Raw genomic sequence first — 57,671 nt, 5'->3', positions numbered from 1 at the left:
GCGGCGAAAGCGGTCGTGGATATGGCGCCGGCAGTGCGCGTGAGGCGCGTGCGGATCATGGTGTTCCCCCTGGTGCGAGCGTGCCCCCTGCACGCCCACTTGTGACTCTAGACCCGCGAGACTCGACAGCCAGGGACCTGGGTCGCTGCCTCAGTCGACCACCCGGACGCCCAGATGCTGGGCGAACGCGGAAGCGAGCATCAGGAGCTGCTCCGCATCGATCACAGCGCCGCGAAGCGAGTCAAGCCCGCCCACCACGCTGAGGTCCGCGCCACGTAGATCGACGTCCGTCAGCCGGGCGCCGTGCACCTGGAGGGTGTCGATGCGGCAGTCGTGGAACGCGACGCGTTCGGCTGTCGCCTGATCCAGATCCAGCTCGTCTATCACGCAGTCCGTGACGAGGACGTCCCTCAGGTTGGCGCCTCGCAGGTTGAGGTACGAGAGCTTGCAGCCGGTGATCGCGACGTTCCTCAGCTCCGACTCGTACATCTCAACCGCCCCCAGGCGGGACGACTCGAGCCGTACCTCGTGCCAGGTGGTGCGGGAGGAGTGCAGGACGGGCGCGTCGAGACGTTCGAGCCGCGTCTCCACCAGCCGCGAGGCGCGCAGCTGCGCCTCGTTCGCGCCGACGCCGACGAGCTCGCATTCGGTGAACATCGCACCGGTGAGGTCGCGGCCTGTCAGATCGACGTCCACGAACCGCAGCCCGTCGCACGACTCGTGCGGTCCCGGGTCGCCGGCGTAGCCCTCGACAAGGTGATCGAGTCTCATCTCGTCGATGTGCGGTGGGGAGGGTGCAGCGCTCGTGGAACTCACCCCCCAGTTCTACCGCGCGACCGCCCGGCGAGGAGCACGTGGCCGGGCGGGGCTCGGGCGAGGAGTGGATCCGCGGGTCACTCCTCAAGTGCCGCGCACGCGAGCCACAGCTCCGCTCTCACGGTGGGGCTGTCGAGGTCCATGCCGAGCGCGTCCGCGATCTCGTCGATGCGGCGGCGAAGCGTGTGGCGATGGATCCCGAGGTCCTTCGCGGCCGGGTCGTACTGCCCGTGTCGACGGAGCCAGGCGCGGAGCACGGCGACGTCGTCGCCGTGCCGCTCGAGGAGCGGGGTGAGCTGCTCGCGAGCGAGCGTCAGGAGGGCGTCAGCGTCGAGCGACCCCACGAGGCCGGGTGATCGCTCGCCCTCCTCGGTGAAGGTCGAGCCCGCGTCCGAGGCCAGCCTCCACGCGGTACCGGCGGCGGCGCGGGCCAAGCCGATCTCGTCCCAGCCTCCCGGCCGGGAGGCTCCGACGATGAGGCCACCCACCGACTCGAGCTGCTGCCACACGGCGGGGGCTCGCAGCGCGGACATGACGATCCACAGCGCCTCGCCCACCTCGCCGAAGGCGATCGGGTCGGGGCTCTGGGTGCCCTCGGTGAGCCACGGGTCCAGGGCGTCCTGTGCGCGCATCAGGTCGTCAGTCGAGCCGCTGACCTTGGCGACGAGGATCGGAGCGTTGGGGAGCCCGCCCCAGACATCCTTCGCTGTCGCGCCGTCGGCGGTCGCGTGGTCGTCCAGGAGGCGTCGCATCACGGTGCCGCGAAGGCGGCCCATGAGCTGGTCCGCGCGGGCGGTGCGCGAGACGGCGAGCGCAAGCAGCGTAGACGCCGTGGAGACGAGCGCGGGATCCACGGAGGCCGCGGGGCCTTCGACCCCGGCCGTCAGGTGCCCGAGCGGGCGACCTGTCGGCGAGGGGAGCGGGTAGCACAGCACGGCATTCTCGCCATCGCTCTGCGCGTCGGGCTCGCCCATCCGGATCGCCCGGCTCCCCAGCGCCTTCCGCACGAACTGCTCGGTGCCCGGGCGGGACGACTGGAGGAGCCTGCCGTTCTCGTCCGTCAGAGCGGCCCAGCCGCCGAGCATCTCTGCGGTGAGATCCACGAGGGCGCGCGTGGGCGCCGTGGTGGCGGCTCCTGCGATCAGCTGGCGCTGCTGGCGGTGCTCGGTACGGAGCCGCTCCCGTGCGGCCCAGCGGCTCTCGGAGGCCACGGCGTGACTCACTGCGAGCAGGGGCGTGGCGTCGGGCACCTCGAACAGCGCGATCCCCGCGGACTTCGCGGCGTCGGCGAGTGCGGAGGGGACGGCCGGAAGCGTCTCTCCGATGGCGACGCCTAGCGCCGATGCGCCTGCCCGGTCCAGTGCGTCGACAAGCTCCCGGCACCGCTCCTCAGCCTGGGGCCCGGCGAGCGCGGATCCCGTGGTGAGCACGACCTCGCCGCCCTCCAGGTAGGGGCTCGGGTCGACCAGGTCGGTCGTGTGGCTCACAGCGATCGGGGAGTCGAGCCGTCCCGGCGAGCCTTCGACAACCACGCGCAGGTGCAGGTCGCTGTGCTCGAGAAGTGCTCGCAGTGTGAGTGTCACCCTTGAATCGTGCCACAGTGGAGCGTGTTGGGGCTGATTGGGACACAGTGGCACGCCGGCGCTTTCAGTCCCTTGCGGGCCTTCGTTGCCACGACGCGAGGTGACGGTCGGGCACGCGCTGAACGTGCGCTCAACTCCCTTCGCGCGCGGCACCTGTGCTCTGTCGCACGACCAGTGCGGCGTCCAAGGCGATCTCGTGACGTGACTCGACGTCGTTCAGCGCGTCGTCGACGAGGGCGGCGAGCTGGGTGGAGAGCGACCTCATGTCGAGCTTGACGGTGCTGAGGGGAGGCTCGAGCCAGGCGCTGAGAGGTTCGTCGTCGACTCCGATCACCGACAGATCTCCGGGTACGGAGAGGCCTGCATGTCGCGCGGCCGAGAGGGTGAGCGCGGCGAACTGGTCGTTGTAGGCGGCGATCGCGGTCACGGGATCGGGGCCCGAGGTCCACTCGCGCAGCACCTCCGCGAGCTGGTCCCGCGTCGTCTCGTCGGGGAAGCCGAGCACGACCGTCTCGAGCGGAGCCAGTCCGTGTCGAGCGGCCGACGCCTCGACCGCCGCGCGTCGGAGAGGTGCGAAGTAGTTCAGCCGCGGCTCGTCCACGGTCACGAGCCCGATCCGGCGGTGCCCGTGGGCGGCGAGGTGCGCCACCTGGCCCTCGCCGATCGCCTCCTCGCCCGAGCGGATCGTGGGAAGGGCGGAGACGAGCTCGACCCCTGAGCCCTGCGCGACCGACTGGTCGTCCTCATCGAGCGGCATGAGCTCGACGATCACGTGTGGCGTGACGTCGCGGAGCACCGTGCGCAGGTCGGTGTCGGGGGCTGCGGTCCAGGTGACGAGCGACATGCCCCGAGTGGCCATGGCGGCGGCGAGCTCGTCGAGCAGGCTTGCGATCGACGTGCTCTCGGGCGTGCTCTGAAGGGCGGCGAGGACCACGCTCGACTCCCCGCGGCGAAGCGTGCGGGCGGCGGCATGGGGCGTGTACCGGAGCATGCGGGCCGCGTCCTTGACCTTGGCGACGGTCGCCTCAGGGAAGCTCGCCTTGTTGGACCCGTTGAGGATGTAGCTCACGGTGGAGCGGGAGACGCCCGCGACGCGCGCGACGTCGGCCGCGGTCACTCTGACTGCGCCCATGCAGTGCCTCCCTCAGTGGTGTCACCCAGCGTAGCGCTTGACACCATTCAATGATTGGTTTACGTTCCCGGTGTGGTCAATTCACACGTGTGACCATAGTCTCAACGAAGAGTCAGTTCAACGACGAACGGAGCAAGGCATGTCAGAGCCCACGCAGGCTCGCAAGGCCCCCAACGAGTGGTGGGTCGGAGCCGTGGCCGGAATGGCCTCATACATCGATGCGGCGGCGCTCGTCGCCACCGGTATCGCCCTCGCCATCTACATGGGAACCATCGGGCTCTCGCCCGATCACTACGGATACCTGCAGAGCGCGCTCGGCTTCTCGGTCGCGATCGGCGCGGTCGTCGGCGGACGTCTGGGTGACACCTTCGGCCGCCGCAGGGTGTTCCTCACCACGATGACGATGATCGTCATCGGCACGACCCTCATGACCTTCGGCGTCTCCTTCCCGGTGCTGCTCGCCGGCATCATCGTCATGGGCCTCGGCGTGGGCGCCGACCTTCCCGTGTCGCTCGCGACGATCGCCGAGGCGGCTTCCGACAAGAACCGCGGCAAGATCATCCTGCTGTCCAACCTTCTGTGGCTCGGCGGCATCGTCTCGGTCGTGATGCTCGCCTCGTTCGCCGGCCACTACGGCCGCATCAGCGGTCAGATCATGTTCGGCCTCGTCGGCGTCATGGCCGCGCTCGTCCTCATCGGGCGCCTCACCATCCCCGAGTCGACCACGTGGACCGCCGCCCGCGACGAGCGTCGCGCCGGCATCAAGACGGCCCGCGCGGAGAACGCCAGCGTGAAGGACCTGCTGACCGGTCCCTACGCCAAGCCGTTCATCGTGCTGCTCGCCTTCTACGGCCTCACGAACCTGTACATGAACACGAACGGCCAGTTCAACACCTTCATCGCCACGAACATCGCCGGTTCGACCGTCGAGGAGTTCAACCGTTGGGCCCTCATCTCGATGGTGGTCGGCGGTGTCATCGGTCTGCTCGCGATGCGCGTGATCGACACCAAGTACCGCATGCCCTTCTACATCCTGGGCGGCGTCTTCCTGGTCGGCGCTCCGCTGATCATGGTCGTCGGCGGCATCACGCTCACCACCCTCGTGGCCTCGCTGTTCGTCTCGACCGTCGGTGGCGCCTTCGCATTCGAGGGCATCATGAAGGTGTGGACCCAGGAGTCCTTCCCGACCATGCTGCGCTCCACCGCGCAGGGCAGCATCGTCGCCTTCGCCCGCCTCGCCGCCTCGGCGCTCGCGGCCTTCACCCCTGCGCTGCTGATCAACAGCGGCCAGGCGTTCTACGGCGTGCTCGCGCTCGCCGTCGCCACCGGACTCATCGTCGCCTACGTCTTCTTCTCGAAGCACACGGTCACCACCTTCGCCAGCGAAGGTGAGCTCACCGAGGCCGCTGAGCCCCGCATCCCCGCAGCCGCCACGGAGGCCTGATCCCGCATGACTGACACGACGCCCGCTCCTCGGTTGCACCGTCTCACGGTGGACCACCTGGAGGCCCCCCACGCTGTCACCCGGACCGCACCACGGTTCGCGTGGCAGGTGAGGGCCGACGGGGGAGCGGGCGTCGCGCAAGCTTCGTTCCGCATCCGTGTCGTGGACCTCGTCGAGGGCCTCGAGGTCCACGACACGGGGCAGGTCGAGTCGAGCCAGAGCGTCGGAGTGGCGCTCGACGGCTTCGAGGCTCGCCCTGGCGGACGCTACGAGTGGACGCTCGACGTCCAGCTCAACCAGGGCCTCGCGCCCCTCACCGCGACCGCGCGCTTCGGCGTCGCGCATCGTGACTGGTCCGCGCCGTGGATCGAGCCGCAGCAGCAGCCGGTCGTCGCGGAAGGCCCCACGAACCCGCGCCCCGACCTGGTGGTCGACGCGGTCAAGACGGTGGAGGGCGTCCCCCTCTCCGACCGTCTGCACCCCCCGCGCAGGCTGCGCCACGAGTTCACCCTCGCTGCCGCGCCGCGCCACGCCACCCTTCGCCTCACCAGCCAGGGCGTCCACCAGGCCAGCCTCAACGGCCAGCGGGTGGACGACGCGCTCTTCGCGCCCGGCTACGAGAGCTATGAGCTGTCCATGCCCGTGGTCAGCACCGACGTCACCGCGCTGCTCGCGGAGGGCGACAACGTGCTCGGGGTCGAGCTCGCCGACGGCTGGTGGGCCGGCCGCATCTCCTTCCTGGGCCGTAGCGCCCAGTACGGCGACATCCTGCGCGCCAGCTGGCAGATCGAGATCGAGCACGAGGACGGCACCACGGAGACCCTCGTTCCTGAGCCTTCCGATGTGCTGTCGTCGCGCGGCCCGATCGACTGGTCCGACATCTTCATCGGCGAGCGCCGCGATGCGCGCCTCGAGGAGGCCGACTGGTGCGCCGTCGGCTTCACTCCCTCCGACTCTGAGGCGTGGACCCCGTGCGCCGCCGTCCCCATGGACATCGCGCTCCACCCCTTCCAGGGTCAGCCCGTCCGTCGCACGTTGGAGGTGCCCGCCGAGCGCGTCTGGAACGCTCCCAACGGTGACCTGCTCGTCGACTTCGGCCAGGTGCTCGCCGGCCGTGTGCGCCTGACGGTCACCGGCCCGCGCGGCGCTGAGATCAGGCTTGAGCACTCTGAGGCGCTCGACCCGGACGGCAACTTCTTCCTCAACGTCACCGGCTTCGCCAAGGATCAGGCGGACGAGTACGTCCTCGCAGGCCGCGAAGGCGGCGAGACCTGGGAGCCCGACTTCACGTTCCACGGGTTCCGCTACGTCCGCGTGACCGGATGGCCCGGCGAGCTCCGGCCGCAGGACATGACGGCCGTCGTGATCGGCTCGGACCTGCCCGTCACCGCCGATCTCCACACCTCGGACCCGCGCCTGGACCGCCTGTTCCTCAACACCCTGTGGTCGCAGCGCTCCAACTTCCTGGCGGTGCCGACCGACTGCCCTCAGCGGGAGCGCGCCGGCTACACGGGCGACCTGCAGATCTTCGCCGACACCGCGTCGACCCTCATGGACGTCCAGGCCTTCCTCGACCGTTGGCTCGCAGACCTGCGTCGCGACCAGGCGAACCGCGACGGAGGCGTGTCAGCGATCGTCCCTGAGCCTCCGGCCATGGGCGGCGACTTCGGTGCGGGCACCATCTTCGGCGAGATCCGCACGCCGGCAGGCTGGGCGGACGCTGTCACCATCGCGCCGTGGTCGCTCTACCAGCACTACGGAGACCGGCAGATCCTCGAGGACAACCTCGACGCCATGCGCACGTGGGTCGCCTTCCAGACGCGCCAGGCCGCGGAGATCAACCCCGCGCGCCTTGAGGCCGGGGAGCTCTCGCCGGAGCAGGCCGCCCGCCACGCGCTGCTGTGGAACGGCAGCCTGCACTTCGGCGACTGGCTCGCCCCCTCCACGATGGTCGGGTTCGATGAGATGCCGGGCGACGCGATCCTCCGCGCGCCCCAGTGGACCTCGGAGATCGTCGCGCCCGCCTTCCAGGTGCACTCGATGGACATCCTCGCGAACGTCGAGCAGGAGCTCGGCAACCGTGAGGAGGCGGAGGCCCTGCGCGAGCGGGCCGCTGCGGTCCGCGCCGCCTTCGCTGCCGAGTACATCGGCGCCGACGGCGAGATGAGGCCCGACCTCCAGGGCATGTACGTGATCGCGCTCGCGTTCGACCTCGCGCCCCAGGCGGTGCGGCCGCGACTCGTCGAGCGGCTCGTCGACCTGGTGCACGCCGCAGGCGACAGGCTCGACACCGGCTTCCTCTCGGTTCCCTTCCTGCTCGACGTCCTGTGGGACAACGGTCACCAGGACCTCGCGCGCACGCTCCTCACGCAGAACCAGCAGCCGTCGTGGCTCTACGAGGTCGAGCAGGGCGCCACCACCGTGTGGGAGTCCTGGTACGCGGTGCACCCCGACGGGGCCGTGGAGGAGATGTCTCTCAACCACTACGCGTTCGGCTGCGTCATCGACTGGATCATGCGCCGCCAGGCGGGCATCGAGCCCACCTCGCCGGGCTACCGCACCGTGAGGGTCGCGCCCGACCTCGAGGGCCCGCTCTCGCACAGCGCCGCTCACCTCGACACCCCCTACGGACGCCTCGCCGTGACCTGGTCACGCGACGGCGACACCGCACAGATCCACGTCGACGTGCCCGTCGGCTCGGAGGTCACCGTCGACCTTCCTGCCGGCTGGAGCGCCCCGTCGGATCTTCCCCTCGGCCAGGGCACGCATGCACTCGCCGCGACCCGCATCTAAGGAGCGACATGACCATCGCCATCTCTGAGACCACGGTGCCGGGACCGCACGGCGAGGTGCCGCTGCGCGTCTACCGCCCCGAGAGCCCGTCCGGAGAGGGACTCGTGTGGATCCACGGTGGCGGATTCGTCATGGGTGACCTGGACATCCCCGAGGCCGACCGCGTCAGCCGTGAGATCGCCGCGACCGGAGTGACCGTGGTCTCCGTGGGATACCGGCTTGCCGTGGACGGCATCCGCTTCCCCGTGCCCGGGGACGACGTCGACGCCGCCTGGCGCTGGGCCGTCACCCAGGACGACCTGGGCGTCGCGGCCGACCACTGGCACGTCGGCGGCGCGAGCGCGGGCGGCAACCTGGCCGCCGCCGCGGCCCAGCGCGCACGCGACACGGGCATCCAGGAGCCGGCGACCTCGCTGTTGATCTACCCCGTGCTGCACGACGTGCTCCCGCTGCCCTCGGCTGACCTGGCACGACGCCTTGAGGCACTGCCCGACGACATGCGCTTCCCCGTGGACCGCTGCGTCGAGCTGAACCTCAACTACGTGGGCCGTGAGGACTACCTCCACCACCCGTACGCGTTCCCCGCCCATGGCGACGTCGCCGGGCTCGGACCACACCTCATCGTCACGTCCGACGTGGACGACCTCCGTCCCTCGGGCGAGGCGTACGCGGCTCAGCTCGCGGTCGCCGGAGTCGACGTCGCGATCGTCCGCGAGGTCGGGACGATGCACGGCCACCTGAACTTCTGGGACCAGCCTGAGGCGGCCCGTACGGTCGCGCGCATGACCGAGTGGATGCGGCGCGGCGCGCTGGGATCAGCGGCCCACCCGGCGGATGCGCCCACCGAGGCGCCCGAGCCCGCGGTGTACGAGCCCGACCTGGACCTCCAGGCCGCCACGGCCTGACTCGCGCGGCCCGCGCGCCCCTGAACGCCACGAAGCCCCGGCAGCCGCTCCACTGGAGCAGCCGCCGGGGCTTCGCGCTCTCTGTCAGGAGGACAGCGTCGCGTGGATCGCGTGCGCGACCTTCACCGCCACCGGGTCCGCGCCACCCGGGTACTGCATCGGCGTCGGGATGTAGCCGAAGGCGACGCCCGTGGCCGGATCCGCGAATCCGAGCGCCCCGCCGCCGCCGTCGTGCCCGAACGCCTCGATGCTTCCGAAGGGCAGGCGCGGCTGCGACACCATGAACACAGAGCCGAACGCGTTGGCCACGTTGAGGGTGCGGTCGATCCCCCACGAACGGATCTCACGCATGCTCTCGAACGTCGCCGCGCTCGCGATCGGATCGTCCGAGCCGGGCAGCGCATCCAGGTAGAGCCGCGCGATGCCCCGGGCGGAGGCGACGCCGCCGATGCCCGCGGGCCCCGCACGCCTGACGCGCGGGTTGTTCGTGCTCACGCCCTCGGTGGACCATTCGTCGCCGGCCTGGAAGTTCGCGAACATCCGGGTGAGCAGCGGCTCGTGGAGGGGACGGGAGGCGAGCTCCTCCGCCTGCTCGGGCGTCGGCTCCACCGGACGGACGTCCACATACCGGCCGTCCTCCGACTCGGGCATCCCGATGAAGAAGTCGGCATCGCGAGGCGCACGCACGACCGTCTCGTGGTGGTCGCGCAGCTCGCCACCCCAGACGCGGCGCACCAGCTCCTCGATGAGGATGCCGATCGTGATGCCGTGATAGCCGAAGGCCCGACCCGGGGTCCACAGCGGTCGCTGGGCTGCGAGCCGTGCGGCACCCGCGACCGAGTCCAGCAGCTCCTCGATCGGCACGACCTCACGGAGCACGGGGAGTCCCGCGCGGTGCGCGAGCAGGTCGCCCACCGTGACCGCGCCCTTGCCGTGGGCGCCGAACTCGGGCCACACCTCGGTCACGGGCATGTCGAGCGCGAGCAGCCCGTCGTCGATCATCCGGGCGATGCTGAGCGCCGCCATGCCCTTGGTCGCCGAGTAGACGCCGGTCACCGAGTCGTGCTCGAGCCCGGACCCGACCACGACGTCGACGGCACGTTCGCCATCCACGTAGACGCACAGCTGGGCGCCGAAGCCCTGCCTGCTCTCCGCGGCCTCCTCGAGGTGCGCGACCGCCGGGGCGAACCTGGCGTCCACGACGCCCGACGCGGACGCCGCCATCAGAGCGCTCCGTCGGCTGTCAGCGCGAAGGTGGCCTCGTGGGTGCCGTGGCCCAGCTCCGTGACCGTCCCGTCGGGCAGGTCCATGACCGCCGTGGCCCCGACCGGCACCGTGGCGCTCACGTGCACCTCGCCGTCAGAGAGGGTCCAGGAGATCGACGCCGTGCCGTAGGGGGTGACGTGGGTCGCCGAGGCGCTCGTCAGGTCCCCACCGGGCCGCGGTGCGAAGCGGATCCTCTTCCAGCCAGGCTCCACGGCCTCGATCCCGGCGACCACGCGGTGCATCCAGTCGGCGATCGAGCCCAGCGCATAGTGGTTGAACGACGTCATGTCACCGGCGTTCACGGTGCCGTCCGGCTTGAGGCTGTCCCACCGCTCCCAGATGGTCGTGCCGCCGTTCTTGACCGCGTAGAGCCAGGAGGGCGCCTCCTCGCACTCGAGCATGCGGTACGCCTCCGCGAGGTGGCCGGTGCGGGAGAGGGCGTCGGTGACGACGGGGGTGCCGGCGAATCCTGTCGAGACGCGGCCGTCGGCCTCGTCCACGAGAGCGGCGAGGCGCGTCGTGCCCTTCTCGCGGATCTCAGGGCTCGGCCACAGGTCGAAGGCCTCGGTGAGCGCGTATCCGGTCTGGCTGTCCCCGTCGACGGTGCCGTCGGCGGAGATGTACCGGTCGGCGTAGGCCGCTGCCACCTCGTCGGCCAGCGCGGCGTAGCGCTCGGCGTCGGCCTCCTCTCCCAGGTGGGCTGCCGTCTGCGACAGACGGCGCGCGGCCCACGCGAAGTAGGCGGTGGCGACCAGGTATCGATCGGTCATCGCCTTCGTCGGGTCCTCCGCCGGTGCGTTCGGGTCCAGCCAGTCGCCCAGCTGCTCGGTGTCGGCGCAGATGCGGTCGTCGCCCGCGTTCGCCTCCACGGATGCGAGCCACGCCTTCGCGCTCTCGTACTGGCGGCGCAGGAGCGCGAGGTCGCCGGTGCGCTCGAACAGCACGAGCGGGGTGAGCGACGCGACGTCGCCCCAGACCGCGAGCGGGTCGTGGGTCATCGCGTCGAAGGGCGGGATCTCGATGTACGGCACGTAGGGCGGCACCCAGTCCAGCTCATCCTGCTCGGCCGCGAGGTCCTGGAGCCACGAGGACAGCAGGCCGGTCACTCCGTAGAGGAACGTCGCCGTGGGCGCGAAGACCTGGATGTCGCCCGTCCAGCCCAGACGCTCGTCGCGCTGCGGGCAGTCGGTCGGGATGTCCACGAAGTTGCCGCGCAGGCTCCACACGACGTTCTCGTGCAGGCGTGCGATCCGCTCGTCGGACGTCGCGAACCATCCGAGCCGCTCCATGTCGGAGTGGATGACCTCGGAGACGACGTCTCCGGGCGTGAGGTCGCCCACCCAGCCCGAGACCTCGGCGAAGCGGTAGCCGTGGATGGTGAAGCGCGGGCTCCAGTCGACGTCCTCGCCCGCGAGCGTGATCTCGTCGGTGACCTCGGCGGTGCGCAGCGGCTCGGTGCAGAGCTCGCCGTCCACGAGCACCTCGGCGTGACGCAGGCGGATCGTGTGGCCCTCGGGGCCGGAGGCCTTGATGCGGAGCCGGCCGGAGTGGTTCTGGCCGAAGTCGAGGAGGAAGCGGCCGTCGCCACGATCCATGACCTCCACAGGGGAGAGGGTCTCGACCACGCGCAGCGGCGGGCCCGAGGGCGCGACCATCTCGGGAGTGCCCGCGTCGCGCACCGCGACGGGTGACCACTCCGAGGCGTCGAAGCCGGCGGTGGACCAGCCCGCGTCCTCCTCGCGTGCGTCGTAGCGCTCGCCGTCGTAGAGGTCGCTCATGAGGATCGGGCCGGAGCCGGCCTGCCACTCGGAGTCGGTGACGATCGTCTGGACGGTGCCGTCCTCGAGCTCGACCTCGAGCTGGACGATCGCGCCGAGCGCGTCGCCGTAGATGTCCCGCAGGCCACCGGCGAAGCCGAGCCGGCCGCGCCACCATCCGTCGCCGAGCCACGCGCCGGCGCAGTTCGCGCCGGCCCGGAGCTGGTCGGTCACGTCGAAGGTCGCGTAGCGGAGCCTGTGCGTGTAGCTGGTCCAGCCTGGCGTGAGCTCCTCATCGCCGACGCGCTGTCCGTTGAGCTCGAGCTCGATCACACCGTGCGCGGTGACGTACGCGCGGGCGCGCGTCACAGGACCGTCGAGGGTGAACTCGCGGCGGACGCGCTCAGGGCGGCGGTGGGGGCCCTCGCCGGGGTCGTCGGCCGAGCCGACGGGGACGGCCTTCCAGTCGTCGGCCTGGAGCAGGCCCGCCTCGGCGGTCACCGCGTCGCTCCAGTCGGACCACTTCTCGCCGTCGGACACGCGGACGGAGACCGCGACGGCCTCGCGCGAGGCGAGGGGAGCGGCGGGCCAGTCCACGAGCACCTGGTCGGAGCCGTCGAGGGCATGCGTGGACTCGGTGGTGGTGCCGCGAAGCGTGCGGGAGACGCGGATCTCGGCGCCGTGCGGCGCGAAGTCTGCGGGTGCGTCGACGATGTGCCAGCTGATCCGGGGGCGAGCCTCGCCGATCCCCAGCCGACCGGGCTCGTGGTGCTCGAGGCGGACGTGGGTGACAGTCGTCATCAGGATTCTCCTTTGAATCGTCGGGTCAGCGTTCAACCGTTCAATGAACGGTATTCCATGGCATGAATGGTCGCAAGCGTGCGACCGGGGTGGGTCTAGAGGCGAAAGGCGTTCACGAGCGTATGCATCTGCTCGACCATGTCGACGCTGCGCCGGTTGAGGAGCCACTGGATCTGCAGACCATCGGCCGCGGCGACCAGCAGCGAGGCGATCTCATGGGCGCCGACCGTGAGCGTCATCTCGCCTTCCTCCTGCATGCGCGCGACGTCCTGGGAGATGTCGTCGATCACCCATTCGTAGCGGCCTTCAAGGAACTCGCGGGCGAGGCCCTCCGTGTGGGCGCTCTCGGCGGACATGACCACGTAGAGGCCGACGAGGCCTTCCTGGTCGACGTTGCGTGCGATCGCGTCGATCAGGCCCTGCACCGAGTGGACGCCGCGGTCCGCCGCGCCGGAGATCGACTGCTCGTCGCGACGCCGCAGCACCTCGAGGAAGAGCTGCTCCTTGTTGGAGAAGTGGTGCAGCAGGCCCGCCTGGCTCAGCTCGACCATGCGTGCGATCTCGCGGACAGAGGTGCGGTCGTAGCCCTTCTCGATGAAGGACTGCAGGGCGGCGTCAAGGATCTCGTCGCGCTTGGCAAGCCCCTTCGCGTAGGAACCTCGTTGTCGCATGAATCGGATACTACTCACCTCATTGCCGTTCAGTGAATGGTTTTCGTGTATCGTCTTGGTATCAGTCGAACAAGGAGGTTCCGATGACGGCGCACGCACGCGCGATCGAGACGATGCTCGAGCAGCTCTCGCTCGAGGAGAAGGTCCGATTCCTCACCGGCCAGGACAGCTGGTCTCTCTACGGCCTCGACAGCATCGGCCTGCGGTCGATGGTCGTCTCCGACGGGCCCGCAGGAGTCCGCGGCGACGTCTGGGACGAGCGCAGCCCCTCGGTGAACTTCCCGTCGCCCACGGCCATCGCGGCCTCGTGGAACCCCGAGCTCGTGCGCGAGATCGGCCAGGGCCTCGGCGCTGAGGCGCGGCGCAAGAAGGTGGACGTGGTCCTCGCCCCCACCATCAACATCCAGCGCTCGCCCTACGGAGGCCGCCACTTCGAGACCTTCAGCGAGGACGCGGTGCTGACGGCTCGCATCGCGACCGCGTACGTCAAGGGCATCCAGGACAACGGCGTGGGCGCCACCCTCAAGCACTACGTGGCGAACGACGCCGAGACGGACCGCTTCACCGTCTCCTCTGACGTCGATGAGCGCACGCTTCGCGAGATCTACCTGGCCGCCTTCGAGGGTCCCGTCAAGGAGGGCCCTGCCTGGCTCGTCATGAGCGCGTACAACAGCATCAACGGCGTCACCGCGAGCGAGCACCACCTGCTTCAGGACCCTCTGAAGGACGAGTGGGGCTTCGACGGCGTCGTGATCTCCGACTGGACCGCGGTCCGCTCGGTCGAGGCCAGCGCCTTGGCCGCGCAGGATCTCGCGATGCCCGGCCCGGAGAGCCCCTGGGCCCACGGTCTGCTCGACGCCGTCCGTGACGGCCGGGTGCCGGAGTCCGCAGTCGACGAGAAGGTGCGTCGCCTGCTGCTCCTCGCACTCCGCGTGGGAGCCATCGAGGGTCAGCCGCAGCCCGAGCGCATCGAGCTCGCTCCGGTCGAGACCGCGATCGCCACCGCCCGCAAGGCCGCGGTCGAGGGCTCCGTGCTGCTCGCGAACGACGGCATCCTCCCGCTCAGCGCCCCGGCGAGCATCGCGGTCATCGGCGAGGGCGCGGTGCACGCACGCTCGCAGGGTGGCGGCAGCGCCACCGTCATCCCCGCATCCGTCGTCAGTCCGCTCGACGGCATCCGCAGCCGGTTCGGGGCCGCGGACATCAGCTGGAACCGAGGCGCCGTCGTCCAGTCCGGCCTGGCAGAGGTCCCGCTCGACCGTCTCCAGGACACCAAGGGCGAGCCCGGCATGCGGGTGCGCTACCTCGATGGGCGCGGTGCGGTCACCGATCAGGAGTTCCGCGCCGCCTCGCGGATCGTCTCCTTCGACTCCGAGGCCAAGGCGCTCAAGGCCGCGACGGTGGAGTTCTCCTTCACGTACACGTCGGATGAGGCGGGGGACACCGCGCCGTTCGGTGTCGAGGGACTCTCCGACTACGTGGTGAAGGTCGGCGGCCAGGTCATCGACTCAGGCGAGCTCCGGCTCAACGAGGGCGACGACCCGTCGGCTGTGGTCCTCAACCCGCCCTACGCGGAGATGGACATCCCGCTCGTCGACGGCAAGGCCGAGGTGGTCGTGGAGCTCAGCCCGATCAAGGGCGGCATGGGAGATGCCATCGCGCTCGGCGTGGGCCTGCCGCCCGCCCGGGACGACGCCGAGACCCTCCTCGCCGAGGCAGAGGCCGCGGCGAAGGCGGCCGAGGTCGCGATCGTCGTGGTCTCGACCTCCGCGGAGGTGGAGTCCGAGGGCTTCGACAGGACCTCGCTGAAGCTCCCCGGTCGCCAGGACGAGCTCGTGGCGCGCGTGCTCGCCGCGAACCCGCGGACCGTCGTCATCGTGAACTCGGGTTCGCCCGTCACGCTGCCCTGGGAGAAGGATGCGGCGGCAGTGCTCGCCACCTGGTTCCCCGGGCAGGAGTTCGGGAACGCGCTCGCGGACGTGCTCAGCGGCGACGCCGAGCCCGGCGGGCGTCTGCCCGTGTCGTGGCCTGCCGACGAGGAGTCCGTGCCCGTCAGCAAGGTGGTCCCCACCGACGGGCACCTGGAGTACACCGAGGGCATCCACGTCGGCTACCGCGCCTGGCTCAAGAAGGGCGTCGCGCCTGCCTTCCCGTTCGGTCACGGCCTCGGCTACACCGAGTGGGCGGTCGAGGACCTTGAGGTCGCCGCCGGCGCCGACGGCGGGTTCGACGCGTCCGTCACGGTGCGCAACACCGGCGAGCGCGCGGGCAAGACCGTCGTCCAGGCGTACGTGTCCCTTGAGGGGTCCTCGGACGACGTTCCCGCCAGGTGGCTCGCCTCCTTCGCTCCGGTGCGCCTTGAGGCCGGAGAGTCGACAGAGGTCACGCTCTCCATCCCTGAGCGCAGCCTCATGCGGTGGAGCGACGAGGGCTGGGTGCCGCTCACCGGACGACCTGTCGTGAGCGTCGGCCTCAGCAGCGACGACCTGCACGTCAGCAGCGCGGCAGGCGAGCCAGCGCTCAGCTGACGACACTCATGACGAAGGCCCGGCCTCCTGAGGGAGACCGGGCCTTCGCCTTTCGCTGCGGCGGCGTCCCGGAACCGGACCGGGACGGCGGTCAGACTGTCGTCGTCGCCTCCGCCGCAGCCCTGGCCACCGAGGTGAGAGTAGGGCGGTCAGGAATCTTGATGCGCTCGCGGCCGCGGGCCTCGCCCAGCTCGCGCTCGCGGCGGTCGACTCGCAACCAGCCCTCCCAATCGACGGGCTCAAGCCCCGTCTCGGCGAGCAGTCGTGCGAGAGGGTCGCCTTCACGACCCGTGCGCGGGGCCTCCGCGAGGTCCTCGAGCAGGTGAGTGACGGTCTGGAGCGAGTCCGACTTGGTCGAGCCGATGAGGCCGACGGGGCCGCGCTTGGCCCAGCCGCTCGCGTAGAGCCCAGGGATCGGCGTCCCCTCGGCGTCGAGCACGCGGCCCCTGTCGTGGGGGATCCGATGCGTCGTCCCGTCGTAGGGGGCACCGGGCACGGGCCGTGACGCGTAGCCGACAGCCCGGTAGACCTGACCGACGGGGTACGTGAGAGTCTCTCCGGTGCCCTCGACGGTGCCGTTGCCCAGGTGGCGGGTCCTCTCGACCGTGAGGCTCTGCACCGCGCCCTCTCCGTCGAGCCGCACGGGAGCCTGCATGAAGTGCAGGTGGATGCGGCGGGAGGCGGTGAAGGTGGACGGGTCGCGTTCCGACCAGCCCACCAGGGTCTGGGCGACGATCTTGCGCTGGCGGGAGCTCGCGATGAGCGCCTCGCTCGACCGGTCGAACACCATGTCGGCGGGGTCCACGACGATGTCGACGTCCGGCACGTCCCCCAGCTCGCGCAGCTCAAGCGGCGAGAACTGGGCCTCGGCGGGCCCGCGTCGCGCGAACAGGTGCACGTCGGTCACGCTGCTGGAGGCGAGAGCCTCGTGGACGTGGTCCGGGATCTCCGTCGGGGACAGGTCCTCGGCATGCTTCGCGAGCATCCGCGCCACGTCGAGCGCGACGTTCCCCGCGCCGATGACGGCGACCTGTGCCGCATCGAGCGACCAGTCCGTCGGTGCGTCGGGATGCGCGTCGTACCAGGAGACGAACGAGGCCGCGCCGAACGATCCGGGCAGGTCGAAGCCGGGGAGGGGGAGCGGCGCGTCGTCGTCCGCGCCGGTGGCGAGGACCACGGCGTCGTACTCGCGACGAAGTGCCTCGAGGGAGACGTCCACGCCCACGTCGATGCCGGCGACCAGACGGATGTCTCCACGGTCCAGCACCGAGTGGAGCGCATCGACGATCGCCTTGATGCGCGGATGGTCGGGCGCGACGCCGTAACGGACGAGCCCGAAGGGCACGGGCAGGCGCTCGAAGACGTCCACGTGGGTGGGTGTCTCATGGCTGGCCAGGATGTCGGCCGTGTAGACGCCGGCGGGGCCGGAGCCCACCACGGCCACCGTGAGGGGTCGGGTGGTCATGAAGGCCTGCTCACCTCGCGTTGACGGCAGCGAAGCGCGCGGTGACGTCCTGCCAGTTCGCGATCTCCCAGAACGCCTTCACGTAGTCCGCGCGGACGTTCGCGTAGTCCAGGTAGTAGGCGTGCTCCCACACGTCCAGCTGGAGCAGCGGCGTGATGCCCACAGGGACGTTGCCCTGCTGGTCGTACAGTTGGAAGACGAGCGGGCGCGCGCCGAGCGTGTCCCAGCCCAGGATGGCCCATCCGGAGCCCTGGACGCCGAGCGCTGCGGCGGTGAAGTGCGCCTTGAAGGCATCGAAGGAGCCGAACGCGTCGTCCAGCGCTGCGGCCAGCTCACCGTCCGGCTCGCCTCCGCCCTCAGGGGAGAGGTTCTGCCAGAACGTGCTGTGGTTGAGGTGACCGCCCAGGTTGAACGCGAGGTCCTTCTCGAGCCGGTTGATGTTCGCGAAGTCGCCCGCGGCTCGCGCCGCCTCCATCTGCTCGAGCGCGTTGTTGGCGCCGGTGACGTACGCCTGGTGGTGCTTCGAGTGGTGGAGCTCCATGATGCGGCCGGAGATGTGGGGCTCGAGCGCCGCGTAGTCGTAGGGCAGCTCGGGAAGCGTGTAGGTGCTCAACGGGGGTCCTTTCGTCGGTCCGTCGAGACCACGCTAGAAACTCAAGTGCACTTGAGGTCAAACCGAGTGCTTGTGGGGCTCCGGCACCGGCGCTGCCGCGAACGGGCGGCCCTGCGCGTCAGGAGTCGGCGGCGTCGTCCAGGCGCCGAGCGCCCGCCCCGGTTCGGCCGAGCGCGTCGTCGGGATTCAGCAACGCGCACGCCTTCATCGACAGGCATCCGCAGCCGATGCAGCCCGTCAGCTCGTACTCCAGGCGTTCCAACGCGCGGCGTCGCTCCTCGAGCTGGCGCTTCCACGCGCGGGAGGCGCGCTGCCAGTCGTCATGGCTGGGAGTGGAGTCGAGGGGGACGGAGGCGAAGGCCTCATGCACGTCGTCGAGCGGGATGCCGAGTCGCTTCGCCACGAGGATCAGCGAGATGCGCCGGAGCATGTGACGGGGGTATCGCCGCTGATTCCCCGCCGTCCTCACCGAGGCGATCAGGCCCAGATCCTCGTAGTACCTCAGCGCGGAGACGGCGGCCCCAGTACGACGGGACACGTCGCCGATCGTGAGCAGCTCGTCGGGCTCGTGAGCCATGCCCATCAGATACACCTCCGGCCTAGAACCTCAACCTTAGGTGAGATTCTAGGCCGGAGGGGGAGAGAGATCAGAAGCTCTCGGCGGCGGCGCGCACCTCGGCGAAGGCGGCGTCCATGATCTCGCCGGCGCGGGCCGGGTCGTGGTCCATGCCCTCAGCGGCGATCGCCTGGAAGTCCGTCACGCCGATGAAGCCGAGCATGGTGCGGACGTACTGGCTGGCCGGGTCCTGGCCGTTGTAGACGCCACCGTTGGTCTGGATGTGCAGGGCCTTCTTGCCGGCCACCAGGCCGACGGCCTCGCCGGTCTCGCTGTACTTGAAGGTCTTGCCGGCGACGCAGATGCAGTCGATCCAGGCCTTGAGGCGCGTGGGCACCTGCAGGTTCCACAGCGGGTTCGCGATGACGATCTTGTCCATGTTGAGGAACTGCGTCGTGTAGCCCTCGAACAGCGTGCTCTTGGTCTGCTCGGCCTCGTGGAGGCGGACGAAGGGGACGCCCTCGCGCAGCTTGTTCCAGGCGCTGAACAGGTCCAGGTCGATCTCGGGGATCGCGATGTTGTACAGGCTCTGCTCCAGGACGTCGTCGTCCGGGTGCGTCTCCTTGTAGGTCTTGACGAACTCGTCGGTGAGCCGCATCGAGCGGGAGTTCTCCGAGGTGAGCGGGTGGGCACGGATCACGAGCAGCTTGGCCATAGCGGGCCCCCTTCTTCGGGTGTCGGCAGAAATGGTTTCTGTATCAACCATTCTCGACTGTAGGGCAGGTGTCCATGCCGGACCTAGGCCCCTACTCGGCGCGCCACTTCTCTGCGCAAAGAGCCTCGTACAGACAAGAGGGCCCGGCTTCCCACCACCGTGGAAGCCGGGCCCTCTCCCGGGTCTGCGCCTGCGTCAGCCCTTGACCGCTCCGGACGTCATTCCGGCGACGATCTGACGGTTGAAGAAGATGTACATCACGAGCATGGGGATCGTGATGAGCAGGATGTCCATGAACAGCAGGTTCCACGCTGTGGCGTACTGACCCTGGAAGTTGTACAGGGTCACCTGCACGGTGGCGTTCTCCGCTCCGGGGAAGAAGTACAGAGGTGCCTGGAAGTCGTTGAACACGAACACGGATTGGACCACGATCACCGTCACGATGACGGAGCGCAACAGCGGGAAGACCACCTGGAAGAAGAGCCGGATCGGACCCGCTCCATCCATGATCGCTGCCTCATCCAGCTCTCTGGGGATCGTGGCGACGAATGCCCTGAACATGAGCACGCAGAACGCCATGCCGAAGGCGACCATCACGAGGATCAGTCCGTGCATCGTCTTGAAGAGCCCCAGGCCCTGCATGACCCAGATCGTCGGGACCACGGCGGGCGGGACGATGAGGCCCGCGAGCACCAGGAAGTTGATGAACCCGTTCCAGCGCGTGTATCGACGCTGGAGCACGTAGCCGACCATGGCCGAGACGATCACCATGAGCGACACCGCACCGACCGTCACGATCGTCGAGTTGATGAATGCCGTGACGAGGATGTAGTCGCGTGCCTGGATGACCTCGACGAAGTTCTCGACGAAGGCCCACTCGGTGGGCGGCGAGAACTCGAGCCGTGCGGCCTCGACCTGTGTCTTCGACGCGGTGAAGAAGATGAAGATGAACGGCACGATGAAGATGATCGCCGTGACGACGATGCCGATGAGGCCCGCGACCCACGAGTAGGTGCGGTTGAGGCGGGACTTGGTGTCCGTCGAGGCGCTCACTGCTCGACCTCCCTACGGTTGAGCCACCAGAAGAGCGGCACGACGATGATCGCCACCACCACGAACAGCACGACGTTTCCTGCGGTCGAGAGTCCGTAGAAGCCTGCCTGGTACTGCTTGTAGACCACCGACGCGAGAACGTCAGAGCTGAAGCCGGGGCCTCCGCCGGTCATCGTCCAGATCAGGTCGAAGGATCGGAGCCCGCCGATGAGGGACAGGATGATGACGGTCGTGGTGGCCGGCCGCATGAGCGGCAGCGTCACGTGCCAGAAGCGCTTGAACGCGTTGGCGCCATCGACCTTCGCCGCCTCGAAGTACTCCTGCGGGATCGCGACGATGCCGGCGATGTAGATGAGCACCGCGAGTCCGACGCCGCGCCAGATGTCCACCATGGCCACGGAGATCAGGGCCAGGTTCGGATCGGTCAGCCAGCCGGGGCCCTGCTCGGCGCCGAAGGCCATGATGACTTGGTTGACGAGCCCCTCCCACGGGTCGAGCAGCACGGCGAACGTGGCGCCGATGCCGACCGCGGAGATGAGGACGGGGAAGAAGACGACGGAGCGCAGCCATCCGCGAGCGATGATCTGGCTCGTCAGGAAGACCGCGATGAGAAGTCCGAGCACCACCTTCGCGCCGGAGGTCAGCACGGCGAAGATCATGGTGTTGATGAGGCTCTCGAACAGGAACGGCTCCGAGAAGAACGTCTGGAAGTTCTCCAGGCCGATGAACTCGGACTCGAAGATGGTCCATCGAGTGAGCGCGAAGTAGAAGGACGCGAACGTCGGCACCACGAAGAGCGTGGTGTAGATGATCCCCGCCGGTGCGTAGAACCAGATCGGGTACGGGCTGCGCTTCTTCTTCTTGGGGTTCGCCTGAGTGGGCGTCTCCGGCTTGGCGTCCGAGCCGGATCGGGTGAGGGTGTCTGTCATGGTCTCTGCTCCTGTGAGGCTTCCGGGCCCCGGCCGGTGAGGCCGGGGCCCGGAAGGTTGCCTTCAGTGGACGGTGGTGCGGATCACCAGCCGTCGAGACCGAGCTGCTGCGCCTGCTTCTTGACGTCCTCGTCGTAGAGGGCCGCCGCGTCGCCGGCGTCGCGGATGCCGGAACCGACCTCCACGAGGATCTGCTCGAGCGACGGGCCCTTGATGGGCGACAGGAACTCGAGTGCAGGTGCGGTGTTGCCGTTGTCGAAGTACGGCAGCATGTCCTTGATGGCCTGGGGCACATCGTCGGGCAGCGTGCAGCCGTTCACCACGAACGGGCCACCGGCGGCCACGCCGGCGTCCAGACGTGCGGCACAGGCGTCGGGGCTTGCCACGTACTCCATGAAGCGAAGCACCTCAGCCTGGTGCTCGGTGTCCGCGGGAGCGTAGATGGCGGGCGGCATCCAGACGGTCAGACCGTTGGCGGAGGCCGAGTCGCCCGGGATCGCGAAGTAGCCGATGTTGTCGGCGGACTCCGGGTAGAGGTCCACCATGGTGTCGATCGCGAACATCAGCATCGGGTACTGGGCACCCTCGCCGTTCGCCATGCGCTCGAGCGCCTGGTCGAACGTGAGCGACGCGAAGTCCTTGTTGAGCAGACCCTCGTCCGCGAGGTCCTGCATCTTCTCGAACGAACGCAGCGCGATGGGCGTGTCGGCGTAGTGGGCCTCGTTGGCCGTGTACTTGTCCGCCCAGTCCGGGTCCTCGTTGTAGATGTTGTAGTAGTCGGCGAGCATGATGATCTGGGAGGTCCAGGTGTCGCCGAACGACTGGATGAGGGCGTTGTCGTAGCCCGCGTCCTTGATCGCCTGAGTGTTGGCGACGAACTCGTCCCACGTGGTCGGGACCTCAAGGCCCAGCTCCTCGTAGATCGGGATCGAGTAGAAGATGCCGCCGCCGCCGGCGACGTCGATCGGCACGCCGTAGGTGCCGTTCGCAGTCGAGACGGTCGGGATGAAGCTCTCCTGGACATTGCTCAGGAAGGACTGGTCTGCGATGTTCAGCAGCTGCGAGTCCGGGTTGAGCGCCTGGAGGAGCGAGCCGGAGTTGTACCAGAACATGTCCGGTGCGTCGCCGGTCGCGAGGCGGGTCTTGAGCAGGTTGTCACCCTCCGAGCCGCTGGGCATCGAGGCGTCCACGGTGACAACGATGTCGGGGTTGGCCTCGTTGAACCCTGCGGCGACGGCTTCGGCGATCTGGACGTTGAGCTCGACCGTGCCGGTGAGGAGCGTGAGCTCTACCGGATCGGTCATCTCGCCGCCATCACCGCTCGACGAACCCTCGGGTTCGCTCGTGCCGCTGGAGCAGCTGGTGAGGATCAGGGCACCGGCGATGACAGCGGCACCGACGGCCGCTGGACGGTGCAAGCGTGCGATGGTCATTCTTACCTCCTTGTAAGAGCCACGAACCGCCGATCATTGAAACAATTCAATGACTGGCTTTCGCCAAAGTACCGCCGTTCTGCGGGGTCGTCAACGTCTGTGACGGAACCGTGATCTGGGACCGAAGTACCTGGACACATGTCATGTTGCGTGAACGCGCTCTCGCCGCCGAGTGCCACTTCTCGGACCCCGAAACGATCGGCTCCGGACGAGAGGGGTACTGGCGCAACCCCCACCAGGAACCCCTTCCGCTGAGCGAATGCGAGGACCAGAGTTGATGTTGCAAGCCCACGTGGAAGGGAGTGCGAAGCGCAGGGCCGAGACGAGACGTCACCGCCGAGCGTCACGCGAAACCCTTCAACGACGGGCATTCATCGCGGACGGATCGCGTTGACCACCACAAGGCGACGCGGACCAGCCGGCCCCGGCGAGGGTGGCCGTCCGCCGACACACAGACCACGAGAGAGAAGGAGAGACCTCATGATTCTCGACGAGACCTACACCCTGTCCAACGGCGTGGAGATCCCCAAGCTGGGACTCGGCACCTGGTTCATCGAGGACGCCGACGCGGCCCAGGCCGTGCGCGACGCCATCGAGGTGGGCTACCGCAACATCGACACCGCTCAGGCCTACGGCAACGAGCGCGGTGTCGGCGAGGGCGTTCGCACCGCCAGCGTGCCGCGCGAGGAGATCTTCGTCTCCACCAAGCTCCACGCCGAGATCAAGTCCTACGACGAGGCTGTGGCCGCGATCAACGGCTCGCTCGAGACGATGGGCCTGGACTACATCGACCTGTTCCTCATCCACGCGCCGCAGCCGTGGGCCGACTTCCGCGGTGGCGACTACACCGACGGCAACCGTGAGGCATGGCGAGCCATGGAGGAGGCGCTCGAGGCCGGCAAGGTCCGCGCCATCGGCGTCTCGAACTTCAAGAACGAGGACGTCGACGCGCTCGTCGCCGGCGCCAAGGTCGTCCCCCACGTCAACCAGGTGCTGGTCCACGCGGGCAACACGCCGCAGGACATCCTCACCTACTCGGCCGAGAAGAACATCCAGATCCAGGGCTACTCGCCCATGGGCCACGGCCAGATCCTCGACAACGAGACCATCGGCGCCCTTGCTGAGAAGTACGGCGTCTCGGTCCCGCAGCTTGCCATCCGCTACGTCATCCAGCTCGGCACCGTCGCGCTGCCGAAGACGGCGAACAAGGAGCACATGAAGGCCAACGCCGACGTGAACTTCGAGATCTCCGCCGAGGACATGAACACCCTCATGAACCTCGAGGCCAAGGACTACGGCGACGTCGCGTTCTTCCCGGTGTACTCGGGCAAGTAAGCACCCTCATGAGCGATCGGTGAGAACCGAACGCAGGTGACACGAAGGGCCCCGGCTCCGCAGGGAGTCGGGGCCCTTCTGCGTGTCCGGCGTGCGTGTGACGCGCCGGCCGGCTAGGGGCGGCTGCGCCGCTCAGCCGTTGACCAGACCCATGTGCAGCGCGTTGTAGCGGTCTCCGTGCACCCCGATCCGGGTGGCGAGCGAGTCGAGGTCCGCCACCTCGTCGGCCGAGAGGGCTACCTGTGTGGAGGCGGCGTTCTCCGCGATCCGCGCCGTCGAGCGTGTGCCGGGGATGGGGACGATCCACGAGTGCTGCGCCAGCAGCCAGGCCAACGCGACCTGACCGGCGGAGGCGTCCTTCGCGTCGGCCAGGCTCCTCACGTGCGCGACAAGCGCCTGGTTCGCGGCGAGATTGTCCGCCTCGAAGCGGGGGATCGTGCCGCGGATGTCTCCGGGGGAGAGCGTCGTCGAGGCGTCGACGGTGCCGGTCAGGAAGCCCTTGCCCAGGGGGCTGAAGGGGACGAAGCCGATCCGCAGCTCTGCAAGCGTCGGCAGCACCTCCCGCTCCGGGTCGCGGGTCCACAGCGAGTACTCGCTCTGCACCGCAGTCACCGGCTGCACCGCGTGGGCCCTGCGGATCGTCGCGGCCGACGCCTCGGACAGGCCGAAGTGCCGCACCTTGCCCTCGTCGATCAGCTCCTTCACGGCGCCCGCGACGTCCTCGATCGGCACGTCCGGGTCCACGCGGTGCTGGTAGAAGAGGTCCAGCGTGTCCACCCGCAGACGGGCCAGCGACGCCTCCGCGACGCGGCGGATCTGCTCGGGTCGGCTGTCGAGGCCCGCGCTTCGGCCCTCCTGGATGTTCCACCCGAACTTGGTCGCGATCACGACCTCGGCCTTCAGGGGCTCGAGCGCCTCGCCCACGAGCTCCTCGTTGACGTACGGCCCGTAGACCTCCGCGGTGTCGAAGAACGTGACGCCGTGATCCACCGCCGAGCGGAGCACCCGGATCATGTCGTCCCGGTCGCCCGGGTTCGGCCCGTAGCTCTGCGACATGCCCATGCAGCCGAGCCCGACCGCCGAGACCTTCAAACCCTGTCCGAGTGTGCGCGTGTGCATGCCTTCCATCCTCGCAGTCACGCTGCTCTCAGTGCCCCTCGCGACGGTGCCACCCAGTGGTCGCGTGGCACGCCGCCATGCACCAGAGTTGACCCTGTGACCACCCAGCCCACCGACATGACCCGAACCCCGCGCGACCTTCGGGCCGCCAGCATCGCCACGCTCCTCGTGTTCGGCGTCAACGGCTTCGCCTTCGCCACGTGGATGTCGCGAGTGCCTGACGTGAGAGAGATGCTCGAGATCTCACCCGGTCAGCTGTCGCTGCTGCTGCTCGCCATCTCCGCCGGATCGCTATGCGGCCTCCCGACGGCTGGACGGGTCGCCCACAGGATCGGCGCCGCGAACACGGTGCGCGCCGGCGCTGTGGTCTCGCTCGCAGGACTCCTGGTGGCAGGCCTGGCGGTGGAGGCGCACGCGGCGCTGCCGCTCATCATGATCCCGCTGTTCCTTGTCGGACTCGGGATCGGCACCTGGGACGTCGCCCAGAACCTCGAGGGATCGATCGTCGAGCAGGCGCTCGACCGCGCGATCATGCCCTGGTTCCACGCAGGGTTCTCCGGAGGCACCGTCGTCGCCGCGCTGATCGGCGCGCTCCTCACGTGGTTGGACGTGCCGGTCTCCCTGCACATCGGCGCCGTCGCGGTGCTCGGCCTGGTCGCCACCTGGTGGCTGACCCGCAACTTCCTCCCGGCCTACGACGAGGGCGCGCCCGAGGCGGTCGCCGCGACCGGCAAGGTGCGCTCGCCGTGGCTGGAGCCCCGCACGCTGCTCATCGGACTGATGGTGCTCGCCGCCGCCTTCGCCGAGGGCACCGCCAACGACTGGATGGCCGTCGCCTTCGTCGACGGCCACGAGACCTCCAACGCGCTCGGCGTAGTCGCGCTCGCGATCTTCCTCAGCTTCATGACGGCCGGCAGGATCATCGGTGCCGGGCTGCTCGACCGCTTCGGTCGTGTGGCAGTGCTGCGCGTGCTGTTCGTGACGGCCGTCGTCGGCTGCGTGCTCGTCGTGTTCGGGCCCACCTGGCTCGCCTTCATCGGCGTCGCCGTCTGGGGAGTGGGCGCCAGCCTCGGCTTCCCCGTCGGCATGTCCGCCGCGTCCGACGACCCGGCGCGTGCCGCGCTGCGCCTCAGCGTGGTCTCGACGATCGGCTACGGCGCCTTCCTGATCGGCCCGCCGCTCATCGGCTTCCTGGGCGACCGCGTCGGGGTGCTCGACGCGATGCTGACCGTCGGCGTCATCTCGCTGATCGCGATCGTTGTGGTGCCGGCGGCGAGGCCGCTCGAGAAGGCGCCTTCGGAGGACGTCAGCGCGCCGCGCTGACACGTAGTACGTCATCCCGGCCGGGTACGGCCCGCGAGGTCGTCGACCGTCCGCTCAGTCCGCACGACCCCCTGAACGACGAAGCGCTCGCGACCGAGTCCGGGCGGTCGCGAGCGCTTCGTGCAGGCGCGGGGGCTACTTGTTCTTGTTGCCCTTCGCGTTCGCCTTGGCGTCCTTGACGGCGCCCTTGGCGGCCTTCTTGAGCTCCTTGGCCTCAGCCTTGGCGTCCTTCGCGGCGTCCTTGGCGGCCTTCTTGAGCTCCTTCAGCTCAGCCTTGTCCGAGACCTCGGTCAGGTCGTCGCCCTCGGCGGCCTCGGCGCCTTCAACGAGCTCCTCCTCGGAAGCGTCCTCGTCGACCACGTCCTCCTCGGCCTCCGGGTCAACCCAGATGCCACGTGCGTGCTGGGAGACGGCCTGGCCGAACTCCTTGCCCTTGAGGTCGGTGGTGGCCATGAAGGTGAGCATCTCGGCCACCTGGGTGCGGCGCTCGAGCGACTGCTCGGAGCCGTTCTTCAGGACCGACTCGGCGGCGTGGAGCAGGCCGGTGAGCTCCTCCAGGTCCTCCTCGTCGAGCTCGGCGTCCTCGTCCATCTCCTCGACGGCCTCGTCGGCCGACTCGAGCGCGCCCTCGACGTCGCCCTCCTCGATGAGCTCCTCGGTCTCCTCGAGGCGCTCCTCGGCGCCGCCGTCGTTGATGCCGAGATCCTCAAGGGCGCGGTCGACCTCGTACAGGTAGTCGCCGGGCTTCGCCTCGTCGGCGGCGGCGGCACCGCCGACGACGATCGCGGCCAGGCCGGCGAGGCCAGCGGCAGCGGCTGCGCGGCGACGCATGGGGGAGAGGCGGCCGAACGTGGTGCCGGCCTCGGTGGACGTGGACTGCTGTGCGCGTGAGGTCTTCATGTCCACGTCACCGCTCGGGGGACCGGAAAGGCGACGCAATTCGGGCGAATGTGGCACTTTCCACATCCGGGTGGACATGGGAGTGATCGTGCTCTGACGAACTATCGCGCCGTGTCGCACGCCCCGAAGATTGCTAGAAGGTCCCGAGCTTCTCGTCGCGGTTGAGGGCGTTCATCGTCTGCATCTGTTCGTCGGACAGCTCGAAGTCGAAGACCGAGATGTTCTCGAGGATGTGGTCGGCGTTGCGCGAGCCGGGGATCGCGATGATGCCTCGCTGCAGGTGCCAGCGGATGATCGTCTGTGCGGGCGTCCTTCCCACCGACTGAGCGATCTCGCCGATCGTCGGCTCCGCCAGCATCCGCGTCACGTTGTTGCGACCGCCGAGCGGATACCAGGACTCGAACACGATGCCCAGGTCGTGCACGTAGGGCACGAGATCCGGCTCCTGATAGAGGGGGTGGTTCTCGTTCTGCACGATCGCGGGAGGGATCGAGACGTCGGCGAGCAGGGGCTCCCAGTCCTCGGCATACCAGTTGGAGACGCCGATCGACCGGAGCTTGCCGTCCTCCATCGCCCTCTCCATCGCGTGGTACGCCGTGATGTCGAACGGCCCTGTGCGGTGGAGCAGCATCATGTCCAGGTAGTCCACGCCCATCCGCTCCAGCGCCCCGTCGATAGCCGCGCCGGCGGTGGCGAACTGCGTCGGGAAGAGCTTGGAGGAGACGAAGACCTCCTCGCGTGGGACCGCGGAGTCGCGGATGGCCTGCGTCACCTGTGCCTCGTTCTGGTACGCGTACGCGGTGTCGATCAGCCTCACGCCCGCCGCCAGGGCGGCGGTGACCGAGTCATAGGCCTGCTGCTGAGAGAGCTGGAAGGTGCCGAGTCCCGCGACGGGCATCGCAAATCCGGTGTTCAGCATCACGGTCGGGGCGTTGCCGTTGGTGCCGCTGGCGAGGTCGAACGGCGCGACGGAGTTCGCGGCGCCCGGGGTGGCGGCGGGACTGCTCGATCCGCCGGAGCTGGTAGACGAGCAGGCGGCCAGGCCGGTCGCTGCCGCGACGCCCGCAAAGCCGAGGAGCGCGCGGCGGGAGAGCTGCGGGGACTGCCCGGCCCGGGCGTCTCGATCGAGGCTCGCTGCCGGGGTGGGGGTGTGCTCTCGCGTCATGAGTGGTCTCCTTCTCGGGGCGAAGATCGTGGCTTGGGGGTGGGGTGGCTCTCGGCGCGCAGCTAGGACGTGGCCTGCGTGCGGCGCTGGAAGAGGAGGTGCAGCCCCAAGGCGAGGCCGAGCACCACGGCGAGCACGGCCACACTGACCACGCTGGCGATGTTGACGCCGGTGAGGAGCGCCCAGATCCCGGTCATCAGCGCGCTGATGACGCCCCACCACACGAAGCCCGCGACGACGCGGACCGTCCGGATGGCGTAGGCGAGAGCGGCGGCGCTCGCGATCAAGGCGATGACGAACACGACGGCGGGGATCGGCTGGGAGAAGCCCTCCGAGGCGGCGAGACCTGTCGCCCACACGAGCTCGAGGAGCGCGCTGACGATGAGCAGCAGCCACGCCAGTCCTCGTGAGCGGCTCCGCGCCGAGCGGCCCGAGGCCGCGGAGGACCCATGATCTGCCTGGCCGACGGGCGGCACCGGAACGTCTGCATTCGTGGAGGTCATGCGGGGTCTCCTTCTCCTTGCACGCGCGGTCGTGGGTGGCGTCACCCGACCGAGCGGATGCGTGCGCCACCAGTCAGATCGCCCGCTCGTCTCGTCGGGCCGACGACCATGCACACCTGATCCACGGGTGCGAACGGCCTGGTCTCGGACGCTAAGCGGCGTTCACCACCCGAGGGAGTCTCTGCGAGTACCTGGGCCAACGGCGTCTCCCAGGACCCTCCCGAGGATGTTCGACTCGTCATGTCCCGCGTCAGGTCAGCGACCTGCCGAGGTGAGGCGCCCGTCAGTCGCTCGTGTTGTACCAGGCCCAGTCGATCTGGTCGACGCTCGGGCCGTAGCCGGTCAGGAGGATGCTGGACGCCGCAGCGAGGGCGTCGCCATCGGCGCTGCCGCAACCGGCCCGTACGGACGCGTCGAGAAGAACCGCGGCGGTAGGCCGTTCCGCGTCTCCCAGGATCACGCGAAAAGTGTCGTCGAGGGTCTCGGGATCGCTTGTGCCGATGATCCGGCCCTCCGCGTCCACCCAGACCGGCAGCGTGAAGAGGTAATACCCCTGCGACGGCTGCGCTGGGTTGTCGGAGCCGTCGAAACGAATGCTCCAGCCCGGGCTGAGGCTGACGGTCGGTGGCGTGTAGTCCTCGAGGGGGTCGATGTCGTCGAGGACGATCATCACTCCGCCATCTCCATAGTTGATCTGGGTCTGTGTGGTCTCCTCGAAGACGACTCCGTCTCGCCGCAGGGTCATCCTCGGCTCCCGCTGCAGCGCGGGGTCGAGGGTCGCGTCGCACGCGAACACGCCGGACTCCGGGCCGGAGAGCACCGGCATGACGTTCGGGTTGGGCTGGGGGTCCTGAGGGTCCTTGCCGTTGGCCTGCCACGCGCTCTCGTTCGGGCCGCATGTCGCCGCGTAGCTACGCGAGGCGTCGTAGCTGGATGTGACCGTGATCGTCTGACCATCGTGTGCCGTCGCCGTGGTGGCGACGCTGACCAGGCCCGACGTTGCGTCGACCTGAGGTGCGGTGTCGCCGATCAACACCTCGGTCGTCGTCACGGTCGTGGCGTCCGCCTCGCGTGAGGTCACTGCATGCTGCACCTGCGGATCACCAACTGCGAGGTCGGTTGTGACCGGCTCGCCCCACCCGAGCACCGCTGTCTGGTGCACGGCGATGAGCGCCTCCAGGTTGACGTCGACTCCGGTGTCCGTCGGCACGTCCGTCGTCCACTCGTAGTAGAGGTCGGTCGGGTCGTCGACGTAGTGAAGCGAACCGTCGTACCGGTCGAACACCGCGCGGTCGGCCTCCTGGTCGGCCTCAAGGTAGAGGGGACTGTAGAAGCCGATCTCGGCGAAGCTGTCGCCCGTGTCGGGGTCGCGCCACGTTCCTTGCTCGTCCTGCACGAGCTTCCTGAGATCGCCGTTGAGGGCACGGAACATGAACGTGTCGGTGGTGTAGTCCGCGTAGACCCGGCCTTCGAACCCGGCGCCGGGCATGGCCCGGACGTTCGGAAGGGGAGAGGAGTCGAGGTCGCACTGACCGTGGACTCCGTCGACCAGGGGCGCTGCGGGGTCGCTCCTGAACGGCCCGACGGAGGCGATGGCTCCCAGGGCGACCGCGCCGACAGCGACTGCGGCGACCGCTCCTGACGCCTGCCAGGCGGTGCGCCGACGGCGTGCCTGAGTGACCTGCGCCCAGGTGGCGTCGCGATCGACGGAGGCCGTGAGTGAACGTGCGACGTCCACTCCGGCGCTCGCCGTACTGTGGCGAAGCGTGTCTCGAAGCTCGCTCATCGTCGCGCCTCCTTGATCTGCACGGTCTCGGGTTCCTCTGCGACGGGGACTCCCAGCGTCGTCGCGAGGCTCTCTCGTCCTTCAGAGAGGTAGCGCTTGATGGTGCCTTCGGCGGTGCCCATCGTGTGGGCGATGTCGGCCACGGTCATGTCGTCGACGTAGCGCAGCGCGACGGCCGTTCTGACCCGGGGAGGCAGCGTGGCGAGCGCCCGGTTGACCGCGTCGTCACTGTCGACTCGCGGGGCATGGTCGGACACCTGGTCATCGGCGACCAACGACGAAGCGGCCGCCGTCCAGCGCGCCTGACGCCGGGTGCCGTCGATGTGGAGAGTGCGGATCGCGGACCTCACGTACGCCTCTGCCGCTGCAAGATCGCGGTACCTGCGGCGCTTCGAGAACGTCTTCACGATCGCCGCCTGCACCAGCTCCTCTGCCGCTGAGTAAGAGCCCGTCAGCGCGAACCCGTAGGCGCCAAGGCGCGGCAGAGAAAGCTCGTAGATCTCGTCGAGCAGTTCGCGATCCCTCAAGACTGGCCCCCAATCGCAGGGTAAACGCACACCGATGGGATCGGGTTGTGTCGGCGCACGCCCTGCGTGAGCCGGACGGGTCAAGGTCAGGTGCGAGGCCCCGAGCGCAACGCGCGCCCGGACCGCAGGTGGGGCTCGCCAGCATTGACGTGTCCCACCTGCGGCAGCGCCTAGTACCCGACTTGCGCGACGGCGTACTCCGCCTGGGCCTGGGTGAACTCCTCGCCGTACTTCGATGTCAGCTGTCGGATGAGCTCAGCGCGCGAGAACGACGAGTATGCGAGGTATGACTCCGCCGACTCGACTGCTTCAGCGTTCCAGTCGACGAGGCCATTCTCCTCGAGGTAGTTGATGGCGTACTCGGCTCGCTGTGCGATGAACTGCTCGCCGTACTCCGACGTGAGCTGGCCCTTGAGGCCGGCGCGGGAGAAGGCGCTGTAGTCGAGATAGGACTGCGCCGCCTCGACCGCTTCGTCCTTCCAGCTCACGAGGCCGTTGTCCTCGAGGAAGGTGATGGCGAAGGTGGTGGATGCCTCGGTGTAGCCGGAGCCGTACTCGGACGTCATCTGGTCGAAGAGGCCAGCCGGTGAGAACGCGCTGTACTCGAGGTACGAGAGGGCCTCCGCGACCGCGTTCTGTTCCTCGAGCGATGCGGTCGCCTCGACGTTCACGATGACCACGTCGCCCTCGGAAAGCGTCTCTCCTGCCGCGGGAACGGTGGATCCGATCACTCCGAAGATGGTCGCGATGTCACCGCCTTCGCCGACCTCGAAGCCGGCGCCGACGGCGAGGAGCGGATCGAGGACCTCCGCAGGGAGAGAGTCCGTGTCGAGGTCGACCATGGCGATCCCCACCATGTCGGGCATCGTCGCCGTCACCACTGGCTCTGGCGATGGCTCAGCCTCGGGTTCCTCGGCTGGTTCGCTCTCGACGGTCGGTGTTGCCGAGGGCGTAGGCGCGGCGACGGTCTCCGCATCGTCACCGCCTCCGGTGACGACGCCGATGAACAGCAGCAGCGCGATCGCGCCGCCTCCGATCAACGCCACGTTGCGCTTGGTGTGGTTCGGCGTGGCGGAAGCTGCCGAAGTCTCAGTGCCAGCGGGAGTGGTGGAGGTGACCGGGACAGCCTCGGTCACGTACGGGTCCACGCTCTGCGCGCCCTTGGTGAACACATGCTCGGTCCACGTGCTGCCGTTCCAGTAGCGCTGCTCGTGCCTCTTCGTGGGGTCGGGGTACCAACCCTCGTGCATCTGCGTCATTCTCTATCCCCTCAGCGTCTTCGTTGACGCTTCGCATCGTATGGCTGGGCACTGACACTCGTCAGGGGAAAGTGAAGTATTCCGCATCGAAGGCAGCCACACCTCGAAACGACCGGGGCGCTGACGCTCGCGTCGCTGATCCTGTGCACTTGCGGGCTGGACCCGCGAATGCTGCAGCACCATTCTTGCGGTGCGGTGCGGTGCGGTGCGCTCGGCCGGCGGGCTGCAGCGCCGCTACACCTCGCCCTTGTTCTGCAGGTAGCGCATGGCGATCCAGCCGAGCGGGATCCTCAGCCAGTAGGTGATGAGGCGGTAGATCACGACAACGGATGCGGCGACGGCGGTCGGGATGCCTGCACCGGTGAGACCACCGGTGAGGGCGAGCTCGACGGCTCCGAGGCCGCCGGGCGTGGGGACCACGGCGCCGACGGCGTTTCCGAGGAAGAACAGGACGGCGACGTCGACCACGGGCAGGCTCTGCCCGAACGCCTCGAGGGCTGACCAGAAGGCGCCTACGTAGCCGACGGTGAGCAGCAGGTTGCCGCCGAGGCCGAGCGCGAGGCGCCATGGCTGGCCGAGCACCTGGCTGAGGCGGGGCCAGGTCTGACGCAGCATCGGCATGACGCGGGCGGCGGCGAAGCTGCGCACCTTCGGCACGGTGAGCGACAGGGCGACGACGAGTGCGACGGCGCCGACGCCGATCAGCACGGAGGTGCTCGGCAGCTGCGCGAGCGTGCCCTCGGAGCCGGTGATGAGGGAGAGCGCCACAAGGCCGACGACGGTGACGACGACGCCGGACACCTGGACGAGCGCGACGGTCGCCACCGCGAGGGGCGACGCGACGCGGCGCTTGGACAGCATGCGCATGTTCAGCGCGGCAGGCCCCACACCCGCGGGGACAGCGATCGCCAGGTAGGCGGCCGCGACCTGCACGAGGATGGTCCGGAACCACGGCAGCTTGACGGGGCTGAAGGCGATGAGCGCAAGGCCGGCGCCCACGAAGGTGAGCAGCGCCCATCCGAAGGAGGCGAGCAGCCACCACAGGTTCGCCTCGCTGAGCGCAGCGAGCACCTCCTGCGTGTTGAAGGACGCGAGGATGATCGCTGCCGCGACCACGCCGAGGAAGAGGGTGAGGATGGTGCGCCAGCCGAAGCGCTGGATGTTCTCCGACTCGATGTCGGCGTCGGGCATCCGCTCGATGATCTCCGAGCGGACGGTCTGCAGCGCCTTGTCCTTGTGGGCGCGCAGCTCGTGGCGCGTGGAGCGAGGCATGACGATCATCTGCAGCAGCGGGGCGACCTGCTCCAGGTCCTCCTCGGTCATGGCTCGCAGCGCGGAGTCGACGGCGCGCTCGCGGCCGACGATAGGCGCGAGCATTCCGAGCACCTGCGCCAGGTCGATGCGCTTGGCGAGCGTGGCGGTCGCGACCTCGCCCAGCTCCCAGCTGGTGAGCCACACCGTCGGATCGGCCGCGATGTCGTCGCCCACCAGGATCGTGTCGGCGGAGAGGGAGCGGTGCGAGATGCCGGCGTCGTGTGCCTGGCCGACCTGCTGCCAGATCGCGTCGAGCAGGCCGTCGGTGACGTCCTCCGCGGGCACGCTCGACAGCGGGCGGACGTGCGCGGGGCGTTGGTAGATGATCAGCATCGTGTCGCGCACGTGGCTCATGCCGAGCACGCGTGCTGTGCGGACGCCTGCGGTCCTCGCTGCGTGGGAGACGAGCGCTGTGGCCTCAGCGCTGTGGCGCAGCGACACGTCGGCGCGGGCGTTGATGCCTCGCAGCCGCAGGCCGTTCCAGAACTTCACGAGGAAGCCGGCTGCGTGCTGGTCGCCGTCCAGGGCGACTGCGAGCAGGTGGTGGTTCTCGCGCGTCGTCAGCGAGTAGATGCGGCCCTGACGGGTCCTGCCCATCGCGGCGGACACCTCGTCGAGCTCGACGGCAGCGAACTCGTCGTGCACGTCGGCGCGGACGAGCTCCTTCGGCTCGAATCCTGCCCGGCGGATACCTGCCACGAGCGCCTCGCCGTACGCACGATCGGCCGTGGAGCCGATGGACCAGCGCAGCACCAGGCCGGTCGCGCGGCCGATCAGCACTGTCACGAGCGCGGCGGGGAGCGTCACGATCGACGAGATCACCGCGACCGCGATCGACGCCCACACCAGGTTCCACGACCAGGACAGCACCTTGTGGCTGGAGCGCAGGCCGGCGGCCGTGAGGAGCGCCGCGACCGCGGCGATGTACGCCGGGAGGGACACCACGAGGTCGCCCTCGGAGTTGCGGATCGCGAGCGAGTTGATGAGCTCGTCGGCGCCGAAGTAGGTGGTGGTCAGCGCCGCGATGACCGTGGCGACGAAGGCGAGCACAGCAGCGCCCATCATCTCCAGGATGCGACGCGGCTCACGGCGGATCGCCATGTCGATGATCACGACCGTGGGGATCACGAGCGTGACGATGCCCGAGAAGATGTTCACCGGCGCCACGAGCAGGCGCTGGAGGATGCGCGCGAAACCGCTGACGTCCTCGGTGATTCCCTGCGTGGTGCCGGTCGCGTAGGCGCCGATCAGCAGCACGAGCACGATGCCGAGCATGGTCGCGATGAGCGACAGCAGGTCGGTGAATCGGTGGACACGTTCCTGCGGCGCGTCGACGATGCGCACCTGCGACGGCGCGGCCGACGGCGTCGGCTGGTCCACGAGCGCATCGGAGGCCATGGGGCGAGTCTAGAGGTCGACGCCCCGGACCAGGGGACCTGGTGACAGGCCCTGTGGGAACCCGTCGTGCGGGCCTACAGTCCGAGCCACTCGAGCCACGCGTCCGGCGCCACCGTCGGCCCGATGAACGCGACCGCGTCCATGAGCAGGTGCGCGGCGATCAGCGGGCCCAAGCGGCCGCGCTTCACGTACACCCACGCGAAGACGACGCCCATCACCACGTTGCCCAGCGCCATCGGCCAGCCCTGGTACAGGTGGTAGGCCCCGCGCAGCAGGGCCGACGCGAGGATCGCCGCCGGGACGCCCCACCGGAGCTGCCGCAGCCGGGTCACGAAGTAGCCGACCGCGATGGTCTCCTCAAGGATGCCGACGCTCGCGGCGGAGAGCAGCAGGACGGTCGCCGCCCACCATTCGTCGGGCAGGCCGGACGTGTTGATGTTGACCGTCATCCCGAGCGCCCGGCTGCCCAGGTACAGCGCGATCCCGGGCAGGCCGATGATCGCCGCGATGCCGAAGGTCCAGCCGATGTCGCCCTTCCACCTGGACCACGGGCCCACGAGGCCCAGCGTCCTCCACGCGGAGCGCCCACGCTCCGAGAACAGGTAGAACACGAGCAGCACCGGCATCAGGCGGAACCCGATCACCATGACCTGCTGCACCAGGTCGATCCACGCGACCGACGAGGTGGAGCGGTTGAGCGTGGACGTGGTGGTGCTCAGGTCCACGCTCTTCACGTAGTACTCGACGAACCGGGTGATCGCGAAGGCCGCGGACTGACCTAGCGAAAGGCCCAGGACGATCGCGATCTCCCACTTCAGGCGCCGAGGCGAGGGCCCGTCAGCCGTCGAGGTCTCAAGCGGCTCCGTGGGCGGCGTCGCGGGCGCAGGCGAGGTCGCGTCGTCCGCCGTGGTGGCGACGATGCGGCGACCCTGGGCTGTCGAGTCGACCGGTGCTGGCTCGTTCATCCCGCCCACTGTAGGTGCCGTTCCCAGGAACTGGCTCAGAGTCTCGCGCCGAAGCGCCCGTGCCAGCCGGCGAGTGAGCGGCTAGGTTGGCCGCATGCGTGTCGTCTCGATCCGCCGGTACCCGGTGAAGTCCATGGCAGGGGAGTCGCTCGAGTCCGTCGAGCTCGACTCGCGTGGCCTCGTCGGCGATCGCGCCTGGGCCGTCCGCGACGCCGACTCGAGGCTCGCGTCGGGCAAGAACACCAAGCGAATGGTGCGGCGCGACGCCGTGTTCGACTACTCGGCACGGATCTCCGCCGAGGGCTCGGTGCTCGTCAGCGACGGCGCGACCGAGCGGACGGCCGGTGACCCCTACCTGGACGCTGCGCTCGCGGACGCCATGGAGGCCGACGTCGCGCTCGCGCCCGAGACGGACGTGCCCCACTTCGACGACGGCTCCGTGTCGCTCATCGGCACCGCGACGCTCGACTGGTGCGCTCGCGAGCTCGAGGTGGACGCCGACCCGCGTCGCCTCCGTGTGAACCTCGTGGTCGAGACCGACGAGCCCTTCATCGAGGAGACGTGGTTCGGGCAGCGGCTCGAGGTCGGGGGAGCGGTGCTCGCACCCGTCGAGCGGATCGAGCGCTGCCGCACCATCGACCTTCCCCAGGACGGCGTCGCCGACCGCACCCGCTGGCTCAAGGCGCTGGGTGCGCAGCGCGACATGCGCGTGGCCGTCTACTGCGACGTGGCGACGCCGGGCACGCTGGCTGTAGGGGACTCGGTGGAGCTGGGCTGACCGGCGGTCGGCGTCGCCGCGTGTCCGGGCAGGCGAGGCGACCCAACGATTCGCCTGCCATGCTCCGTTGACGGGGTGACGAGGCTCGCTGAGGCGGGACTACCGGGGCCGGGGTGGTCCCAGCGGTTTGATGGCCCCGCACGGCAGAGAGGGGGCAGGGATGGCACGGTGGGAGCCGTTGCTCGACGAGGTGATGCGTGAGCGCACACCCCGCCTGCTCGCCTACGCGCGGCTGCTGACCAGGGACGACGCTGAGGCCGAGGACGTGCTCCAGGATGCCCTGGTGCGCGCGTTCTCTCGTGGCCGCTCCTTCCCCGACGCCGACCGCGCCGAGGCCTACGTCAAGCAGGCCATCCCGAGCGTCTTCATCGACCGCTACCGCTCCCGGCGCTCCCGCGACGCCGCTCACGAACGGCTCGCCCACCGCACGTCCTTCGCGGCGGACCAGGGCGACCGCGCCGCTGTGCTCGACGTCCGCGCCGCGCTCGCGGACCTTCCGCCGCGCGAACGGGCCTGCACCGTCCTGAGGTTCTACGACGACCTGACGGTGCCGCAGATCGCCCACGCCCTCCACCTCTCGGAGGGGAGCGTCAAGCGTTACCTGCACGACGCGTCGGGCCGGCTGGCCGAGGCGCTCGGCACCGTCGTCGAGTGGGACGGCGGGTCGTCCACCGTCCATGTCACGATGCGCACGAAGGGAGGCCGCTGATGGACAGGATCGAGTCGATGCTCTCCGACGCCTTCGAGGACGACGCGGCGCGGTTCGGTGAGACCACCTTCATCGAGCAGCACGCAGAGGCGGTGACGTCGCGCGTGCGACGGCGTCGGCGCACCAAGGCGGCGGGCTACTCCGCGCTCGGCGTCGCGGCGGTGGCAGCGGTGGCGATCCCCATGCTGCCGACGTACGAGGAGTCGTTGACTCCAGCGGACATGCCTGCCTGCGTTCCTTTCGACAGCGCCCTCGAGTGGTGGGAGACGGGGACTGGGGACGAGGACTTCCTGTCCGGGCAGAGCCAGTCCCTTTATGTGGAGCTCAGCGCGGAGCGGCTTCGCGTGTCCAGGCCCAACTCAGGGGACGAGCCCTTGGTGATCCCGATCGAGAATCGGCTGCTCGAGGGCACCACCTCGCAGGGTGAGGCTCTGCACCTGGAGTTCGAGTCAGGAGCAAGCGTCGACGTGTGGCTCACATGGGCCGACGATGTCGTCGAGCTGTCGGTCACCGAGGACGGCGACCTCGGCGAGATGCGGATGAGCACCGGTCCCGGTGTGTGGGATGGCAGATACGACATGGTCCGGACGGGCGCCGACCGCTACTTCGGTTTCCCGTTCGGCGAGTCGGACTGGTCGGAGTGGCACCTGTACGACGTGGGCGTCCGCACGGATGCAGTCACGATCACACGTGACGCCGATGGGCGTGTCGAGGTGGTGTTCCCCGGAGGCTCCTCTCGCGAGTTCGACCCGGGCGACGACGGCTTCGCCACCTTCGAGTGGGTCGGGGTGGCTGTCGTGGAGGTCGCCGTGGGAGAGGAGCCGTGGGTGCGGCTGCACGACCTTGAGGATCTGAGCCAGTTGGGCTCCGACGTCGACGCGCGCATGGTCGGCCCTCAGTACTGCCTGCCCGACGACGCGCCGACGACGACCGCAGTCGATCCTCCGGCCGAGGTGTCGCCCGACGCGACATACACGGTCGAGTTCGACGGCTAGGTGGCGAGGGTCAGCGGAGGAAGCGGTCCACCAGCGTCTCGGCGAGGCCGACGTACGAGCCGGGCGTCAGCGACGCGAGCCGCTCCTGCGTCTCCGCCGGCAGCTCGAGGCCGCCCACGAAGGTGCGGATCGCCTGCGCGTCGATCTGCTGGCCTCGCGTGAGCTCCTTGAGGCGCTCATACGGGTTCTCCATGCCGGGGACGCCCGCGATCGAGGCCGCGCGCATCGCCGACTGGATCGGCTCCGCGAGCACCTCCCACGAGGCGTCCAGGTCGGCGGCGAGCTGCGCCTCGTTCACGGTGAGCGTCTTGAGGCCGCGGCGCACGTTGTCGATCGCGAGCAGCGAATGCCCGAAGGCGGGGCCGATGTTGCGCTGCGACGACGAGTCGGTGAGGTCGCGCTGCATGCGGCTGGTGACGAGCGTGGCGCCGAGCGTGTCGAGCAGCGCGCTCGAGATCTCCAGGTTCGCCTCCGCGTTCTCGAAGCGGATCGGGTTGATCTTGTGCGGCATGGCCGACGACCCGATCGAGCCCTTCGCCGCCGCCTGCGCGAAGTAGCCGAGCGAGACGTACGTCCACACGTCGGTCGCAAGGTTGTGCAGGATGCGGCCGAAGCGGGCCACGTCGGCATACAGCTCGGCCTGCCAGTCGTGGCTCTCGATCTGCGTGGTCAGCGGGTTCCAGGTGAGGCCCAGGTGCTCCACGAACGTCTTGGAGACGTCGATCCAGTCGGTCTCCGGCACCGCGGCGGTGTGCGCGCCGAACGTGCCGGTCGCGCCGTTGATCTTGCCCAGGTACTCCTGACGGCCGACGCGGTCCAGCTGGCGACCCAGGCGGTGGGCGAGGACTGCGAACTCCTTGCCGAGCGTCGTCGGCGTGGCCGTCTGGCCGTGGGTGCGCGACAGCATGGGCGTGCCCTTGGCGTCGCGGGCGAGCGAGGCGACGTCCTCCACGAGAGCGGTCGCCGCGGGCAGCCACACCTCTTCGACGGCGCCCTTGACCATGAGGGCGTAGGAGAGGTTGTTGATGTCCTCCGAGGTGCACGCGAAGTGGACCAGCTCGCTCAGCGGCGCGAGGGTCGTCCCCTCGATGCGGCGCTTGATGTAGTACTCGACTGCCTTGACGTCGTGGATCGTGACCTTCTCGATCTCACCGTGCTCCGCGATGCCGTCCGCGTCGAACTCGGCGGGGATCGCGCGCAGCAGCGCCACCTCGTCGTCCGTGAGCGGGCGCACGCCCGGCACCGCATCCTTGGCGCACAGGTGGATGAACCATTCGACCTCCACGTGGAGGCGCATGCGGTTCAGTGCCGGCTCGGACAGGTGGTCCACCAGGTCGGCGACCGCACCTCTGTAGCGGCCGTCGAGCGGGCCGAGGGCGATCGAGGGCGTGATGTCGGCGAGGCGAGTCCAGTCGTTCACGCCGACATTGTTCCACGGTGCGCACGAGCGCACCGAGCGTGCGTCAGCGGCGGTCGGCGCCCGGCAGGATGGCGGACAGGATCGCCGTGGTGATCGCGATGACGATCGCCGCCAGCAGACTCATCCAGAAGTCGCCGATCTCGAGCGTCGCGAAGCTCACCTGCTCGGTGATCCACGACGTCAGCCACAGGATGAACCAGCTGATCACCAGGCCGAACAGTCCGAGCGTCAGGATCTTGATCGGCAGTCCGAGCACGTCCAGGATCGGCTTCACGAACTGGTTGAGGACCGTCAGCACCAGGCCCACGAACGCGAACACCAGGGCCCGATGCCACCACTCGTCGCCCTCTCCTCCGATCACTGACACGTCCAGCGGCAGAAGGGTGACGACCCAGACGGCGACGGCGGTGATGGCGACTTCGAGGAGGAACTTCATGGGGAGGATTCTGGCACGCCCGCCTGAACGCCTGGCATTCTGGAACCCATGACCACTCCTGCACCCCGTCCAGTCATCGCCTCCCTGCCCCGCTACGTCCCCGGTGCGCGAGGAGCGGAGGACGGTCCGGAGCCCATCAAGCTCTCCTCCAACGAGATGCCGTACGGCCCCCTCCCGAGCATCGTCTCCGTCGTCGAGGCGGCGGGCACCCAGATGCACCGCTACCCGGACATGATGGCCGCGGACATCACCGAGGCGATCGCGAAGCACGTGGGCGCGCGCCCCGCGCAGGTGGTCACCGGCGGCGGCTCCGTCGCCGTGCTCAGCCACATCCTGCAGGCCTACACGGGCCTGGGCGACGAGGTCATGTTCGCCTGGCGCAGCTTCGAGGCGTACCCCATCCTCACGCAGCTCGTCGGCGCCTCCCCGGTCACCGTCCCGCTGGACTCCGAGTCGCGGCACGACCTGCCCGGGATGGCCGCCGCGGTCAACGACCGCACCAAGGTCGTCCTGCTGTGCTCGCCCAACAACCCGACCGGGCCCACGATCCACACCGAGGAGTTCGAGGAGTTCATGGCTGCGGTGCCGCAGACCGTCCTCGTGGTCCTCGACGAGGCGTACGGCGAGTTCGTGCGCGACGCTGACACGGTCGACGGCATGGCCGCGCTCAGCCGCCACCCGAACCTCGTGCTGCTGCGCACCTTCTCCAAGGCCTACGGGCTCGCCGGCCTGCGGCTCGGCTACGCCATCGCGTCCGACGAGATCGCCGCGAACATCCGCACCTGCGTCACCCCGTTCTCCGTGAGCGGCGTCGCCCAGGCGGCCGGCATCGCCTCGCTCGAGGCGAAGGACGAGCTCCTCGAGCGCGTCGAGGAGGTCGTGGCCGAGCGCTACCGGGTGGTCGAGGCGCTCCGCGGGCAGGGCTGGACCGTCCCCGACGCACAGGGCAACTTCGTGTGGCTCGGAGTGAGGGAGGGCACCGAGGCCCTCGCCGAGGCGATGGCCGCGGCCGCACGTCCGCTGCTCGTGCGACCCTTCGTGGGGCACGGCGTCCGCATCACCATCGGCTCCGTCGAGGAGAACGATGCACTCATCGAGGCGCTCGACGAGTTCCCCGACAAGATCTGACCGGGTGCCGGCAGGTGTCTCGATTCGGGCCGTGGCCACAGGTCCGGACCCCGATGCACGCCCGTGGTGTACCCTCGATTGCCGCCAGGTCCCGCACGATCTCGTTCATCGAGCGTGCGAGCACTGCGGCTGTCCACGCCTCGAGGCGCGAGTCACGGTGACTCGGTAGCCTCGTCGGGAGGGCAACGCCCATGCACGTGAGTCGTGATCATCACCACCGCGTGCAATGACCGTAAGGGAAGAACATTTGACGACCGAAGGGCTCAGTGCGTACGCCGAGCAGGCGGGGCTTGAGCGCGTCGGCGCTCGCCCCAAGCTTCGGCGCTACATCGTGGAGGCGTGGCGCAGGCGCGAGCTCGCGGCCACCCTCGCGAGCTACCGGATCCACGCCGCGATGGGGCAGAACCGGCTCGGCCTCGTGTGGATCGTGCTCCGGCCCACGCTGCTCGCGCTCATGTTCGGCACCATCTTCTTCGTCATCCTGCCGAACTCCTCAAGGCCGGACAACTTCCTCCCGTTCCTGGTGGTCGGAGTGTTCGTCTTCGAGTTCTTCTCCGCGTCGCTCGGCCAAGGCGCGAGATCGATCATCAACAACCAGGGTCTCGTCCGGTCGCTGAACTTCCCGCGCATCCTGATGCCTATGGCCACGGTCCTGCAGCGGGTGTTCGAGATCATCCCCGTGGCCATCACCATGATGGTGATCGTCGCGCTCTCGGGTGAGCCCATCACGTGGAACTGGCTGCTCGTGCCGGTCGTGCTCGCGATCATGGCCGTGTTCAACTTCGGAATCGCGCTGATCTTCGCCCGGCTCACAGTGCACCTGAGGGATCTCACGCAGGTTCTGCCGCTGCTGACGCGCCTCATGTTCTACTCGACCGGAATCTTCTACTCGATCGAGGCCGTGCTGGCAGACAGGCCCGACCTGCTCGCCTTGGCGCGCCTCAACCCGGTCTACGACTACATCGCACTCGTCCGTGCGCAGATCGTCACCGGCAACTCGCAGACGATGGAGATGTGGATCGTGGCCGTCGCCGCCGCGCTGCTGTGCTTCATCATCGGTGTGATCTTCTTCTGGCGAGCGGAGGAGCGCTATGGCCGCGACTGATACCCGCACCCCCACCGTCGTCGTCGACGGGATCGACGTCGAGTACCGGGTGTTCGCCTCCGGCAAGGCCGCAGGGAACCAGATGTCCCTGGCCTCCCTGAAGCCCAAGGGAGTGTCCACCTACCGTGCCCTGCACGACATCTCCTTCGTGGCCCACGAGGGCGAGAGCATCGGCGTGATCGGACACAACGGCTCCGGCAAGTCCACGCTCATGCGCTCCGTGGCGGGCCTGATCTCCCCGGTGAAGGGCGCCGTCTACGCGTCCTCCCGTCCGGCGCTGCTCGGTGTGAACGCGGCGCTCCTGCCCAACCTGTCTGGCGCACGCAACGTCATGCTCGGTGGGCTCGCGCTCGGCTACAGCAAGGCCGAGGTCGAGGAGATGTACGAGGACATCGTCGAGTTCTCCGGCATCCGCGACTTCATCGACATGCCCATGAAGACGTACTCATCCGGCATGTCCGCACGACTTCGCTTCGCGATCGCGATCTCCCGCGCCCACCAGATCCTCCTGATCGACGAGGCGCTCGCGGTCGGCGACAAGGACTTCAGGCAGAAGAGCCAGGAGCGTATCCGCCAGCTCAGGGACACCGCCGGAACCGTGTTCCTCGTCTCGCACTCGATGAAGTCCATCCGCGACGTCTGCGACCGCGTGCTGTGGATCGACCACGGCCGGCTCATGATGGACGGCGACCCGGACGAGGTCATCGCGGCCTACGAGGGAAAGGCCTGACACCAGGCCCTTCACCGTCGCGGACGCCAGCGGTCCGTCCGTACGACCCAGCAGTGGTCACACCTTTCACGCCAGGCCCTCTGCCTGACGCGTGCATGAACTAGAATCTGTTGACCGCCGATACCCTCGATGGGAGCACCATGTCCGGACCCGCGCTAGTCGTCTGCTCGTTCTACTCAGACGACGAGTACTACATCAACCACGCCCGCCAGCTGGAGTCGACGCTGGACGTGCTCGGTGTAGCGCATGAGCTCCTCGCCATCACCAAGAACCCGGGCGAGGACTGGGCGGACATCTGCCGACGCAAGGTGCCCTTCCTTGCGGACGTGTGCCGCAAGTACCCCGACTCGCTCGTGGTGTGGATGGACGTCGACTGCCGCCTCCTGTACATCCCGGAGCTGCTCGAGCGCACCACGGCGGACCTCATCGGCTTCCAGCGCGGCTTCAGCTCGCCGCTGCGGATCGGCTACGCCCACCGCACGCGCTTCTGGGAGCCCGCGCTGCTCGGCATCGGTGCGACCGCCGTCGGCCGCGAGTTCATCTTCCTTGCGGAGAAGCTCGAGAAGACGTCGGGCGTCAAGGCGACCGACGACTACTTCTTCGAGGAGGCGTGGCGTGCCGTCGCCGCGAAGATGTCCTTCCAGGTGCTGCCGTCGCGCCTGATGCAGAGGTCCAACGGCAAGCCCGCCGCGGGCGCCTCGCCGTTCTTCCTGTTCGGATCCTCCGGGTCCGTTGGCGAGTTCAAGGAGAAGGTCGTCCAGCACGACCCGCCGAAGGTCGCCAAGCCGCGTCGGCGCAGTCGGTACGCCAAGGCCATCGAGAAGCGGCTGCCGCGGGCGCTCGCGCGCCGTCTGCGCGCCGTGTCCGACCGCAGCGGCCTCACCGGTCAGCTGCTCGGCTCCGCGGACTCGGAGAAGGTGGCAGCCACCTCCATCGAGGGCCAGGGTGCTGCCCGTGTCGCCACCACCGCCGTCATGAAGGCGCAGCGGGGCGAGCGTCAGGACTACGACGCTGCGATCGCCCGCCTCGACGAGCTCGGCGAGGTCGAGCCCGCCGTCAGCGCAGCACGCACCAGCGCCGAGGCCTTCGCCCACTACTCGTTGCGGGACAGCGACAAGCAGCCGCTGCTCCTGTCCTGGTGGGCGAAGCCGTTCCCGGGCAACTACGGAGACTGGCTGAGCCCGCTCGTCGTCGGGAACTTCACCGACCGTCCCGTCCTCTACCGCCGTCCGCAGCAGCCGACCGCCGCCCCGCACCTGTTCAGCGTGGGCTCCATCGGCAGGTTCATCACCGCGTCGTCGATCGTCGTCGGCACCGGCATGTCGACCGAGGGCACGCTGCTCGCTCCGGGCGCCGACTACGTGTCGGTGCGCGGCCCTCTCACCGCGGCTGCGGTCAAGGAGGCGGGCGGACCCAGCGTCGAGTCGTTCGGTGACCCCGCGCTCGCGCTGCCCCTCATCTTCCCCAAGGCTGACCGGACCACGACGAACGGTCGCACCGCGTTCATCCGACACTTCACGCACCGTGCGCTGCCGGTCGCGCTCACCGAGGACATGGACGAGCTCTCGGTCCTGCTGTCCCGCCGGGAGGACATCGAGCAGTTCATCGCCACGCTGCAGCAGTACGACCGGGTCGTGACGACCGCGATGCACATCTTCATCACCTGCAACGCGTACGGCATCCCTTGCGCGCTCGTCGACTTCGCCGAGTTCTCGCAGATGGTGCACGGCGACGGCATGAAGTACCGCGACTACTCGCTCGGCGCGGGACTCGACACCGCTGTGGTGCCCGCCCACGTGTCGATCGACCTCCGCAAGGTGGATCTCGACTCCGTGACGCACGACTTCACCGTGAGCGACGCCAAGGTCAACGAGGTCGCCGACGCACTGCGCGAGGCCGTGGCGCGCTTCGACAAGGCGGTCGGTGGCGCGTGAGCCCCACCGCCCCTCGCGAGGGCTCAGCGGCAACGCTGCTCACGGTCGGCTTCTCCACGACCTCTGACCGCGTCTCGCGGCTGGTCGCGCTGGAGGACCCACCCGTGGCGAGCCTCGCGGTGGTGCAGCACTTCGGCGCCGAGGAGTTCAGTCCGGACGACGTTCCCGCACCGGTCGCCGACCGTGGACCCGTCTCCGTGCTGCGCTCGCGCGGGGTCGCGAAGAGCCGGAACAAGGCGCTCGAGCTCTGTGGCACGAAGTACCTGCTGTTCGGCGATGACGATGTCGAGATCCAGTGGGACGAGGTGTTCGCGGCCGTCACGCGCATGCAGCAGAACGGCACTGCGATCGCGCTCGGCTATGGTGTCGATGCCGGCACCGGCAGAGCACGCAAGAGCCACCCGGCCGAGTTCGGCCGCCTGACGGTATGGAACTCCGCCCGCGCCGCGACCTACGAGATGGTGGTCGACGTCGAGCAGTGCAGGAAGGCGGGCGTCCGCTTCGACGAGCGCTTCGGCGCTGGCGCAGAGCTTCCTTTGGGCGACGAGTACATCTTCATCGCGGACGCGCTGCGTGCAGGGCTCACCGGAGAGTCCATGCCGCTCGCCTTCGGAGTGCACCCGCACGTCAGCTCAGGATCCAACTGGTCCGACGAGGCCCACACGGCCTCCCGCTCTGCCGTGTTCGCCAGGGTCTTCGGGCCGCTCGGCTACCCCGTCCGCGCGGTGTTCGCGGTGCGACACCGTCGGGATCTCGGCTCATGGCGCGCTGCCTGGCGATTCGTCATGCGCCCACCAGCCCTCAAGGGCCTGAACCGTTAGTCTGAATTATCCCCAGCCCACCTACACATCGCCGCAGCGCCACCGCGCGTCAATCATGCGGCACCTCGACAAGGAGTCAGCCCGCATGAGGATTCCCGGTTCGCGCACGATGCGTCGTGCGCTCAACAGCATCACCGGTGCGCCGCAGCCCGTGTCGCCGCAGGCCACCCGGCACCAGCAGATCAAGGCGGCCAAGGCCCGCAAGGCGGCGGCGCGCGCTGCTGAGATCAACGAGTTCTGGGAGCTCATCGCGCACGGTGCCGGCGTGGACGAGGCAGCGGCGCAGTTCGCGCGCAAGGCCGTGGGCGGCAGCAACCGCCTCGCGGACCGCTCGTTCCTCCTGGCGCTCGCCTCGGACGACTCGTCACGTCCCGCGGGACAGATCGGCATGGGCATCTTCCTGCTTGGCGACGACCTCTCGGTCGCGGCGCTCGAGTACTTCGAGGCCGCAGGCGCAGAGCGCGCGATCCGTCATGCCGCTCCCGAGTACTTCGAGGCGCTGTGCCGCTCCGACCGTGAGGCGGGCATCAAGGGCATGGAGAAGTACCTGGAGGAGCACCGCGAGCAGCTCTCCGCGGAGCAGCGCTTCGACGCGCTCAAGGTGCTGGGCCGTCACCGCGACCTGGACGCGCTCGAGCGCGAGGTGGCCACCCTTCCCGCCGACTTCGGCGACTCCCTCGACGACGACGGGAAGCAGCAGCTGCGCGTCATCCGCCGGATGCTGGCGCATCGCTCGGCGGCCCCCGAGGCGGTGCCCGGCGCAGTGTCGATCGGTGTCATGGAGTACAAGATGCTCGACGCGAAGGCGTCGTCGTCGAACCGTGGCGACTACGTCCAGACGCTCGCCGCCATCTCGCACCTGCTCAGGTTCCGGGACGTGGACTTCGTGGGCGACTCGCCGCTCGCCGGCTACCTCACCTCGCTTCAGGACAAGGTCCACGAGGACCGCGTCATCACGGACACCGCGGCCAAGGTGCTTCCGGTGGCTATCAACCGCGACTTCGCGTCCGGCGCCGTCTACCCCGAGAACACCTGGTTCATTTCCAACGGCTGGTTCATGCACCGGAGCTTCAAGGGCGAGCTGGACTTCCCGTACCCGAGCACGGTCAACCCCCTCTTCGTCTCCTTCCACATTCAGAACGTGGACGTCCTCACCCCTGAGGTGGTGGCGAACCTCAAGGAGAACGGCCCCATCGGCTGCCGTGACTGGACCACCGTCTACCGCCTGCGGGACCACGGCGTCCCCTGCTTCTTCTCCGGCTGCGTCACCACGACCGTCGGCCAGGTGCTGGACCCGGCGGCGCCCTCCGGCGAGAACAAGGTGGCCTGGGTGGAGCCCAAGGGCGACCTCCCCCAGTACGCGCACTCCACGAAGGTCGAGTTCGCGCAGGTGCGTGACGACCTGATCGAGATGGACCTGGTCGACTGCATCGAGGACGCACGTCAGATGCTCAACGAGTACGCGTCGTTCGACAAGGTCGTGACCTCGCGCCTGCACTGCTACCTGCCTGCGCGCTCCATGGGTCTCGACGTGGACTTCAGGCCGCGCAACCAGGCCGACGTGCGCTTCGAGGGCCTGCTCGACCTCAACAAGGAGGACTTCCAGGCGATCCGTGGCGGGCTCGAGGCCAAGCTGGAGGCGGTCTACCGCGCGATCCTCGCGGGTCAGAGCCGCGACGAGGTGTACGCGCTGTGGCGCGAGCTCACGGCCGAGGACGTCGCCTTCGCGGAGAAGTACGCGACCTCTGATCTGGCACCTGTCGAGACCAGCATCGACGTTCCGGGCGTGGCGGAGCAGCTGCGCGGCGCGGCACGCACCTGGGGGCCCGAGCTCGCGAAGAACGCGGTCGACATCGCATTCGCGACCGACGAGAACCTGCGGAACGAGCTGCCCGTGGTGCTCGACTCGGTCATGGCGAACACGAAGCGCCCGGTGCGCTGCCACATCCTCACCCGTGGCCTCGACGAGGGCTACGGAGAGATGCTCTCGGCGCTCTTCCCCGAGGTTCAGGTCGTCGTGTACGCGTGCGACGACGTCGACTACGGCTCCTCGCTCAAGCTGCTCAGCCACACGACGGTGTCCACGCTCGACCGGATCCTGCTGCCGGAGATCCTGGTCGACCGCGAGCGAGTGGTCTACCTCGACATCGACATCCTCGTGACGGGCGACGTGGCGACGCTGTTCGACCTGGATCTTGGCGACTCCGTGATGGCCGGCAAGCCCAGCAAGATGCTCGGCTGGTCGTCCATGGCCAAGCCGGTGACGCGGTCGTCCCTGGCGCTGCCGGCTGACGAGGCGTACAGGCTGCGACGCACGATGCACGCGACCGCCTCGCTCGGCGCGACCACGGTCAACGCCGGAGTGCTCCTGCTCCACCTGGCCCGCATGCGGGAGGAGGGCTTCGCGCGCTTCGGGCTCGGAGTGGTGGAGAAGTGCGCGATGAACGATCAGGACGCGCTCAACCTGTACGCGGGTGGGCGGATCCTGCCGATCTCCGACGACTGGAACCACGTGCCGGCGCAGGAGTTCTGCGGTCCCAAGGCGCCTTCGCTCATCCACTGGGCGGGCCCGGTGAAGGCGTGGGGCGAGTACTTCATGCCGTACAAGGAGCTGTTCTCTGCAGGCCGTGAGCGCGTGCTCGCGTCGGCCGCCACGGTGTCGGCGAAGTACCCGTACGACGAGGCCTGACGGCTCTTCTCAGCAGTAGCGGCGCGGTCGCGCGAACGCCCGGGTGGGCGCATCATGGAGGTGCTCGCCCGGGCGTTTCTGCGCCCTCATGTTGCAACCTACGGAACCGTAGCCTACGCTGGCGTAGGTTAGCGCGCGGCACCCCGTGCGCATTCGATCTGCAGGGAGTGAGAACTGTGGAAGCAACGGGACCGCTGAGCGACGAGGGCCTCGTCCAGCTGCTCGACGTGGACGGCACACGCGTGGCCGACCCCGACTGGGAGCCGTACGCCGCCCATCTGACGCCGGACGCGCTGCGCCTCGCATGGCGCCTCATGACCATCACCCGCGCCTTCGATGCGGAGGCCACGAGCCTCCAGCGTCAGGGCGAGCTCGGGCTCTGGGTCTCGTGCCTCGGCCAGGAGGCGGCACAGATCGGCTCGGGCACCGCGGTGCGTGAGCCCGACTACGTGTTCCCCAGCTATCGCGAGCACGGCGTCGCACTCACCCGTGACATTGATCTGCCGCAGATGCTCACCCTCTTCCGCGGACTCGAGCACGGATCCTGGGACCCGGTGGCGCACTCGTTCCACCTCTACACGCTCGTGATCGGCGCCCACTCGCTGCACGCCACCGGCTACGCGATGGCGATGGACCGCGACGGCCTCGTCGCCTCCGGCAGCCCCGACAAGGACGGCGCCGTCATCTGCTACTTCGGCGACGGCGCTACTAGCCAGGGCGACGTCAACGAGGCGCTCGTCTTCGCGTCCGTCAACAACGCGCCCATCGTCTTCTTCGTGCAGAACAACCAGTTCGCCATCTCCGAGCCCACCACCCGCCAGTCGCGGGTGCCGCTCGCGCAGAGGGCCGACGGATTCGGCATCCCCCGCGTGCGCGTGGACGGCAACGACGTCATCGCCGTGCACGCCGTCACCCAGTGGGCGCTGCGCCACGCGCGCGCCGGCCAGGGGCCCGTGCTCATCGAGGCCTTCACCTACCGGATGGCCTCGCACACCACGTCCGACGACGCGACCCGCTACCGCACCCGCGCCGACGAGGAGAAGTGGCGTCAGCGCGACCCGATCGAGCGGCTCAAGAAGCACCTCGACGCGCTCGGCGAGCTCCCGCAGGAGTTCCGCGACGCCGTCACCGCCGAGACCAAGGCGCTCGGCAAGCGCACGCGCGAGACCGTGAAGTCGTGGGAGCGCCCGGCACTTCTCACGATGTTCGACCACGTCTACGCCGAGCCGCACCAGCAGGTGGAGAGCGAGCGCGCGTGGTTCGACCGCTACCAGCAGTCCTTCCTCGACGAGGGGAGCCACGCATGACCGACACCCACCACCGCGCACCCGCCGTGACAGAGAGGGAGTCCGCCGTGAAGACGATGACGATGGCAGGCGCCATCAACGCAGGCCTGCGCGCCGCGATGGAGCGCGACCCCAAGGTCCTGCTCATGGGCGAGGACATCGGACAGCTCGGCGGCGTGTTCCGCGTCACCGACGGGCTCCACAAGGACTTCGGCGGAGACCGTGTCATGGACACCCCGCTCGCGGAGTCAGGCATCGTCGGCACCGCGATCGGCATGGCCATGCGCGGGTACACGTCCGTGATCGAGATCCAGTTCGACGGCTTCATCTTCCCGGCCTTCAACCAGATCACCACCCAGCTCGCGAAGATGCACTACCGGTCCGGCGGCAGGCTCACCCTTCCGCTCGTGATCCGCGTGCCCTTCGCCGGAGGCATCGGGGCCGTGGAGCACCACAGCGAGAGCATCGAGGCGCTGTTCGCGCACACCGCCGGACTGCGCATCTGCTCACCCGCCACCCCGCAGGACGCGTTCGACATGATCCAGCAGTCGATCGCCTCGCCCGACCCGGTCATGTTCCTCGAGCCCAAGGCCCGCTACTGGGACAAGGGTGACGTGGACACCGACGCCGTGCGAACGCGGCTCGACGCCGCTGCGGCGACCGCAGACATCGGCCGCGCCCGCGTGGCCCGGCCTGGCACCGACGTGACCGTGATCGCCTACGGGCCCACCGTGCGGACCGCGCTGCAGGCCGCTGACGTCGCCTCCGGCGAGGGGACGAGCGTCGAGGTCGTGGACCTCCGCTCCGTCTCACCGCTCGACATCCCGACGGTCGTGAGGTCCGCGAAGCGCACAGGCCGTGTGGTCGTCGTGCACGAGGCGCCGACCGCGCACGGAGTCGGCGCCGAGCTCGCCGCCCGCATCGGCGAGGAGGCGTTCTTCCACCTCAAGGCCCCCGTGCTCCGCGTGGGTGGGTTCCACACCCCGTACCCTGCTGCCAAGTTCGAGCACGACTACCTGCCCAGCCTCGACCGCGTCCTCGACGCCGTCGACCGCGTGATGACCCACTAGGAGAGCGTCATGCCTACGTTCGAGACGTTCCGCATGCCCGACGCCGGCGAGGGCCTCACCGAGGCCGACATCGTCATCTGGCACGTGAAGCCCGGCGACACCGTCGAGGTCAACCAGCCGCTGCTCGAGGTCGAGACCGCGAAGTCGCTCGTCGAGCTGCCCTGCCCGGTCGACGGAGTCGTGACCGAGCTGCTGGCCGAGGTCGGCCAGACCGTCGACGTCGGCGCGCCCATCGCGGTGTTCGACACCGATCCGGGAGGCGAGGCCCCGGCTGACGCGCCCGCGCCGGCTGCGGAGTCGGCTCCCGCACCGGAGTCGACCCCGGCGTCGCCCGCGCCGGCGGCCTCCGCACCTTCCGCCTCTGCACCGTCCGCCGAGGCTCCTGCCGACAGTGCGAACCAATCTCGGCTCGACACGCCGGCCGACACGCCCACTGCGGCGGGGCGCGCCGGCGCGTCGGAGTCCGGAACGGTTCAGACTGTCGGCGCGGGCGCCGTGGCGGCCCCCGCTGCCGCACCTGCTGCCGCACCCGCGACGCACGCCGAGGACGAGCCGTCCGGTGCCGTGCTCGTCGGCTACGGCGTCCGCGCGGGGTCCGCGCAGCGTCGGCCCCGTCGTGCTGAGGCGCTCGAGCCGATCGGCGGCGCGGCGGACAGCGAGTACCCGGTGCTCGCCAAGCCTCCCGTCCGCAAGCTCGCGAAGGAGCTCGGCATCGACCTGACCACGGTCACGCCGTCGGGACCCGGCGGGCTCGTGACGCGCGAGGATGTCGAGTCGGCCGCGAAGTCGTTCGCCCCGCAGGTGCTCGCGACGTACCCGGGTGACGACCAGCCGTGGCTCGAGTCAGGGACGATGACGAAGGACGGCCGCGCGACCCGCGTGCCGGTCCGCTCGGTGCGCAAGCGCACCGCCGAGGCCATGGTGTCCTCCGCCTTCACCGCACCTCACGTCACCGTGTTCCTCACGGTGGACGTGACGGAGACCATGAACCTGGTGTCCCGGCTCAAGGCCGATCGCGAGTTCTCGGACGTGCGCGTGACGCCGCTGCTGATCGTCGCCAAGGCGTTCCTGCTGGCGGTCCGCCGTCACCCGGAGATCAACGCGTCGTGGGACGAGGCCGCGCAGGAGATCGTCTACAAGCACTACGTGAACCTGGGCATCGCCGCGTCGACACCGCGGGGCCTGCTGGTGCCGAACATCAAGGACGCGCACCGACTCCCGCTCCACGCCCTCGCGCAGGAGATCCAGGAGCTCACCGGGCTGGCGCGCGAGTCGAAGACTCCGCCGTCGGCCCTGCGCGACGGCACGCTGACGATCACGAACGTCGGCCCGCTCGGCATCGACACCGGCACGCCTATCCTTAACCCGGGCGAGGCCGCGATCCTCGCATTCGGCGCGATCCGCGAGCAGCCGTGGGTGCACGAGGGCGAGATCAAGATCCGCTGGGTCACCCAGCTCGCGCTGAGCGTCGACCACCGTCTGGTGGACGGCGAGCTCGGCGCGCGCGTGCTCGCGGACGTGGGCCGAGTGATGAACGATCCCGGCCAGGGCCTCGTCTGGGCGTAGCCGCCCGACACGCAGCGAGCCCGGATCCTTCTCCTTCGAGGGGGATCCGGGCTCAGTCGTCTCCGGCGCAGCGCAGGCCGACGGCGTGGGCACGGCGACCTGGTGCGGCCTGGCGCCCGAGGTCTTACCTGGCTGACAAGCAGGGGACACGCCCCCGCAACGTCGTGTCGCTAGCGTCGGCTCCGGGGCGCTCCGACCGTCCCGGGAGGAGCCCCGATGACGACCGACGCAGTCCCATGCCCCAAGCACATGGCCTACGGCCCGTGCGCCGGGGTGGCCGCTGACGGCACCTGCGAGGTGGGTCCCCTCCCCTGCACCTTCCTTGAGGCCCCGGTCCGACGCTGGGAGGGGATCATCGGTGCGCCGACGCCGCCGCCGGGTCCCCGCACCCCGGAGGCGCTCGCCACCTACGACCTGCTGGAGTCAGGTGGTGTGGTGATCGCCGATCTGCCCGCGCGGGCCCTCGACGGGGATTCCCTCCGCGCTTGCGCGCGGGCCCTCGTCGGGTCTGTCGACATCACGCTCGCGGGCGACGCCCCCGACGCGAGGGTGCAGTTCCCGCCGTCGCTTCGCGCTGCGATGCTCAAGGCAGAGGGGATGCGTGTGTGGACGGGTGTGAACGCGCGTGACCGCAATCGGGTGGCGATCGAGGCCGAGCTGGCGGCGCTCGCGGAGGTGGGTGTCGACGGGGTCCACTGCGTCACCGGCGACCACACGGCCACCGGGCACAGGGCCGACGCGATGCCAGTGTTCGACCTGGACGCGCCCCAGATCGCCGCGCTCGCCCGAGCAGCGGGACATCTCACGTCGGTCGCAGCCTCGCCTGCCGTGCCGCCCGTTGCGCACCGCCTGCCGCTCGTGCTTGAGAAGGAGCGCGCCGGAGCCGACGTGTGCTTCGTCGACCACTGCGGCGGGCCCGCCGTGGTGGCGGACTTCGTGGCGCGCGCGAGGGCGGCGGGCAGCCTCATGCGGTTCATCGCGTGCGTGCCGGCAGTCTTCGACGCGGGCAGCGCCGAGCTGCTCGCCTCGTTCCCCGGGATCACGCTCCCGGACGGCTATCTGGCGTCGATCGCGCGAGCGGCGGATCCGCGAGCGGCCGGCATCGAGGCGTCCCGCGCGATGAGCGCGGCGATGCTGGAGATCGACGGAGTGGCAGGGGTGGATCTCTCCGGCGGGCCGACCGCCGGACGCGAGCTCGAGTTCGCGGAGGCGCTTGCGGAGGTAGGTTCCTCGCTGCGCTGACTGTGTGACTGGGCGAGGGCATCGCCCGCCTCGCTCAGCGGGATCCGACGGTCGCGGCGCCGTGCACCCGGGGGTGCGCACGGTGCCGCGACCGTGGTCAGCCGGCGATCCGCTCGACCGTCCAGCCGTCTCCGGTCCGCGTGTACTCGACGCGCGTGCTGGGTCCTTCGGCGTCGCCGCGCCAGAAGGTGAGCCGGCGGGGGATCACCTTGTATCCGGTCCAGGTCTCGGGCGCCTCGAGGGGCACCTCCGGATGCGCGGTGGCGAAGTCGTTCCACCGGGCCAGGCGCTCCTCGCGTGGCAACGCGGCGACCTCGTCCGAGCTCACCCAGGCGAGCAGCTGCAGGTAGCGGGAGCGGGCGCGGTACGCGATGGCGGCCTCCTCGCCCGTGAGCAGCACGGCATCGCCGGCGACCGTGAGCTGGCGGCCGATCTCGACCCACACGAGAGCGAGGCCCACCCGAGGGTCCGCGTCGATCTCGGCGACCTTGCGGCTCTTGGTGGAGGTGTGGAAGTAGAGCGCCTCGCCGTCGAAGGCGCTGAGCAGCAGGTGCCGCGAGTCCGGATAGCCGTCGAGCCCGAGGGTGCTGAGCGTCATGAGGGGGCGGAGCTCGTCCTCGTTCTCGGGCAGCCACAGTCCGAGAAGCGCCATCGGGTCGTCGACGGGGAAGTCGGGGTCTGCGACGTCGGCGCCGAAGCGGTTGGCGCTGGTGATGATGATCGGGGTCTCGTCCGTGGTGCCGGACATCATGCCTCCTGGGGGCGGGGGGAGAAGCGGGAGATCTGGAGCAGGGACTCGACGGCGCCCGTGACGTTGTCCTCGAAGATCTGCGCGCCGGCGTCGGCGGTCGCGCCGGTCGCGTCGCCGATGACGCCGGAGTCGTGGAAGTCGTCGGAGAGCCAGCCGAACTGCACGGGAGTCGAGTGGAAGCCGATGCGGGGCGTGTCCGTCAGGTGCGCGGGCACGGCGCGGATCGCGAGGTCCATGTGGACGAGCTCGGGACGCAGGTGCAGCAGCAGCGAGGTCTCGCCGTGTCCGGCATGGATCGGCATGCCGTGCTCGTCGCCGCCGTCTGCCCCGTCACCGGCGGGGACGGCCACGGAGGTCGCGAAGGTCTGCAGCCCGAAGCGACGTCGCAGCTCCCTGAGGGCGATGCCGAGCGGCGCGACGTTGCCGCCGTGGCCGTTGAGGAAAAGCAGGCGGGTGGCACCCAGCGTCTGCACGGATCGCCCCAGGTCCACCAGCGTGGCGAGGAGCGTCTCGGCGGTGAGCCACATGGTGCCCGGCGCCCAGTGGTGCTCATCCGACTTCGTGTACGCGAGGGTCGGGAGCAGCCACACGTCCACGCCCGCCTCCACGGCGCGGCCGACGGCGGCGTCGGCCACGGCCTCGGCGGTGATCGCGTCGGTCGCGAGCGGAAGGTGCGCGCCGTGGTGCTCGACCGCGCCGGTGGGGATGACGATGATCGACTCGGGTCCCACGGCGGCGGCGGCCGCCGGACCCGACAGGTGATCGAGCCGCCGGCTCACGACGCCTTGCCCGACGCCATCAGCCCGTTCGAGCCGTCGACGGCCACCTCGAGCTCGGGCATCTTGCCTGGGTTGAGAAGGCCGGACGGGTCGGTGACGGCCTTGCGTGCGCGGGTCTCTGCGACGCGCACGTCCACGTACCACTGGTGCGGGTTGTGCGTGGTGACTCCGAGCGCCTCGAGCCGCTCCAGGCCCGCGAGCATCTCCTCCTCGCTCACGTACTCGGCGGCGAGCATGCCGATCGGACGGCCCTTCTGGCCCTCGGCGTGAAGCATCGCGCCGGGGTAGACCTGGTGCACCTCGTCGATGCGCTCGAGCAGCGGAGCGCCGCCCACCTCCACGTGGAAGTACGTGTCCGGGTGTGCGCGCTGCAGCCACTCGATGGGGTGGTTGTACGAGATCATCGACAGCTTCATGATCTCCTGCGCACCCTCGCGGACGTCCACGACCGTGCCTCCGAGCCGCTCGACGATCTCCGTCGCCTGGGCGACGGCCGCCTCGTCGAGGATGGCGCGCAGGCTCGCCTTGCCCGGCAGGATCCCGGGGTTCGACGGGAGGGCTTCGGCGAGCGTCGGCAGGTCGGCGGACACGAGGCGCGGCGCGGGGTTGACGGTCGGCGTGATCTCGGAAAGGGCGGCGAAGGCGTCGTGGAAGTCGTCGAACGACGCGTAGAACGCGCGCCACGGCTGCAGGGGCTCGAGTGCGACGGTCGCGCGCACGATGATCCCGGCGGTGCCGTAGTTGTGGAGGTACTCCTGTGCCTCAGCGCCTTCGATGTGCACGAGGCCGCTGCCGTCGGCGTGGACCACGTCGAGAGACTTCACGAACTCGCCGCCGGCGATGACGCCGTGCACGATCGAGCCCGTGCCGCCGGAGCCGCCGGAGAGGAAGCCTCCCAGCGTCGACTGTGCGGTCGAGGGGTACATGAGCAGCTGCTGGCCGGACGCCCACGCCTGGTTCTCCAGGATGGCCATCACGGCGCCAGCTTCGGCGGTGACGAAGCCCTCACCGATCTCGACGACGGCGCGCGCCCGCGAGGTGTCGAGGACGAGGCCGCCCGACATGGGGATGCCCTGGCCGTAGTTGCCCGTGCCCTTGCCTCGGGGCGTGACCGGGACGCCATGGGCGACGGCGGCGTCGACCACGGCGACGATCTGGTCGGCGGACGACGGGTAGGCCACGACGTCGGCCAGGCCGAGCGGCAGCTTGGCGGAGAGGATGGGCGACAGCTTGCAGCCGTCGACCGACTGGCGCTCGCGGGTGGGCAGGTCCACGGATACGCCGCGCTCGCCGAGGAGGTCGGTCAGCGTGGCGACGAGGCCGTCGAGGTCGGGGGTGGTGGTCACGGTGGCTCCCGTTCGCTAGTGCATGATCATCCCGCCGGTGACGTTGAACGCCTGGCCGGTCAGGTAGGACGAGGACTGCCCTGCGAGGAACAGGGCGACCTCGGCGACGTCCTCAGGGGTGCCGCACCGGCCCAGCGGCGAGCGACCGCTCCAGGCGGCCACGTCGTCGTCGGTGCGGGTGTCGGCGCCCATCTCGGTGAGGATGTAGCCGGGGCAGAGGGCGTTGGCTCGGATCCCATGCGGGCCCAGCTCCTGGGCGGTCGCGCGGGTGAGGGCGATGACGGCCGCCTTCGAGGCGGCGTAGTGGGCCTCCATCGCGCCGCCGGTCTTGGCGGCCATGGAGGCGAGGTTGATGATCGTGCCGCCGTGGCCCGAGTCGAGCATGAGCTGGGCGGCGGCCTGCGTGGTGGACAGCATGGAGCGCGCGTTGATGCTCATCACGGTGTCCCACTCGTCGGCGGTGATCTCCATGAGGGGGCGCAGCCGGAAGATCCCGGCGTTGTTGACGAGCACATCGACGCCGCCGAGCAGGTCCGCGGCGGCGGCCACGGAGGCGCGCGCGGACGAGTCGTCGCTCAGGTCGGCGGGGAGGAAGCGGGCGCCGAGGGCGTCCGCTGTGGCGGCGCCGGAGTCGGCTTCGCGATCGAGGATGACGACCGAGGCCCCTGCATCCACGAACGCCTGGGCGATCGCGCGGCCGATGCCGCGGGCGGCACCGGTGACGATGGCGCGGCGACCGGTGAGGGTCTCGGTGTCAGGCATGGGTGTCCTCGAGGTGGGGAGTGGGGAGGAGGCGGAGGGTGGGTGGCGGGGGGCCCCCCGGGGGCCGGGC

At 69.4% G+C, this 57,671-nt stretch carries 48 protein-coding genes (1 of these 48 running past the window's edge); 19 read left to right on the top strand and 29 right to left on the bottom strand.

Translation table 11 applies throughout. The annotated features are described in order from the left end of the window. The 4 genes from QQX04_RS12560 to QQX04_RS12545 all read right to left on the bottom strand — a co-directional run. A protein-coding gene (locus tag QQX04_RS12560) for a hypothetical protein (RefSeq protein ID WP_301129737.1) crosses the window boundary here: on the bottom strand, positions 1-59 show its beginning. It extends 436 nt beyond the left edge of the window; only the first 59 of its 495 coding nucleotides appear in the window; the start codon lies at positions 57-59; its stop codon lies off the left edge, out of view. 91 nt (positions 60-150) lie between these two features. Beyond that, on the bottom strand, positions 151-816 hold the full coding sequence (locus QQX04_RS12555; RefSeq protein ID WP_301129735.1) for a pentapeptide repeat-containing protein: 666 nt from the start codon (positions 814-816) through the stop codon (positions 151-153). A gap of 77 nt (positions 817-893) precedes the next feature. After that, positions 894-2,399: a PucR family transcriptional regulator gene (locus QQX04_RS12550; protein ID WP_301129733.1), complete on the bottom strand. Its 1,506-nt coding sequence runs from the start codon at positions 2,397-2,399 to the stop codon at positions 894-896. Between the two features lie 130 nt (positions 2,400-2,529). Then, on the bottom strand, positions 2,530-3,531 hold the full coding sequence (locus QQX04_RS12545; protein WP_301129730.1) for a LacI family DNA-binding transcriptional regulator: 1,002 nt from the start codon (positions 3,529-3,531) through the stop codon (positions 2,530-2,532). Between the two features lie 139 nt (positions 3,532-3,670). Between QQX04_RS12545 and QQX04_RS12540 the strand changes: the two genes are divergently transcribed. From QQX04_RS12540 to QQX04_RS12530, 3 genes are read left to right on the top strand one after another with little or no spacing between them, the layout of a single operon-like run. Beyond that, positions 3,671-4,975, top strand: coding sequence for an MFS transporter (locus tag QQX04_RS12540; protein ID WP_301129725.1), 1,305 nt, complete (start codon positions 3,671-3,673; stop codon positions 4,973-4,975). 6 nt (positions 4,976-4,981) lie between these two features. Continuing rightward, positions 4,982-7,768, top strand: coding sequence for an alpha-L-rhamnosidase (locus tag QQX04_RS12535; RefSeq protein WP_301129724.1), 2,787 nt, complete (start codon positions 4,982-4,984; stop codon positions 7,766-7,768). Positions 7,769-7,776: 8 nt separating this feature from the next. Continuing rightward, on the top strand, positions 7,777-8,673 hold the full coding sequence (locus QQX04_RS12530; protein WP_301129722.1) for an alpha/beta hydrolase: 897 nt from the start codon (positions 7,777-7,779) through the stop codon (positions 8,671-8,673). Positions 8,674-8,757: 84 nt separating this feature from the next. On the opposite strand, the gene QQX04_RS12525 is transcribed toward QQX04_RS12530, so the two are convergent. The 3 genes from QQX04_RS12525 to QQX04_RS12515 form a co-directional block, all read right to left on the bottom strand. Then, positions 8,758-9,897, bottom strand: a complete 1,140-nt coding sequence (locus QQX04_RS12525; protein ID WP_301129720.1) for a serine hydrolase domain-containing protein — start codon at positions 9,895-9,897, stop codon at positions 8,758-8,760. Next, a complete protein-coding gene (locus tag QQX04_RS12520; protein WP_301129718.1) occupies positions 9,897-12,497 on the bottom strand; it encodes an alpha-L-rhamnosidase in 2,601 nt (866 codons plus the stop codon). The genes QQX04_RS12525 and QQX04_RS12520 overlap by 1 nt, the downstream gene beginning before the upstream one ends. A 95-nt stretch (positions 12,498-12,592) precedes the next feature. Next, positions 12,593-13,168 carry a TetR/AcrR family transcriptional regulator gene (locus QQX04_RS12515; RefSeq protein WP_301129716.1) on the bottom strand — a complete coding sequence of 192 codons (576 nt, stop codon included), beginning with the start codon at positions 13,166-13,168 and terminating at the stop codon, positions 12,593-12,595. An 83-nt stretch (positions 13,169-13,251) separates the two neighbouring features. Between QQX04_RS12515 and QQX04_RS12510 the strand changes: the two genes are divergently transcribed. Beyond that, positions 13,252-15,696: a beta-glucosidase gene (locus QQX04_RS12510; RefSeq protein WP_301129714.1), complete on the top strand. Its 2,445-nt coding sequence runs from the start codon at positions 13,252-13,254 to the stop codon at positions 15,694-15,696. A gap of 91 nt (positions 15,697-15,787) precedes the next feature. Here the strand turns inward: QQX04_RS12510 and QQX04_RS12505 are convergent, their stop codons facing one another. The 7 genes from QQX04_RS12505 to QQX04_RS12475 all read right to left on the bottom strand — a co-directional run bounded on the left by QQX04_RS12505 (position 15,788) and on the right by QQX04_RS12475 (position 22,460). Then, positions 15,788-17,161: an FAD-dependent oxidoreductase gene (locus QQX04_RS12505; RefSeq protein WP_301129712.1), complete on the bottom strand. Its 1,374-nt coding sequence runs from the start codon at positions 17,159-17,161 to the stop codon at positions 15,788-15,790. A gap of 10 nt (positions 17,162-17,171) precedes the next feature. Then, positions 17,172-17,774, bottom strand: coding sequence for a superoxide dismutase (locus QQX04_RS12500; protein WP_301129707.1), 603 nt, complete (start codon positions 17,772-17,774; stop codon positions 17,172-17,174). Between the two features lie 118 nt (positions 17,775-17,892). Next, positions 17,893-18,357 carry a redox-sensitive transcriptional activator SoxR gene (gene soxR, locus QQX04_RS12495; RefSeq protein ID WP_436968481.1) on the bottom strand — a complete coding sequence of 155 codons (465 nt, stop codon included), beginning with the start codon at positions 18,355-18,357 and terminating at the stop codon, positions 17,893-17,895. Between the two features lie 64 nt (positions 18,358-18,421). Then, a complete protein-coding gene (locus tag QQX04_RS12490; RefSeq protein ID WP_301129703.1) occupies positions 18,422-19,045 on the bottom strand; it encodes an NAD(P)H-dependent oxidoreductase in 624 nt (207 codons plus the stop codon). Between the two features lie 195 nt (positions 19,046-19,240). Continuing rightward, complete coding sequence (locus QQX04_RS12485) at positions 19,241-20,098, bottom strand: carbohydrate ABC transporter permease (RefSeq protein WP_301129701.1); 858 nt, start codon at positions 20,096-20,098, stop codon at positions 19,241-19,243. Beyond that, positions 20,095-21,027, bottom strand: a complete 933-nt coding sequence (locus QQX04_RS12480; protein ID WP_301129700.1) for a carbohydrate ABC transporter permease — start codon at positions 21,025-21,027, stop codon at positions 20,095-20,097. The genes QQX04_RS12485 and QQX04_RS12480 overlap by 4 nt, the downstream gene beginning before the upstream one ends. An 83-nt stretch (positions 21,028-21,110) precedes the next feature. Continuing rightward, positions 21,111-22,460 (bottom strand): ABC transporter substrate-binding protein, encoded by a 1,350-nt coding sequence (locus QQX04_RS12475; protein WP_301129698.1) that lies wholly within the window; start codon positions 22,458-22,460, stop codon positions 21,111-21,113. A 480-nt stretch (positions 22,461-22,940) separates the two neighbouring features. On the opposite strand from QQX04_RS12475, the gene QQX04_RS12470 reads away from it, so the two are divergent. Then, positions 22,941-23,795, top strand: a complete 855-nt coding sequence (locus QQX04_RS12470; RefSeq protein WP_301129696.1) for an aldo/keto reductase — start codon at positions 22,941-22,943, stop codon at positions 23,793-23,795. A 132-nt stretch (positions 23,796-23,927) separates the two neighbouring features. On the opposite strand, the gene QQX04_RS12465 is transcribed toward QQX04_RS12470, so the two are convergent. Next, the gene (locus QQX04_RS12465) at positions 23,928-24,914 is read right to left on the bottom strand and encodes an aldo/keto reductase (RefSeq protein WP_301129694.1); all 987 of its coding nucleotides are present in this window, start codon (positions 24,912-24,914) and stop codon (positions 23,928-23,930) included. 96 nt (positions 24,915-25,010) lie between these two features. On the opposite strand from QQX04_RS12465, the gene QQX04_RS12460 reads away from it, so the two are divergent. After that, positions 25,011-26,237 (top strand): MFS transporter, encoded by a 1,227-nt coding sequence (locus QQX04_RS12460; RefSeq protein WP_301129692.1) that lies wholly within the window; start codon positions 25,011-25,013, stop codon positions 26,235-26,237. A 135-nt stretch (positions 26,238-26,372) separates the two neighbouring features. On the opposite strand, the gene QQX04_RS12455 is transcribed toward QQX04_RS12460, so the two are convergent. The 8 genes from QQX04_RS12455 to QQX04_RS12420 form a co-directional block, all read right to left on the bottom strand. After that, a complete protein-coding gene (locus QQX04_RS12455) occupies positions 26,373-27,137 on the bottom strand; it encodes a hypothetical protein (RefSeq protein ID WP_301129690.1) in 765 nt (254 codons plus the stop codon). Between the two features lie 133 nt (positions 27,138-27,270). Then, positions 27,271-28,302 carry an aldo/keto reductase gene (locus tag QQX04_RS12450; RefSeq protein WP_301129689.1) on the bottom strand — a complete coding sequence of 344 codons (1,032 nt, stop codon included), beginning with the start codon at positions 28,300-28,302 and terminating at the stop codon, positions 27,271-27,273. A 62-nt stretch (positions 28,303-28,364) separates the two neighbouring features. Continuing rightward, a complete protein-coding gene (locus QQX04_RS12445; protein ID WP_301129687.1) occupies positions 28,365-28,805 on the bottom strand; it encodes an SMR family transporter in 441 nt (146 codons plus the stop codon). A 283-nt stretch (positions 28,806-29,088) separates the two neighbouring features. Next, the gene (locus QQX04_RS12440; RefSeq protein ID WP_301129686.1) at positions 29,089-30,591 is read right to left on the bottom strand and encodes a hypothetical protein; all 1,503 of its coding nucleotides are present in this window, start codon (positions 30,589-30,591) and stop codon (positions 29,089-29,091) included. After that, complete coding sequence (locus QQX04_RS12435) at positions 30,588-31,118, bottom strand: RNA polymerase sigma factor (RefSeq protein ID WP_301129684.1); 531 nt, start codon at positions 31,116-31,118, stop codon at positions 30,588-30,590. The genes QQX04_RS12440 and QQX04_RS12435 overlap by 4 nt, the downstream gene beginning before the upstream one ends. Before the next feature lie 170 nt (positions 31,119-31,288). Next, a complete protein-coding gene (locus QQX04_RS12430; RefSeq protein ID WP_301129682.1) occupies positions 31,289-32,377 on the bottom strand; it encodes an Ltp family lipoprotein in 1,089 nt (362 codons plus the stop codon). Positions 32,378-32,611: 234 nt separating this feature from the next. Beyond that, positions 32,612-35,089, bottom strand: coding sequence for a lysylphosphatidylglycerol synthase transmembrane domain-containing protein (locus tag QQX04_RS12425; RefSeq protein ID WP_301129680.1), 2,478 nt, complete (start codon positions 35,087-35,089; stop codon positions 32,612-32,614). A 74-nt stretch (positions 35,090-35,163) separates the two neighbouring features. Continuing rightward, positions 35,164-36,054: a CPBP family intramembrane glutamic endopeptidase gene (locus QQX04_RS12420; RefSeq protein WP_301129679.1), complete on the bottom strand. Its 891-nt coding sequence runs from the start codon at positions 36,052-36,054 to the stop codon at positions 35,164-35,166. A 94-nt stretch (positions 36,055-36,148) separates the two neighbouring features. Here QQX04_RS12420 and QQX04_RS12415 point away from each other — a divergent pair, with 94 nt between their 5' ends. From QQX04_RS12415 to QQX04_RS12405, 3 genes are all read left to right on the top strand, one after another. After that, positions 36,149-36,832 carry an MOSC domain-containing protein gene (locus tag QQX04_RS12415; RefSeq protein WP_301129677.1) on the top strand — a complete coding sequence of 228 codons (684 nt, stop codon included), beginning with the start codon at positions 36,149-36,151 and terminating at the stop codon, positions 36,830-36,832. Positions 36,833-36,992: 160 nt separating this feature from the next. Continuing rightward, positions 36,993-37,541, top strand: coding sequence for a sigma-70 family RNA polymerase sigma factor (locus QQX04_RS12410; RefSeq protein WP_301129676.1), 549 nt, complete (start codon positions 36,993-36,995; stop codon positions 37,539-37,541). Next, complete coding sequence (locus QQX04_RS12405; RefSeq protein WP_301129674.1) at positions 37,541-38,536, top strand: hypothetical protein; 996 nt, start codon at positions 37,541-37,543, stop codon at positions 38,534-38,536. Before QQX04_RS12410 ends, QQX04_RS12405 begins: the two co-directional genes overlap by 1 nt. Before the next feature lie 10 nt (positions 38,537-38,546). Here QQX04_RS12405 and purB read toward each other — a convergent pair whose 3' ends face one another. After that, complete coding sequence (gene purB, locus QQX04_RS12400; protein ID WP_301129672.1) at positions 38,547-39,956, bottom strand: adenylosuccinate lyase; 1,410 nt, start codon at positions 39,954-39,956, stop codon at positions 38,547-38,549. 43 nt (positions 39,957-39,999) lie between these two features. Continuing rightward, positions 40,000-40,392 carry a phage holin family protein gene (locus tag QQX04_RS12395; protein ID WP_301129670.1) on the bottom strand — a complete coding sequence of 131 codons (393 nt, stop codon included), beginning with the start codon at positions 40,390-40,392 and terminating at the stop codon, positions 40,000-40,002. A 48-nt stretch (positions 40,393-40,440) separates the two neighbouring features. Between QQX04_RS12395 and hisC the strand changes: the two genes are divergently transcribed. From hisC to QQX04_RS12345, 10 genes are all read left to right on the top strand, one after another. Beyond that, the gene (gene hisC / locus QQX04_RS12390) at positions 40,441-41,520 is read left to right on the top strand and encodes a histidinol-phosphate transaminase (protein ID WP_301129668.1); all 1,080 of its coding nucleotides are present in this window, start codon (positions 40,441-40,443) and stop codon (positions 41,518-41,520) included. A gap of 247 nt (positions 41,521-41,767) precedes the next feature. Continuing rightward, positions 41,768-42,625 (top strand): ABC transporter permease, encoded by an 858-nt coding sequence (locus QQX04_RS12385; protein ID WP_301129666.1) that lies wholly within the window; start codon positions 41,768-41,770, stop codon positions 42,623-42,625. Next, a complete protein-coding gene (locus QQX04_RS12380) occupies positions 42,612-43,355 on the top strand; it encodes an ABC transporter ATP-binding protein (RefSeq protein WP_301129665.1) in 744 nt (247 codons plus the stop codon). The genes QQX04_RS12385 and QQX04_RS12380 overlap by 14 nt, the downstream gene beginning before the upstream one ends. Before the next feature lie 110 nt (positions 43,356-43,465). Next, positions 43,466-45,289, top strand: a complete 1,824-nt coding sequence (locus QQX04_RS12375; protein ID WP_301129663.1) for a polysaccharide pyruvyl transferase family protein — start codon at positions 43,466-43,468, stop codon at positions 45,287-45,289. Then, positions 45,286-46,110, top strand: coding sequence for a glycosyltransferase family 2 protein (locus QQX04_RS12370; protein ID WP_301129661.1), 825 nt, complete (start codon positions 45,286-45,288; stop codon positions 46,108-46,110). Before QQX04_RS12375 ends, QQX04_RS12370 begins: the two co-directional genes overlap by 4 nt. A gap of 85 nt (positions 46,111-46,195) precedes the next feature. Continuing rightward, positions 46,196-48,799: a glycosyltransferase gene (locus QQX04_RS12365; RefSeq protein ID WP_301129659.1), complete on the top strand. Its 2,604-nt coding sequence runs from the start codon at positions 46,196-46,198 to the stop codon at positions 48,797-48,799. Between the two features lie 176 nt (positions 48,800-48,975). Continuing rightward, positions 48,976-50,106, top strand: coding sequence for a thiamine pyrophosphate-dependent dehydrogenase E1 component subunit alpha (locus QQX04_RS12360; RefSeq protein WP_301129657.1), 1,131 nt, complete (start codon positions 48,976-48,978; stop codon positions 50,104-50,106). Further along, entirely contained in the window at positions 50,103-51,155 is a 1,053-nt protein-coding gene (locus tag QQX04_RS12355; protein WP_301129656.1) for an alpha-ketoacid dehydrogenase subunit beta, read from the top strand. The genes QQX04_RS12360 and QQX04_RS12355 overlap by 4 nt, the downstream gene beginning before the upstream one ends. 9 nt (positions 51,156-51,164) lie before the next feature. Beyond that, positions 51,165-52,721, top strand: a complete 1,557-nt coding sequence (locus QQX04_RS12350) for a dihydrolipoamide acetyltransferase family protein (RefSeq protein ID WP_301129654.1) — start codon at positions 51,165-51,167, stop codon at positions 52,719-52,721. Positions 52,722-52,937: 216 nt separating this feature from the next. After that, the gene (locus tag QQX04_RS12345) at positions 52,938-53,963 is read left to right on the top strand and encodes a methylenetetrahydrofolate reductase C-terminal domain-containing protein (RefSeq protein ID WP_301129652.1); all 1,026 of its coding nucleotides are present in this window, start codon (positions 52,938-52,940) and stop codon (positions 53,961-53,963) included. A 97-nt stretch (positions 53,964-54,060) separates the two neighbouring features. Here QQX04_RS12345 and QQX04_RS12340 read toward each other — a convergent pair whose 3' ends face one another. From QQX04_RS12340 to QQX04_RS12325, 4 genes are read right to left on the bottom strand one after another with little or no spacing between them, the layout of a single operon-like run. Next, positions 54,061-54,711 (bottom strand): pyridoxine/pyridoxamine 5'-phosphate oxidase, encoded by a 651-nt coding sequence (locus tag QQX04_RS12340; protein ID WP_301129651.1) that lies wholly within the window; start codon positions 54,709-54,711, stop codon positions 54,061-54,063. Beyond that, complete coding sequence (locus tag QQX04_RS12335; RefSeq protein WP_301129649.1) at positions 54,711-55,493, bottom strand: creatininase family protein; 783 nt, start codon at positions 55,491-55,493, stop codon at positions 54,711-54,713. Before QQX04_RS12335 ends, QQX04_RS12340 begins: the two co-directional genes overlap by 1 nt. After that, a complete protein-coding gene (locus QQX04_RS12330; RefSeq protein WP_301129648.1) occupies positions 55,490-56,839 on the bottom strand; it encodes an FAD-binding oxidoreductase in 1,350 nt (449 codons plus the stop codon). Before QQX04_RS12330 ends, QQX04_RS12335 begins: the two co-directional genes overlap by 4 nt. 15 nt (positions 56,840-56,854) lie before the next feature. After that, a complete protein-coding gene (locus QQX04_RS12325; protein ID WP_301129646.1) occupies positions 56,855-57,601 on the bottom strand; it encodes an SDR family NAD(P)-dependent oxidoreductase in 747 nt (248 codons plus the stop codon). Between the last annotated feature and the right edge of the window lie 70 nt (positions 57,602-57,671).

The organism is Demequina zhanjiangensis (assembly GCF_030418315.1).
GTDB lineage: Bacteria > Actinomycetota > Actinomycetes > Actinomycetales > Demequinaceae > Demequina > Demequina zhanjiangensis.
The sequence above is the reverse complement of the archived record's forward strand: the minus strand, read 5'-3'. Positions and strand labels throughout refer to the sequence as shown.

Excerpts from the sequence above, each read along its gene's own strand:
- QQX04_RS12515 (WP_301129716.1), bottom strand. The coding sequence starts at position 13,168 with ATGCGACAACGAGGTTCCTACGCGAAGGGGCTTGCCAAGCGCGACGAG.
- QQX04_RS12445 (WP_301129687.1), bottom strand. The coding sequence starts at position 28,805 with ATGACCTCCACGAATGCAGACGTTCCGGTGCCGCCCGTCGGCCAGGCA.
- QQX04_RS12410 (WP_301129676.1), top strand. The coding sequence starts at position 36,993 with ATGGCACGGTGGGAGCCGTTGCTCGACGAGGTGATGCGTGAGCGCACA.
- QQX04_RS12470 (WP_301129696.1), top strand. The coding sequence starts at position 22,941 with ATGATTCTCGACGAGACCTACACCCTGTCCAACGGCGTGGAGATCCCC.
- QQX04_RS12405 (WP_301129674.1), top strand. The coding sequence starts at position 37,541 with ATGGACAGGATCGAGTCGATGCTCTCCGACGCCTTCGAGGACGACGCG.
- QQX04_RS12455 (WP_301129690.1), bottom strand. The coding sequence starts at position 27,137 with ATGAAGACCTCACGCGCACAGCAGTCCACGTCCACCGAGGCCGGCACC.
- QQX04_RS12535 (WP_301129724.1), top strand. The coding sequence starts at position 4,982 with ATGACTGACACGACGCCCGCTCCTCGGTTGCACCGTCTCACGGTGGAC.
- QQX04_RS12425 (WP_301129680.1), bottom strand. The coding sequence starts at position 35,089 with ATGGCCTCCGATGCGCTCGTGGACCAGCCGACGCCGTCGGCCGCGCCG.
- QQX04_RS12420 (WP_301129679.1), bottom strand. The coding sequence starts at position 36,054 with ATGAACGAGCCAGCACCGGTCGACTCGACAGCCCAGGGTCGCCGCATC.
- QQX04_RS12465 (WP_301129694.1), bottom strand. The coding sequence starts at position 24,914 with ATGCACACGCGCACACTCGGACAGGGTTTGAAGGTCTCGGCGGTCGGG.
- QQX04_RS12490 (WP_301129703.1), bottom strand. The coding sequence starts at position 19,045 with ATGGCCAAGCTGCTCGTGATCCGTGCCCACCCGCTCACCTCGGAGAAC.
- soxR (WP_436968481.1), bottom strand. The coding sequence starts at position 18,357 with ATGGGCATGGCTCACGAGCCCGACGAGCTGCTCACGATCGGCGACGTG.
- QQX04_RS12415 (WP_301129677.1), top strand. The coding sequence starts at position 36,149 with ATGCGTGTCGTCTCGATCCGCCGGTACCCGGTGAAGTCCATGGCAGGG.
- QQX04_RS12380 (WP_301129665.1), top strand. The coding sequence starts at position 42,612 with ATGGCCGCGACTGATACCCGCACCCCCACCGTCGTCGTCGACGGGATC.
- QQX04_RS12520 (WP_301129718.1), bottom strand. The coding sequence starts at position 12,497 with ATGACGACTGTCACCCACGTCCGCCTCGAGCACCACGAGCCCGGTCGG.
- QQX04_RS12480 (WP_301129700.1), bottom strand. The coding sequence starts at position 21,027 with ATGACAGACACCCTCACCCGATCCGGCTCGGACGCCAAGCCGGAGACG.
- QQX04_RS12440 (WP_301129686.1), bottom strand. The coding sequence starts at position 30,591 with ATGAGCGAGCTTCGAGACACGCTTCGCCACAGTACGGCGAGCGCCGGA.
- QQX04_RS12525 (WP_301129720.1), bottom strand. The coding sequence starts at position 9,897 with ATGGCGGCGTCCGCGTCGGGCGTCGTGGACGCCAGGTTCGCCCCGGCG.
- QQX04_RS12540 (WP_301129725.1), top strand. The coding sequence starts at position 3,671 with ATGTCAGAGCCCACGCAGGCTCGCAAGGCCCCCAACGAGTGGTGGGTC.
- QQX04_RS12345 (WP_301129652.1), top strand. The coding sequence starts at position 52,938 with ATGACGACCGACGCAGTCCCATGCCCCAAGCACATGGCCTACGGCCCG.
- QQX04_RS12350 (WP_301129654.1), top strand. The coding sequence starts at position 51,165 with ATGCCTACGTTCGAGACGTTCCGCATGCCCGACGCCGGCGAGGGCCTC.
- QQX04_RS12325 (WP_301129646.1), bottom strand. The coding sequence starts at position 57,601 with ATGCCTGACACCGAGACCCTCACCGGTCGCCGCGCCATCGTCACCGGT.
- QQX04_RS12510 (WP_301129714.1), top strand. The coding sequence starts at position 13,252 with ATGACGGCGCACGCACGCGCGATCGAGACGATGCTCGAGCAGCTCTCG.
- QQX04_RS12450 (WP_301129689.1), bottom strand. The coding sequence starts at position 28,302 with ATGACGCGAGAGCACACCCCCACCCCGGCAGCGAGCCTCGATCGAGAC.
- QQX04_RS12355 (WP_301129656.1), top strand. The coding sequence starts at position 50,103 with ATGACCGACACCCACCACCGCGCACCCGCCGTGACAGAGAGGGAGTCC.
- QQX04_RS12530 (WP_301129722.1), top strand. The coding sequence starts at position 7,777 with ATGACCATCGCCATCTCTGAGACCACGGTGCCGGGACCGCACGGCGAG.
- QQX04_RS12340 (WP_301129651.1), bottom strand. The coding sequence starts at position 54,711 with ATGTCCGGCACCACGGACGAGACCCCGATCATCATCACCAGCGCCAAC.
- hisC (WP_301129668.1), top strand. The coding sequence starts at position 40,441 with ATGACCACTCCTGCACCCCGTCCAGTCATCGCCTCCCTGCCCCGCTAC.
- QQX04_RS12365 (WP_301129659.1), top strand. The coding sequence starts at position 46,196 with ATGAGGATTCCCGGTTCGCGCACGATGCGTCGTGCGCTCAACAGCATC.
- QQX04_RS12395 (WP_301129670.1), bottom strand. The coding sequence starts at position 40,392 with ATGAAGTTCCTCCTCGAAGTCGCCATCACCGCCGTCGCCGTCTGGGTC.
- QQX04_RS12430 (WP_301129682.1), bottom strand. The coding sequence starts at position 32,377 with ATGACGCAGATGCACGAGGGTTGGTACCCCGACCCCACGAAGAGGCAC.
- QQX04_RS12505 (WP_301129712.1), bottom strand. The coding sequence starts at position 17,161 with ATGACCACCCGACCCCTCACGGTGGCCGTGGTGGGCTCCGGCCCCGCC.
- QQX04_RS12545 (WP_301129730.1), bottom strand. The coding sequence starts at position 3,531 with ATGGGCGCAGTCAGAGTGACCGCGGCCGACGTCGCGCGCGTCGCGGGC.
- QQX04_RS12475 (WP_301129698.1), bottom strand. The coding sequence starts at position 22,460 with ATGACCATCGCACGCTTGCACCGTCCAGCGGCCGTCGGTGCCGCTGTC.